Annotated in this window: 32 protein-coding genes and 3 pseudogenes (1 of these 35 running past the window's edge); 24 read left to right on the top strand and 11 right to left on the bottom strand. The window is 37.0% G+C overall.

All coding sequences use genetic code 11. The features are described 5' to 3' along the window. Positions 1-197: 197 nt before the first annotated feature. The 7 genes from K2F26_RS20830 to K2F26_RS20800 all read left to right on the top strand — a co-directional run bounded on the left by K2F26_RS20830 (position 198) and on the right by K2F26_RS20800 (position 5931). Positions 198-395: a DUF2949 domain-containing protein gene (locus K2F26_RS20830; protein ID WP_220609314.1), complete on the top strand. Its 198-nt coding sequence runs from the start codon at positions 198-200 to the stop codon at positions 393-395. A gap of 554 nt (positions 396-949) precedes the next feature. Next, positions 950-2083, top strand: coding sequence for a homocitrate synthase (gene nifV, locus K2F26_RS20825; protein WP_220609313.1), 1134 nt, complete (start codon positions 950-952; stop codon positions 2081-2083). Beyond that, positions 2070-2360: a nitrogen fixation protein NifZ gene (locus K2F26_RS20820; protein ID WP_220609312.1), complete on the top strand. Its 291-nt coding sequence runs from the start codon at positions 2070-2072 to the stop codon at positions 2358-2360. The genes nifV and K2F26_RS20820 overlap by 14 nt, the downstream gene beginning before the upstream one ends. Beyond that, a complete protein-coding gene (gene nifT / locus K2F26_RS20815) occupies positions 2335-2538 on the top strand; it encodes a putative nitrogen fixation protein NifT (RefSeq protein WP_220609311.1) in 204 nt (67 codons plus the stop codon). Before K2F26_RS20820 ends, nifT begins: the two co-directional genes overlap by 26 nt. Before the next feature lie 188 nt (positions 2539-2726). Beyond that, positions 2727-3266, top strand: a complete 540-nt coding sequence (locus tag K2F26_RS20810) for a (2Fe-2S) ferredoxin domain-containing protein (RefSeq protein WP_220609310.1) — start codon at positions 2727-2729, stop codon at positions 3264-3266. Between the two features lie 611 nt (positions 3267-3877). Beyond that, positions 3878-5017 carry a hypothetical protein gene (locus tag K2F26_RS20805; RefSeq protein ID WP_246605437.1) on the top strand — a complete coding sequence of 380 codons (1140 nt, stop codon included), beginning with the start codon at positions 3878-3880 and terminating at the stop codon, positions 5015-5017. A 176-nt stretch (positions 5018-5193) separates the two neighbouring features. After that, complete coding sequence (locus K2F26_RS20800) at positions 5194-5931, top strand: hypothetical protein (protein ID WP_220609309.1); 738 nt, start codon at positions 5194-5196, stop codon at positions 5929-5931. A gap of 427 nt (positions 5932-6358) precedes the next feature. On the opposite strand, the gene K2F26_RS20795 is transcribed toward K2F26_RS20800, so the two are convergent. After that, positions 6359-6712 (bottom strand): Rieske (2Fe-2S) protein, encoded by a 354-nt coding sequence (locus K2F26_RS20795; RefSeq protein WP_220609308.1) that lies wholly within the window; start codon positions 6710-6712, stop codon positions 6359-6361. Between the two features lie 469 nt (positions 6713-7181). Here K2F26_RS20795 and K2F26_RS20790 point away from each other — a divergent pair, with 469 nt between their 5' ends. Continuing rightward, entirely contained in the window at positions 7182-8561 is a 1380-nt protein-coding gene (locus K2F26_RS20790; protein WP_220609307.1) for a 1-acyl-sn-glycerol-3-phosphate acyltransferase, read from the top strand. Between the two features lie 338 nt (positions 8562-8899). Here the strand turns inward: K2F26_RS20790 and K2F26_RS20785 are convergent, their stop codons facing one another. Beyond that, a complete protein-coding gene (locus K2F26_RS20785; RefSeq protein ID WP_220609306.1) occupies positions 8900-10477 on the bottom strand; it encodes a gamma-glutamyltransferase family protein in 1578 nt (525 codons plus the stop codon). Positions 10478-10590: 113 nt separating this feature from the next. Here K2F26_RS20785 and K2F26_RS20780 point away from each other — a divergent pair, with 113 nt between their 5' ends. Continuing rightward, on the top strand, positions 10591-11430 hold the full coding sequence (locus K2F26_RS20780) for a Uma2 family endonuclease (protein ID WP_220609305.1): 840 nt from the start codon (positions 10591-10593) through the stop codon (positions 11428-11430). A gap of 320 nt (positions 11431-11750) precedes the next feature. On the opposite strand, the gene K2F26_RS20775 is transcribed toward K2F26_RS20780, so the two are convergent. After that, a complete protein-coding gene (locus K2F26_RS20775) occupies positions 11751-12695 on the bottom strand; it encodes an RsmB/NOP family class I SAM-dependent RNA methyltransferase (RefSeq protein ID WP_220609304.1) in 945 nt (314 codons plus the stop codon). Between the two features lie 213 nt (positions 12696-12908). Between K2F26_RS20775 and K2F26_RS20770 the strand changes: the two genes are divergently transcribed. Both K2F26_RS20770 and K2F26_RS20765 read left to right on the top strand, forming a co-directional pair. Then, positions 12909-14336: a DUF2157 domain-containing protein gene (locus K2F26_RS20770; protein WP_220609303.1), complete on the top strand. Its 1428-nt coding sequence runs from the start codon at positions 12909-12911 to the stop codon at positions 14334-14336. A 394-nt stretch (positions 14337-14730) separates the two neighbouring features. Continuing rightward, the gene (locus K2F26_RS20765; RefSeq protein WP_220609302.1) at positions 14731-15477 is read left to right on the top strand and encodes a GDYXXLXY domain-containing protein; all 747 of its coding nucleotides are present in this window, start codon (positions 14731-14733) and stop codon (positions 15475-15477) included. Between the two features lie 91 nt (positions 15478-15568). Here K2F26_RS20765 and K2F26_RS20760 read toward each other — a convergent pair whose 3' ends face one another. From K2F26_RS20760 to K2F26_RS20745, 4 genes are all read right to left on the bottom strand, one after another. Beyond that, positions 15569-15808, bottom strand: a complete 240-nt coding sequence (locus K2F26_RS20760; RefSeq protein ID WP_220609301.1) for a hypothetical protein — start codon at positions 15806-15808, stop codon at positions 15569-15571. 185 nt (positions 15809-15993) lie between these two features. Further along, the gene (sppA, locus tag K2F26_RS20755) at positions 15994-17826 is read right to left on the bottom strand and encodes a signal peptide peptidase SppA (protein WP_220609300.1); all 1833 of its coding nucleotides are present in this window, start codon (positions 17824-17826) and stop codon (positions 15994-15996) included. 638 nt (positions 17827-18464) lie between these two features. Continuing rightward, the gene (fni, locus tag K2F26_RS20750) at positions 18465-19526 is read right to left on the bottom strand and encodes a type 2 isopentenyl-diphosphate Delta-isomerase (RefSeq protein WP_246605436.1); all 1062 of its coding nucleotides are present in this window, start codon (positions 19524-19526) and stop codon (positions 18465-18467) included. Between the two features lie 617 nt (positions 19527-20143). Further along, positions 20144-20638: a DUF937 domain-containing protein gene (locus K2F26_RS20745; protein WP_220609299.1), complete on the bottom strand. Its 495-nt coding sequence runs from the start codon at positions 20636-20638 to the stop codon at positions 20144-20146. A gap of 1051 nt (positions 20639-21689) precedes the next feature. Between K2F26_RS20745 and K2F26_RS20740 the strand changes: the two genes are divergently transcribed. Together K2F26_RS20740 and K2F26_RS20735 are read left to right on the top strand one after the other, a co-directional pair. Next, positions 21690-23210: a YcjF family protein gene (locus tag K2F26_RS20740; RefSeq protein ID WP_220609298.1), complete on the top strand. Its 1521-nt coding sequence runs from the start codon at positions 21690-21692 to the stop codon at positions 23208-23210. Positions 23211-23822: 612 nt separating this feature from the next. After that, complete coding sequence (locus K2F26_RS20735) at positions 23823-25601, top strand: serine/threonine-protein kinase (protein WP_220609297.1); 1779 nt, start codon at positions 23823-23825, stop codon at positions 25599-25601. A 65-nt stretch (positions 25602-25666) separates the two neighbouring features. Here the strand turns inward: K2F26_RS20735 and K2F26_RS20730 are convergent. After that, positions 25667-27373, bottom strand: a pseudogene (locus K2F26_RS20730) (tetratricopeptide repeat protein); the annotation flags it as partial. Between the two features lie 60 nt (positions 27374-27433). Between K2F26_RS20730 and K2F26_RS20725 the strand changes: the two are divergent. The 3 genes and pseudogenes from K2F26_RS20725 (at position 27434) to K2F26_RS20715 (ending at position 28814) form a co-directional block, all read left to right on the top strand. After that, positions 27434-28126, top strand: coding sequence for a rhomboid family intramembrane serine protease (locus K2F26_RS20725; RefSeq protein ID WP_220611972.1), 693 nt, complete (start codon positions 27434-27436; stop codon positions 28124-28126). 126 nt (positions 28127-28252) lie between these two features. After that, positions 28253-28618: pseudogene (locus tag K2F26_RS20720) on the top strand (Uma2 family endonuclease); the annotation flags it as partial. 19 nt (positions 28619-28637) lie between these two features. Next, positions 28638-28814: a transposase gene (locus K2F26_RS20715; protein ID WP_437441062.1), complete on the top strand. Its 177-nt coding sequence runs from the start codon at positions 28638-28640 to the stop codon at positions 28812-28814. Here K2F26_RS20715 and K2F26_RS25505 read toward each other — a convergent pair. Together K2F26_RS25505 and K2F26_RS20705 are read right to left on the bottom strand one after the other, a co-directional pair. Further along, positions 28769-28993 (bottom strand): annotated as a pseudogene (locus K2F26_RS25505) (transposase); the annotation flags it as partial. The gene K2F26_RS20715 and the pseudogene K2F26_RS25505 sit on opposite strands and share 46 nt — an antisense overlap. Before the next feature lie 283 nt (positions 28994-29276). Next, positions 29277-30041 carry an SDR family oxidoreductase gene (locus tag K2F26_RS20705; protein WP_220609295.1) on the bottom strand — a complete coding sequence of 255 codons (765 nt, stop codon included), beginning with the start codon at positions 30039-30041 and terminating at the stop codon, positions 29277-29279. Between the two features lie 293 nt (positions 30042-30334). On the opposite strand from K2F26_RS20705, the gene K2F26_RS20700 reads away from it, so the two are divergent. The 6 genes from K2F26_RS20700 to K2F26_RS20675 all read left to right on the top strand — a co-directional run bounded on the left by K2F26_RS20700 (position 30335) and on the right by K2F26_RS20675 (position 54643). After that, positions 30335-30907, top strand: a complete 573-nt coding sequence (locus K2F26_RS20700) for an aspartyl/asparaginyl beta-hydroxylase domain-containing protein (protein WP_220609294.1) — start codon at positions 30335-30337, stop codon at positions 30905-30907. Positions 30908-31075: 168 nt separating this feature from the next. Beyond that, positions 31076-40246 (top strand): non-ribosomal peptide synthetase, encoded by a 9171-nt coding sequence (locus K2F26_RS20695; protein ID WP_220609293.1) that lies wholly within the window; start codon positions 31076-31078, stop codon positions 40244-40246. 52 nt (positions 40247-40298) lie between these two features. Then, a complete protein-coding gene (locus K2F26_RS20690) occupies positions 40299-46184 on the top strand; it encodes a non-ribosomal peptide synthetase (RefSeq protein WP_246605435.1) in 5886 nt (1961 codons plus the stop codon). Next, the gene (locus K2F26_RS20685) at positions 46181-46576 is read left to right on the top strand and encodes an ATP-binding cassette domain-containing protein (protein ID WP_367890315.1); all 396 of its coding nucleotides are present in this window, start codon (positions 46181-46183) and stop codon (positions 46574-46576) included. Before K2F26_RS20690 ends, K2F26_RS20685 begins: the two co-directional genes overlap by 4 nt. A gap of 153 nt (positions 46577-46729) precedes the next feature. Then, entirely contained in the window at positions 46730-47956 is a 1227-nt protein-coding gene (locus K2F26_RS20680) for a macrolide family glycosyltransferase (protein ID WP_220609292.1), read from the top strand. A gap of 258 nt (positions 47957-48214) precedes the next feature. Further along, on the top strand, positions 48215-54643 hold the full coding sequence (locus K2F26_RS20675) for a non-ribosomal peptide synthetase (RefSeq protein ID WP_220609291.1): 6429 nt from the start codon (positions 48215-48217) through the stop codon (positions 54641-54643). Between the two features lie 16 nt (positions 54644-54659). On the opposite strand, the gene K2F26_RS20670 is transcribed toward K2F26_RS20675, so the two are convergent. Further along, positions 54660-54875, bottom strand: a complete 216-nt coding sequence (locus K2F26_RS20670) for an MbtH family protein (protein ID WP_220609290.1) — start codon at positions 54873-54875, stop codon at positions 54660-54662. Between the two features lie 301 nt (positions 54876-55176). Between K2F26_RS20670 and K2F26_RS20665 the strand changes: the two genes are divergently transcribed. After that, the gene (locus K2F26_RS20665) at positions 55177-56124 is read left to right on the top strand and encodes a glycosyltransferase family 2 protein (protein WP_220609289.1); all 948 of its coding nucleotides are present in this window, start codon (positions 55177-55179) and stop codon (positions 56122-56124) included. Positions 56125-56160: 36 nt separating this feature from the next. Continuing rightward, on the top strand, positions 56161-57671 hold the start of the coding sequence (locus tag K2F26_RS20660; protein ID WP_220609288.1) for a non-ribosomal peptide synthetase. It continues 7057 nt past the right edge of the window; the window shows 1511 of its 8568 coding nt (coding positions 1-1511); it begins with the start codon at positions 56161-56163; the stop codon falls past the right edge of the window.

Raw genomic sequence — 57671 nt, 5'->3', positions numbered from 1 at the left:
ATTTATCTTCTGTCATAGTCAAAGTTATTGTTCACTCACAATTTCACTTGCATAATTACGACAATTAACCTAAGCTTAGGTTTCACTTATTTTTTACCATCTGCTAAATCTCCAATTTTTCTGACATATTTTATTCTGTAATGGAGTGAAATTAGCAGGTAAATCTGTGTCTATTTTGATATTTTGAACGTCAACTTATGGTAAACCGTAACAGCGATAAGAAATTATTGCAATTTATACATAGTGAACTGTCACTTTCAAAAGCTGATATTGCTGTTGCTTTGCGACATCGTGAATTTGATCAAGGTCCCATTCCCATGCTGCTTTGGCAATATGGTTTGATAGATTTACAACAGTTAGAAAAGATTTTTGATTGGTTAGTCGAACAAGGTTAATCAATTGAAAATTGTCAATTGACAATTGACAATTAAAAAATATCAGGATCTTCCAGAAATATATATTCTGACTCCTGACTCCTGACTCCTGACTTCTTAATTATGAGGTAAATATTATGATTACGAGTTTAATTGCTGGACTGAGTATTTTGTTACTGACAGGACTTACTAATAGCTATATTAGCTACTGGCTATTTGTAGAACATCCCAAACATGAGCAAAATAAATCTTCCTAAATGATACCGAAATTTAGTTTTCTAACATACAGATGTGGTGTGAGTGATTGAGCAATAATTAAATATTATCAACTGTTTTGAATAACTCCTGTTATTTTTAGCAGTTATCTAAAAAAATTAATATTTGCTTTATATCTATGTGGAATGGCCATTGTAGCATTAAAGGACATTAGTAAAAACTAAGAATTCAGGATTCAGGAGTCAGAATATTTGATCAATCCTTAGATGATCAAATAGTGTTTTGTGGCGTAAACGTCAAAAATCTGACCACTAATAGCTGAACGTTTACAGTAAAACTTGGCTAGAGGAATGTTTGAGATGAGTCAAATTAGTATTAATGATACTACGTTACGTGACGGAGAACAAGCAGCGGGAGTTGCTTTTAACTTAGAAGAAAAAGTAGCGATCGCCAAATTTCTCGATGCCATTGGTGTACCAGAATTAGAAGTAGGTATACCCGCAATGGGAGAGGAAGAAATTCGTGCTATCAAAGCAATTTCTGAGTTAAATTTAGATACTAAATTACTAGCTTGGAATCGTGCAGTTATCTCAGATATAAAAGCCTCTATTGCCTGTGGAATCAAAAGAATACATATTGCTATTCCCGTTTCTGGTATTCAAATTGCCGCCAAATTTCATGGTCAATGGCGAGTTAGTTTACAAAGACTAAAAGACTGTATTAACTTTGCCCTAGATCATGATTTATGGGTAGCAGTAGGGGGAGAAGATTCTTCTAGAGCAGATGAAAGTTTCCTCGAAGATGTAGCTTTATATGCTCAAGAATGGGGTGCATCTAGATTTCGTTTTTGTGATACAGTGGGAATCCTTGAACCTTTTAAAACTCACCTCAAAGTTAAACGATTAGTATCTACTTTATCAATTCCCGTAGAAATTCACACCCATAATGATTTTGGTTTAGCAACTGCTAATGCTATTGCAGGAATTAGAGCCGGCGCAGTTTCTGTAAATACCACCGTGAATGGTTTAGGAGAAAGAGCAGGAAACGCAGCTTTAGAAGAAGTTGTTATGGCTTTAAAACATATCTACAATGTTGACTTAGGAATTGATACAAAAAATTTCTTAAAACTATCTCAATTAGTTGCTAATGCTGCAGGTGCAAACGTGCCACCTTGGAAAGCAATTGTCGGTGAAAATACCTTTGCTCACGAGTCAGGAATTCATGCTGATGGTGTCCTGAAAAACCCAGAAACCTATGAACCATTTGCACCAGAAGCAGTAGGTTGGGAACGTCGTTTAGTCATCGGTAAACATTCTGGAAGGCATTTATTATCTAACTTATTAGCACAGCATGGGATATTTTTGAATGACGAAGAAACCCAAGCTGTTTTAAATGCAGTTCGCCATGAATCTACCATCAAAAAACGCAATCTTTCCACAGAAGAATTATTGAATTTAGTACAAGAACAGAGGTATTTTCATGCAGCGAGATGAAATAGAACTAAATGATCCACCAGTGTTTGAAATTGGTGAAAAAGTCCGAGTTAAGAAACTCATCAAAAATGATGGTACTTTTCCAGGGCGAGAAATTGGCGAAGTTTTAGCCAAAATTGGAGATGTTGGTTATGTGGCAAGTATAGGAACTTTTTTACAAGCTTACTATATATATGCCGTACATTTTTTAGATACAGGGTACATCATCGGTTGTCGCAAAAGAGAACTAGAATCTGCTGAGGAAAAATCACATGAAAGTAATGCTACGGACGAATGATGCTGGAACTTTGGTTGTCTATGTCGCTAAAAAAGACCTAGAAGAAGAAGTTGTGAAACAAACAGATAGTGAAGCAGGTAAAGTTCTCACTTTAGCTAATGGTTGGGAATTAGAATTTAGTGAAATCCCAGCACAAGAAAATTTACCCCAAACTGTCGAAGCTAAACGTCTTTCATAAGTATTCAGCCGTCAGCCGTCAGCTATCAGCTTTCAAGGCTAAAATACAAACAATGATCACAAATGCAGAGAGTGTAAACTTCCTCAATTAATGCTGCTAAATCTTTGTTTTTGCTATTATAAGCTGATTACTGATTACTGATAGCTGAATGCTTACTTCTCTCATTTTATCTCGTGAGGGTTATCAATATGGGTGAAAAATATCTCACATTATCGGAATTAAATCTAGAAGGACAATTTTTATGTTTTGTCGGTAATAAACCCGAAAAATATAAACATTTACGTTTGGCTGTTCCTGCTGGCAAGATTAAAATTAAAATACCTCAAGATTTACTCTGTTATTTAGTTGCATCTTTAGTACCCGGTGAACAAATTCGTATTCAGGGAATTAGCCAATTAAATCCACGCAAAAATAAAATAAAACTCATAGCTTATAGAGTCCAACAAGTTGGTTTTTGTCCAATTAATTATCAATTAAAAGAAACACAAGCTAAGATTATGGTTTGTCAAAAATCTGGTTGTGTGAAACGAGGTAGTAAAGGTTTATTATCAGAATTAGAAAAAACTTTGTGCGATCGCGGTTTACTGCATAAAGTTAAAATTGAACACACCGACTGTCAAAAACGTTGTAGTAGCGCCCCTAATTGTGTTTTAATGTTGGGTAAAAAACAATATAATAAAATTCATCCAGAGGCGATCGCATCTTTGTTAGAAAATCATTTAACTTAATAGACATCTGGTGGTAATGGATGTAAAAACCATTCATGAATTGTCCCTACATTCATTTTCGAGATATTTAATACACCACATTGCATTTTCATAACTTAATACCTATGGTAATCCGATTTTATTCGTCAAATTATTTGTTTAGGTAGGCAAAAGGCAAAAGGCAAAACGGTTTGATAAGATTTAGTTGTACTGAGTTTTATTCAAAATTCAAATATTATTCCTACATAAAGCTGTATTTAATCATTAGTACAGACATCAAGATTTTATTCAATCATAAATTACAGCAGTTTCCGTTCATGTAGATGGAATGTGCTGTAACTATAAATTAACAAAGTTACTAAAAACGTATTAATACTTATTAATACTGAAATATTGTAACTTTTAATTACATTTTTCGGTTCAATACTCAAGAGTTTTTAATCTTTAGTCAGTTGACAGAAAACCTAAAAAAAACTGATAAACAAAATAGTAATTAACTTGTTAAAAATATTGATCCTCACTCAGTCTGAGTAAATTTAAAAATATCAGCACTGGTAAAAGTTTGGTTTTTAGCAAAAAAATGCTATAACAGTGACACGAAACAAATGTATAAAAGTGTGAGGAGTACAACTTTGACTACACGCAAATTCGCCAACATCATCTCAGCCAACTGGATGCAGTTCCTAAGCATCAATATATTAGGCTGCCTTTTACTATCTACATCTGCCGGCACAAAACCCGCTTCTGCGGTTGATAACTCAGTTCCTGCTACTGTCAGCAACGAATTAGAAACCCAGCTAGAAACAGTATCCAGCCAAAATTTTAGGCAAAATTTCAGCCAAGAATCTCAAGATACAGTTATTGAAAATAATCAACCGCTGAAGTTTTCCCCAGCACCTCAAACTATCTCACAGCTAGATTTCTCTACCAGCCTCGGTGATACCTTTCAACAAGCAAATCAAAACTCTTCTCTGAAAAAGTCTTCTCTTCAGCCCAAACAACCTCAAACCATCGCTCAAGTAGATCCCTCTGCTGGTACAACTGTAGGTGATACTTTTGTAGAAGCAAATAGACTACGCCAGGAACTACTGATTGATCCCATTATTCAAATTGAACCTCCCCTCAAAGGTGCCCCTGGTTCCAGTGCAGGTACACCCACAGGCTATGGTGCAAGTTGGGGACAAGCCTTTGTTGGTGGTGGACTATTCTTTCCTTTTGATGGCAAAGTAGATGGTTCTCTATCTCTCGGTTTTGGTTTAGGAAACGCAGTGAAATCAGCAGGTCTAGAAGTCGCCTTCAATATTATCAGTCTCGGTGGTCAAGATAACTTCTTTGGAGACTTTGGTGATAGTGGTACCGTAGGCTTAAAACTACACAGAATCCTGTCCAGGGATACAGCCGTAGCCGTTGGTTGGTCAAATGCCATTAAATGGGGAGAAGCAGATATTCCCCAAGAGACTATCTATGGTGTAGTTAGCCAGAGATTTGACGCACTCTCTGTTTCTTTGGGTGTTGGTAGTGGCAGTTTCAGATCCAAAGGTGCTAGAAATGCCGGTGATAATGATCTCAACTTATTTGGCAGCATAGGTTATAGAGTCACACCACAAGCATCCCTTGTTAGTAGTTGGACTGGAAGTGGTCTTAACTTAGGTGCTTCTTTTGTTCCCTTCAAACAAAGTCCTGTGGTAATCAATGCTATCTTTACCGATGTCACTGACAATCTTAATAGTTCTGGATTTAGTTTAAGTGCAGGTTATAGTCTTCAGTTCTAACAATACCTTTGCCATTTTCCCGTAGGTTGGGTTGAACGAAGTCAAACCCAACGTATTTGTTGGGTTTCGTTCCTCAACCCAACCTACAAATCAAGATATTTTTGATTTTGGCGAAGGTATTGGTTCTAAAATTTGTTTTTTTCACTACGGCAATTTCAGCTAAAAAGGGCAAAACCATGATTAAACAAAAATTCACCCTCTCCTTGGGTTTAATCTCTATATTATTAGGTTCTTTGGCTGCTTCTCCCCCCAGAGCCAATGCCGGTCAACAACCAGCCCAAGGAACTGATATATCCGCTCTCGTTGCGGAGACTGCGGCAGTTCAAACATTGTTTGGAATAGCAACACCAGCAATATCACCAATAACAGGTGTTTCTGTTACTGCTGGTCCTGGTGGTAATGTCGAGCTTACTGTTACACCGACCATTGCGACAGAGTTGAGTGATACTGCCTCTCAAGTAATAGCCGACATCGCAGCACGTGAAGGTGGTACAACAGGTGGTACGACAGGTGGTACAACAGGTGGTGCTGCCGCTGTTGCCAGCCTAGTACAAGGAAATGATAATGTTACCAGTCAAGTTGCTACTGATTTACAAGAGGGTGGTCTTAGCTCAGAGGATGCAACTCGTTTAGCCGAAGACGTCGCTGCAATTAATGATAATAGAGTATCAAATATACCAGGTATAGAACAGCTAGTAGCAACTACTAAAAGTCTGAAAGGTGATTCTGCCATTGCTCAGGCTGCTGGAACGCCCAACATAAACGTCAACATCAATAGCTTAAATAAAGCTATTGAAACCTACAATCGTATTATCAAAAAAAGTGATCTACCTACTCTCCAAAAACTCTCCCAAAATGAAACTTTCATGGCAATTAATAAAATTCTCAAAACCTTGAGAGTAGCTTTGAATTAAGGCAATTACCGGAGATATCTAATTCATAATAGACCTCTGGTGAAAAAGATGTAGGGACAATTCATGAACTGTCCCTACCAAGGGTTAATTAACAGTAAGCCAAAAGCTAACAATTACTAACAATTGCTTACTTAGGGGATGCTGAAAAAGTCTTTCCGTTGAGGCAAGGAACTCTTAACAGGGAACAGGGAACAGTTTCAGCTATCTGTCATCCCCAAATTTTTGGATTTCTTAGCCCCAAAATGCACGGTTTTTCAGGTCTAACCTTCAAAATTCTTGCACTTTTTTTCCTCTTTATCACTCTCAACTCTTTGATTTATCTAGGTTTTACATTTATTCAGCAAGTCCTAATTACCCATTACCTATTTTGCAATCATCATCTATGCAATACGCTGATTGATAGGTATTCGCACGTTTACCGAACAGTTTATTCTGGAACGTCAATCAAAATATTGCCATCTTCCACACGGAGAGGAAATACTGGTAGGGTTTTGGCTGCGGATACCATTGATAGTAATTTACCAACTCCGGGTGGCCAGGGACACCAAGTTTTCACTTCTCCAGTATTGAGGTCAAAAGCACTACGATGGAAAGAACAAACAATAGCTCCGTCTTGAATTTTACCGGATTTCATGGGCAATTTTAAGTGAGGACAGCTATTTTCCACGGCATAATACTGATTTTCGTGGTTTAACACTAAAATATTTCTGTTTCCTACTTTCACCACTTCCCGCGCACCAGGGGATAGGGCGTTTGCTTCGAGAATTTTTGTCCAGGCCATTGTGTTCTCCGTTTTTTTCTTTTTTTATACCTGTTGTTAGTTTCTCTCAATTATGTCATTTGCGATCGCCATCATAGGTGACTGGGGACTGGGGACTGGGGACTGGTGACTAGGAAAAAATATTTACCTTCTGACTCCTTGATATCCTGACTCCTGACTCCTGACTCCTGACTCCTGACTCCTTGATATCCTGACTCCTGACTCCTGACTCCTGACTCCTTGATCTCCTGACTCCTGACTCCTTGATCTCCTGACTCCTGACTCCTTGATCTCCTGACTCCTGACTCCTGACTCCTGACTCCTGACTCCTGACTCCTGACTCCTGGATCTCCTGACTCCTGGATCTCCTGACTCCTGACTCCTGACTCCTGGATCTCCTGACTCCTGACTCCTTGATCTCCTGACTCCTGACTCCTGACTCCTGACTCCTGACTCCTTGATCTCCTGACTCCTTGATCTCCTATTTTTTATGTATCAAGCACAACCACCCCTAGAATTTATCCCCCCAAATTTTAACCCCTTGTTGTTAAAATGCGTACATTTGTTATTACCCAAATGGATAAGCTGGAAAACTCCGATTAGCCAAATTGAAGCAGAAAATGTAGAAGTTTTAGCCGATCTTTATCATCAATTTCAAGCTGGTAAAATTCGGTTTATGTTGGCGTTTCGTCATCCAAAAACAGACGATCCTTTTTGTTTAACTTACTTATTTTCTCAGCTTTTACCCAAAGTAGCAAAACAGCAAAATATAAATTTACAATATCCCATTCATGCCCATTTTATTTATGATCGGGGTATTCCTTTATGGGCAGGTAAACATATAGGTTGGTTAGCTGCAAATTTAGCTGCTACTCCTATTCAAAGAGGGAAAGCTGACTGGATGGGTTTGCGTTCTGCACGGGATTTATATATTAATGGTAAGTTTCCCATGGCCGCTGCTCCCGAAGGTGCTACTAATGGTTTATCAGAAATTATTAGCCCTTTAGAACCAGGTATTTCTCAAATGGGTTTTTGGTGTGTGGAAGATTTGCAAAAAGCAGGGAGAAATGAAGAAGTTTTAATTGTCCCAATTGGGTTAAAATATAGTTATATTGATGAACCTTGGGGAGCGATCGCTAATTTATTAACTGAGTTAGAAACCGCTAGTGGGTTAAATATCAACCCTGCGAATAATGCCACTTCTTTTGAGGTACTTTATATCCGATTGTTGACTTTAGCAGAACATTTATTATCTATAATGGAGAATTTTTACACCAAATTTTATCATCAAACCTTACCAGATGAAAAGATTACTAATGGGGAAATTACCGATAGAAATAAAGCTTTAGCTTATCGGTTACAATCTGTGATGAATGTGGCGTTATTCATTGCTGAACAATATTTTGACTTACCATCTAGAGGTAATTGGAATGATAGATGTAGAAGAGTAGAACAGGCAGGATGGAATTATATATTTAGAGAAGATTTTAAAGATGTTAAATCATTATCAACCATTGAGAAAAGTTTAGGGGATAGAATCGCCGAAGAAGCCTATTTTCGGATGTGGCACATGAGATTAGTAGAAAGTTTTGTAGCAGTTTCTGGTACTTATATTCGGGAAAAACCCACAGTAGAAAGATTCGCCGAAACGACTTTACTATTATGGGATATGGTGAATAAAATTAAAGGTAATAATCCTTTAAATCGTCCAGAATTAGGTAAACAAAAAGCCGAAATTATTGTAGGTAAACCGATATCTGTTTCTGAACGTTATCCCACTTATAAAGCTAGTCGAGTGGATGCTAGACAAGCGGTGTCTGAGTTAACAAGTGATTTACAGCAGAGTTTGGAAGAGTTGGTTATCAATTGATAATTGATAATTGATAATTGATAATTGATAATTGAGGGAGCATCCCAATTTTGAAAAAATAAATGCAGCAACACCAAAAACTCTCTCCAACTCTCTTACCTTTGTGTACTTTGCGTCCTTTGCGGTTCAATCAAATAAAGCCTGGGATAATTTGCTGTTGTTAGATAAAAATAAACTTACACATTTGGGATGCTCCCATAATTGACAATTAAAAATTGACAATTACCTCTCCCGGAAATTCAGAGGATTTCAAAAGCAGAATTTTTGGCTTTTTTCCCCTTTCAAGGGTAGGTTTTAAATCTTTAATGAAACAATTGTCAATTGTCAATTGTCAATTGTCAATTACCACCCCTAGCAACCCCACCAGTACGACGGGGATCAGCCGCAGCAGATAAACCATGTTGCGGATGCCATAAAGTGGCCTGCACTCCCCCAAAATACATAGAGCGTTTAGGGAAATGATGAGTAATAAAACCTGCTATTTCTTCCGTGGGAATACCTGCTTCCATGACTATGGTAGGTTTACCATCCCTGGTTTCGACGTGCAGACGAGGATAGGCGATCGCCTCTTCTAAAGACATTCCCAAATGGACAAAATTCAGCAATACTTGAGCTATGGCTGTGGTAATACGGGAAGCACCAGGAGAACCAATAGCTAAAACCCTGCCATCAGCACATCTGGCAATAGTTGGAGACATATTAGAAGTTAAACGCACTCCTGGGGTTAAATGGTGACATCCTTGGGGATGCAGTTCTATTTCTCCCAAAGAATTATTCAACCAAAACCCAGTACCACCAACCATCACTCCCGAACCATAACCAGCGGAAGCGGTTATAGAACAAGCTAAACCGTTACTATCAACAGCGGAAATGTGAATAGTTGAAGGTGAAGATAACAGAGTTTGCGGTTTTCCCACACGGGCTAATTCTAAAAGTTTTGAGGTTTCCGCAATGCGATCGCTGCTAAAATCAAGATGATGGTTGCGGTAGTTTAAAACTGCGTTTTGCACCTCTACCATTTGTTTAACTGTGGCTAAATTCCATCCTTGCACAGAACTATCATCTAAAAGTAACAACATCGCCGCCAAACAAGCACCACCCACAGCGGGAGGAGGGTTAGTTGCAATTTGCCAGTTATCAAAATTAATGCAAATAGGCGATCGCTCTACCGCCTCATAAGCAGCCAGATCCGCAGCCGTTAACAAACCTTGATTTTCCTGAATTTCCTCAACAATACGCCTCCCTAACTCCCCAGTATAAAACGCCTGTACCCCCTCATCAGCAATCAATTTCAGGCTTTCAGCTAGTCCAGGAACATGAACAATTTCCCCTGCTTGTAGGGGAGTACCATCCTCATGATGTAGCGTCTTATAGCTGTCAGGATGCCAACCAAAAATAGCCGCATGGGTGTGAAGTAAATATTCCGCCGCACCCCCAGAAAGAGGAAAACCTTGTTGCGCCCAATTTTGTGTAGGTGCTACCACATCAGCCCAAGGTATATTTCCGTACTCTTCCCAAGCCTTGCCCAAAGCCGCAAACATTCCCGGAGTGGCAATAGTACCATAACCAAGCACCGTACTGAGTTCACCACCATAATCAAAGAAAACTTCCCGAATACCCTGGCCAAAACGCTCATTTTCCAAACCTCGTCCTGGCATCTCTGCATAACCATCAATCACCATAGGATCGGCATTTGCTGGCCAGATAGTGATAAAACCACTACCACCAGCAGCCATCACCCCCAAATCAGTACACATAGAAACAACAGTAGCAGCGATCGCCGCATCAACCGCATTACCTCCTTGGTTAGCAACAGCAGCACCAGCATCCGCAGATATTTGAGAACCAGAGGCAATAATTACTTGTGACATAGTGGAAAAATCATCAACATTTACAAGGGTTTGTTGGGTTTCCACACGGTAAACCCAACCTACAAAAATCCTTAACCGAACTGATAGCTGACGGCTAAATACTTACCAATTGACAGCTAAGATCATAGATAAATATCTCAATAGTCTCAGGTGATGTCATGTTAACGAATATTACAGAAAATCAGACTCCACCAGTTGAGGTTATCCCAGACTACGAACCCCCCCTACCACCAACCGATTTAATATTTGATGATGGAGTTCCCTTGGAAAGTAACCGCCACCGCATCGCCATGAATGTTTTAATTTATTCTTTACAACAAGCATGGTCAGACCGTCAAGATTATTTTGTTGGCGGGAATATGTTTATATACTACAGTAGTGAACAACTGCGAAATAAAGATTTTCGTGGTCCAGATTTTTTTGTTGTTTTGAATGTCCCCAATAAAGAAACCCGTCAAGGTTGGGTAGTTTGGGAAGAACAAGGACGCTACCCAGATGTAATTATTGAATTAATGTCTCCTTCAACTAAGAATGTAGATTTGGTTCTCAAAAAAGAACTTTATCAAAACATCTTTAGAACTAGAGATTATTTTGTTTATGATCCTTTTGATCCTAACTCATTAAAAGGTTGGCATTTAGATAATCATTTTATTTATCAACCTTTAACAGCTAATGAAAAAGGCTGTTTATGGTGTGAAACATTAGGATTTTGGTTAGGAAATTGGCAAGGAACACTAACAAGAGAAACCGCCACTTGGTTAAGATTTTATGATCAACAAGGAAACTTAGTTCTGTTACCAGAAGAAGCTGAACGTCAACGTGCAAATATAGCACAAGAACAAGCTGAAAATGAACGTCAACGGGCAGAACAAGCAGAACAAGCGAGAAAAGAAGCTATACCCAAATTATTGCAAATGGGTTTAACAGTTGAACAAATTTCCCAAGCTTTAGCATTATCAATTGAGGAAGTACAAAAAGTGACTGAAACATTAACATAAACAACCAATCAAAAATCAATTACTGCTCGTTCCCAGTCTCTGACTGGGAGAGCATACCCATTTTGAAAAAAATAAAAACAGCCAGACAAAAAACTCTCTGAAACTCTCTTACCTTTGTGTCCTTTGCGTCCTTTGCGGTTCAATCATATCAAGACTTTGGTGTATATTATTTCCATAGATTCTCGTTCCCATTCTCTGACTGGGAATGCTTTCAACAATTGACAATGAACAATTGACAATTGACAATTAATGAAACAATTATCACTTATCAATTATAAATTGATAATACAGAGTATGGGAACGAGAATTATTTTGATTATTCACATTTGATGTATGATTGCTAGATTATTTAAATTGATTTGTTTAGCGTCTCCTTCATTCATATTTTTAAACAATACCGTAAACGCGCCAGCACCCAAACCATCCTGCGGAAACATCCGATAACAAGGAATGCTGGTTAAATGTGATTGATATTTGGATAAATGACTAACTTCCACTGCTTGAAATTGGGGAAATCTTGCTAAAAACCATTCACAAACCTGCTCATTTTCTTCCGGTGAATAGGTACAAGTCATATAAACTAAATACCCTTGAGGTGCAACAACTTGGGCTGAATTAGCAATAATTCTTTTTTGACGATTAGCACTTTTATTAATTGCGGTATGATGAAAACATCCCGGTGCTTTTTCACCTTTCACTAGTAAAGATTGCCCCGTACAAGGTGCATCAACTAAGACTAAATTACTAGATTCTGCAAACATTTCTGCAAAAATACTAGAATCTCGATTTACCACACAACTCTGTTGAATTTGGCAACGTTTCAAGTTAGAAATTAACATACCTAACCGTTTACCAATGACTTCATTACTAATTAGTAAATCAGGTTGTAATGCTTTCCAAGCAAAGACACTTTTACCCCCTGGTGCAGCGCACATATCAAATACTAAAGGCACTGGTTGATTAATTGTTAACAACACAGAAGCCGCAAATACAGAAGAAAAATCTAAACAATAAAAATATCCTTGTTGATGTAAAGGATGTTGACCTGGTTTTTCTCCCAAAGATAAACGATCTACAAATTCCGGTTGCCAAGATGTTGGTGTTTCTACTACAAAATGTGAAATCTCAGGCTTATCTTGACACCAAAGAATACAAGGTGAAAAAGGTTTAGGATTAACTAAAGCTGCAATAAACTTTGCTTGTTCATCTGCATCATCAAATAAACGACGGGCAACTTTAAGTAATAAATTTGAAGGTTTTTCCATATTCAAGAATTGGGTAATTTTAGCTATTTAGCACAATATTGAAACTGTTACATCAGAACAATGTAATTAAGGGATTTGGCTGCATACTGAAAAGATAATGACCACCATTGAGATTGCGTTTTTAAAGCGCGTCCGGCGCTGCTTTTGGCCTTTGGCTAGAAGCTAACCGTTTTTTGACAGTTGTTAAACTAACCCATTTGCACCGGAGAGGTCATGATCTTAGATAATTTTCCGCGAAAACTGCGCCAGGAAGCACAACTTTGGCGAGATGAAGGACTTATCAGTTCTTCCCAATACCAGCAAATTGCCGACCGTTATCAATTTAATAAAATAGAAGCTGCTGCAAAAGAAAGTTCTGGTTTAATAGCCATTGCTGTCGGTGGTTTACTTTTAATTTTAGGTGTCATTATCTTTGTAGCAGCAAATTGGCAAACATGGTCAAGAGAAGTTAAATTTATTTTGTTGATGAGTTTGTTTTTGTCTACTGCTATCACGGGTTTTTTGACTTGGAGAGAACCAACTCTTGCTAAGGGGGAAGGTAAAAAACCACAACGCAATAAACGTCTTTTAGGAGAAGCTTTACTCATTCTCAGCGCCTTAATTTTGGGTGCAACTTTAATGCTGATGGCGCAAATATTCAATATTAGCGGTTCAGCTACCCAGTTATTTTTAGCTTGGGGGTTTGGTGTTTTAGTCATGGCTTATAGTCTATCACTCAATTCTTTGGGTGTTTTGGCTATTATCCTGTTACAAATTGGTTATTGGTTAGGACTGAGAGAATTTTGGTCTGCTGGTAGTGATTTTAATTGGGCGCGTTTAGCTGTGCAACATACGCCGTTAATTTCTTGGTTGTTGTTTGTACCTTTGGCGTATATTTGTCGTTCACGGGTGATTTTTATCTTAGCAGCGATCGCTTTTACTCTTTCTCTACAATACAATCTCAATCCTTTACCATTATTAACTTTTTCTGATGTTATTCCTTGGGTTGCTTCTTTTGCTTTAGCATTACCACCTGCTTTATTTTGGAGTTATGATGATTTGTTGTTCCCAACTGTTAATTATCGGTTATTTCAAAATATAGCCCGTAATTTAGCTTTGGGATGTTTTGCTGTGGTGTTTTATTTATTGTCTTTCCGTTGGCAATGGCAATCTTTCAGTTTTGGTAATTCACCAACTAATTTCTCTAATGTTTTTCAATCTTTGCCTATCATTGATTTAGGAATACTCAGCGGTTTAGCAGTGTTGCAATGGTTATTTCTATTTCGTCATCGCCATAACCCAACTCGCAAAGAAGTATTTTTTACTATCACTGTCATTAGCATTTTTCTGGGTTTTATTGTCATTGTACCCTTTTGGCATCAAGCTATAAGTCGGATTACTGAACTAGGCATTTTTGTCTTCAATGTTTTGTTAATTACTTTAGCTTGGGGACTGATGCAACAAGGTTTAAAGTTGAGTAACAGAACTTCTTTTTGGTGTGGTATGCTATTATTTATCCTGCAAATTATCAGCCGGGTGCTAGAGTACGACACTGATTTATTATTTAGATCATTGGTGTTTGTATTGTGCGGTTCTGGTTTGATTTCTGCCGGTCTTTGGTTTGAACGTCGTTTACAGGAACGTGCTACTGTTAAGAAATAATAGCAGGTGACAGGTGACAGTGCTAAACGCCTTTGAGTGTCAAGGTTTTAGTTTTGGTTAATGTCCTAACACCCTTGTCTACGGCTATATTTGCTAAAATTAGAATTAACAAATATATTAAATCTCTGCGTTATAAATCCTATTAGTCATTGGCAACAGGGAATAGGGAATAGGGAATAGGAATATACAGCAGTTTCCGAAGATATGAGGTACACATTTCGCGGGCAAGATGCCCGCACCACAAGAGTTTTATCATTAATATCTGTACCTCATAATAACGGAAACTGCTGTAACTTACCAATCACCAATTACCAATCACCAATCACCAATCACCAATCACCAATCACCAATCACCAATTACCAATCACCAATCACCAATCACCAATTACCAATTATGACAAACAATTCACCAGAACAAAATAAAACTCTAACTCCAGAAAAGGAGTTTTCTGAAAAATTAACTTTTCGTGATTACTTAATTGCTACTGAACAAAAAGCCAATCAACCGTTACCAATTTGGCGATTAGTAGCACCTTTAATGCTGCAAGTAGGGTTAATTTTAGCAGTTCCCACCCAAGCAATGTATACAGAAATGACAGGTAAAAGTGTGATTTTACAAACTTTACCTGCATATTCTAATAATGTTCTACAGGGTTCTGCTTTGTCCTTTGATTATAATATCTCCCGGACTGAAAATTTGCGAAGATTACCGGGTTGGAGAGATTGGGTAAGAGAAAATTCTCTGAGAAATGGCAGAATAAATCAAGGAAGTACATTGTATTTGATTTTGCAAGAACAACAATCTTTTAACCGTGGTTTTAATCGTGATTTTAATCGTGATTTTAATCGTAATGTTCCCGCAGCATGGAAACCAGTGCGTGTGAGTAGTAATCTACCCATGTACTTGCCTAATAACCAAGTAGCTTTAAAGGGTAATTATCAAGATGGGTTGATTAACTACCGGTTGGAAAATTATTTTGTTTCCGAAGAACAAAGACAACAAATTAATGATGATCTCTCGCAGGTGCAACAAAACCAAGATAGACCTAGAACTCCAATAGTTGTCAGGGTAAAAGTAGATCCTCAAGGTAATGCTGTACCTACGAGTATGTGGATAGGCGATCGCAATTATCGGTTTTGACAGGTGACAGGCAGGAGGCAGGGGAGCAGGGAGCAGGGGGAAATTAATAACCCAGTCACCAGTCACCAGTCACCAGTCCCTAGTCACTGTTTTAGTCTTGATGACGTAAATTCCAAGCTGCACCAAAAGCAGCACCCGCACCAGCTAATAATCCCGTACTCATACCTTGAATTGTTTTTTCTACTGGGTTTTGGGTAACACATTCACTGGTAATTGTATCAGCACCTAGACACATTTTACTTTCTGCCCAACTAGCAGTTCCGCCTAAAATAACACCAGATAAACTACAGGAAACAACAAGCAGTAACAGGCGTTTCGTTTTTCTATCCATAGATGGATGTGTGAAGTAGAGGAGTGAGGTAAACTTCCCACTACTTTACACTATATTTAGTGATTGGTGATTCAATTTTGGATTTTGGATTTTGGATTTTGGATTTTGTTGACTCCAATCTAAAATCTAAAATCTAAAATCTAAAATCTAAAATCTAAAATTTTCTTCCCCAGTCCCCAGGCTTATTAATCTATTTTCAAATTAAAAGGTAAACGGGCATAAATGCCTTGGGGGTCGTTCATTTTCTGTAAAATGGAAATTTCTTGTTTAAATTTATCAAATTCGGCTAAAAGTGGGTTATTTGGCTGAATCAGATTTTTTTCAATTCCTAATTTTGCTTGTGCTGTTTGTAATTGTCTACCAAAGAAACGCTCTTCTAAACTTCTCACTCTAGGATATTCTTGTACTTCCCAATCATTTCCTAATTTTGCGGCTTTGGCTGCATATTCAATAGCAACATTTAAACCGCCAATTTCATCAACTAAACCGATTTGTTTTGCTGTTACACCTGACCAAACTCGACCTTGGGCGATTTCTGCTACCTTTTGTTGGGGTAACTTTCGACCTTCGGCAACTTTATTAATAAACATATTATAAATACGGTTAACACTGCGTTGATAAATTGCTAATTCTTGGGGTGATTTGGGACGAGCAACTGTTTGAGTATCTGCAAATTGAGATGTTTTCACGGTATCCCAGGTGATGCCATTATTATTGGCTAATTTTTCACCGTTGAACAATATTCCAAAGACACCAATAGAACCTGTAATAGTATTCTTTTCAGCAAAAATGCGATTAGAATCAGTAGCTATCCAATAACCACCGGAAGCAGCTACATCACCCATTGAAATAATTACTGGTTTAACTTGTCGAGTTAATTTAATTTCTCGCTGTATGATTTCTGAAGCTGTGGCGCTACCACCAGGGCTGTTAATTCTTAAAACCACAGATTTCACATCTTCATCTTGACGGATTTTTCTGAAGATTTGGGCAAAGCGATCGCCTCCTATTTGTCCATCTTCTCCTTTACCATCGACTATTTCCCCTTCTGCATAAACAACTGCAATTTGATTTTCTGAGTTGCGTTCTACTCCCATTGATTTACCAGGAACTTCGGCATAATCAGTAATGTTAATTTGTCGGAAATTTTTATCATCTTCTTCACTAGCAGTTAACTTTTTCAAATCAGTAAATACTTCATCTTGGTAAGCTATTTGATCGACTAAACCGTTAGCTTTTGCGGCGGTAGATTCTAAAATAGCTTGGTTATTGGCGATCGCCTGTAATTTTTCTGGTTGAATTTTCCGACTTTTACCTACAGAATTTCGCCACTCTCCCCACACATCATCTAATAATTTCTGGGTTTGTTGTCTATTTTCTGGACTGAGTTTATCCAGGAGAAAAGGTTCTACTGCTCCTTTAAATTTCCCTACCCGTACTACTTGAACACCAATCCCGTATTTCTGCAATGCTCCTGTTAAAAACATCGGTTGTGAACTCAAACCGTTGATTTCCATCATGCCTACAGGATTGAGTACAATCTTATCAGCTACTGAACTCAGATAATATTCCCGTTCATTCCAATCTGTACTATATGCGATAATCTTTTTCCCAGATGCACGGAATTTATCTAACGCTTGACGAATTTCTTTGAGGGAAGCATAACCCAAACTACTAGCTGTACCTGACTTGGTAGCATCTATATAAATACCCACAATACGCGGATCACGTTGTGCTTTTTCCACAGTTTCGATCACTTCGCGGAGTGTTATTTGCTCCTCATCTACTCCTCTCAAGGTTCTTTGCAGTAAGTCACTGGAACTAGGTTGACTGTCAGTGATTTTCATTGACAAGTCAAACACCAACATAGATTTATCTTTAACTTGTGGACTTGTATCTTGAGAAGTAGCAGCGATAATGAGAAATAATAAGCCTAAAGTACCGACACCAGCAAAAATAGTCAGTCCTAGTAAGCTACCAATTAAACTAGCACAAGTTTGTTTAAAAAAGTTATTCATTGGTTATAATATGTCCTTTTGAATACCTATCATATCTGGTAGGACCGGGAATAGGGAGGAAAATTTTAGATTTTAGATTTTAGATTTTAGATTGGATATAGGACTCCTATTTGATTTTTGAACAAGCTGTAAACCCTAAACTGTATATTATCAACGATTGATTCTCAGTATATTGAGCAAGATTCAAGTCAATACTTTTCGTCAAACTAATAACAACGAAATCACGTAGGTTGGGTTGAGGAACGAAACCCAAAGTTTACAAGGGTTTGTTGGGTTTCACTCTGTTCAACCCAACCTACAAAAATCCTTAACCGAACAGTATTGAGATTCAAGTAGGATTCCTACATAGGGGTTGCTGAGAAAGTCTTGTCGTGATGACAGGTGACAGGTGACAGGTGACAGGTGACAGTTTCAAGAGTTGGATAGGAACGATTTTTCCTTTGAGTAGGAATTAAATGCAAGGTTTTTAAGTTTCCACCCCGTAAAAGCTTGCACTTTTTTAACTTCCAGCAGGCTAAGACCCTTTAACTGTAATCTTTTCATGTTTATTCAGCAAGCCCTACATAACAAAAACAATCCAAAATCCAAAATCCAAAATCCAAAATCCAAAATTAATAACTCCTGACTCCTGCCTCTTTTTATTGTATACGTTGCAAACTGTCAGATTGCTTTAACTGATACAAAGTTCTGTTACCAGTACAGAATAACACGGTGGTGATTTCGGCAATTAATACTTCTGTCAACTCTTGCAGTGCAGTTGATGATACATCTGCTGCTTGCAGGAAAGGCATTGCTAAACCAGCGATATCTGCACCAAGAGCGATCGCTTTGGCTACATCTAAACCATGACGTAACCCCCCAGAAGCTATCAAAGGTATTTCCGGGAACTGAGCGCGAATACTGGTAATACATTCTGCTGTCGGTATCCCCCAATCTGCAAAAGTCTTTCCTAAACGTCGCTGTAATGATGTTTCGGCTCTTTCGCTTTCTACCAACGCCCAAGATGTACCACCCGCTCCTGCGACATCAATAGCCTGTATTCCTACGGATATCAGTTTTTCAGCCATCTTCCCAGAAATGCCATTACCGACTTCTTTGGCAATTACAGGAACTGGTAATTTACTGCATAAATCGGCAATTTTGTCAAACAATCCCCGAAAATTAGTATCACCTCTCGGTTGAATGAACTCTTGTAGCGGGTTAATGTGTAAAATCAAAGCATCAGCTTCTAAAATTTCAATAATTCGCAAACATTCATCTAAACCACATTGATAATTAAGTTGTACAGCACCTAAATTAGCAAATAACAGCACATCTGGGGCATATTTACGAATAGCGAAAGTATCAGCAACTTGGGGTTTTTCCAAAGCTACACGCTGAGAACCTACACCCATCGCTAGTTTATATTGCTGGGCGACTTCTGCCAAACGACGGTTAATAATTCCTGCGCGTTCTGTTCCTCCAGTCATGGAAGATATTAAGATTGGTGCGTGAAGTTGTTTTCCCAAAAAAGTCGTGCTGATATCAATGTCGGTGCGATCGCATTCCGGTAAACAACAATGAATAAAACGATATTTTTCTAGTCCGGTAGTAACTTGCTGACCTTGGACATCTTCCTCAAGACAGATGCGGATATGATCCGCTTTACGGTTTTGGGTTTGTGTTGGGGTGGTGGTAGGAGGGTTCACGGGTAATACCATTTGGGATTTTAGATTTTAGGTAAGCATTCAGCTATCAGTAATTAGTAATTAAGCCGGTAGGCGTTAAAAATTGTCGTTATGACAAGGCAAGAGGCAAGAGGTTTTTAGGTTAATTTACTTTTCTTTACATACTTTGGTTTTTTCCCGTCGTTCTACTTGGCTTTCACCTATAGTATAAACAAGTTGGTCATAAAATCAGAATTTTGCTCAATTTGACAAGTTTTAGTCTATAAACAGGGGGAGCATCCCAAATGTGTAAGTTTATTTTTGGCTTGAGGTCAAGACATGAAATGAACGAACCACCAAGGGATGAAGGACACGAAAGAAAGAGAGTTTTAGAGAGATTTTGGAGTGGCTAAGTTTATTTTTAAGTTTATTTTTTCAAAATTGGAATGCTCCCATAAACAGGCAGGTTGATGAGATAAATAAAAAGCCTGTTCTTCGTGTTTTTGGTGGATTTTGTTGACGGAAACCGATAGCTGACGGCTGAATGTTTACGATTTTAGATTTTAGATTTTAGATTTTAGATTGGAGTTAAGAAAAACAATCCAAAATCCAAAATCCAAAATCAATAACTTCTGACTCCTGACTCCTGACTCCTGACAACTAATAACTGATTACTTTAAAAACCGACTAGCTAACTGAATCGCATCAGCAATATCAACATCACCATCACCATCAGCATCGAGGAATTTATTCAACAAGGGATGTCCACCAGATTGTAAAAACTGGAGAACTAAAGGTACTAAAATCGGTAATAATTGTTGAATCATTCCCGCATCTAAACCTGTGCGTTGCGCTGCTATTTGGGCTACTTGTTGTTGAATAGCTGGGGAAAATAGAGCGTTAACAGCTTGAGAGTCAGGAGCAGTTCCCGCAAATTGATTTACCAAGTTTTCTGCTGCTTGATTTCCCTCATTAACTTTCGTTTCTTGTAAAGATGAATTTACCTGTTTACCAACTACTGAAAACACAGTTTGCATAGTTGAAGTATCTGTACCTGTGCTATTACTGATCTGCTGGATGGTGTTAGCAATACTTATCAGTTTACCCAAACCACCTTGTTGATTAGAATTAGCAACTGAACCAAGAATTTGATCAAACAGTCCCATTATTTTTTCCTCTCTGAATTGGCAAATAGATAACAAATTCTGTACCCTGACTTAACTCAGAATGACAACTAATTTTCCCTCTATTTTTTTCTACCACAATTTCATGAGTAATGGCTAAACCTCAGCCTGTACCAATACCTTGTGGTTTTGTGGTAAGTACCCAAGCAAAATTAATTTAACATATGAGTGAAAACAAAAATGTCTGTATTCCTTAGCTGTTCCCTGTTAAGAGTTCCCTGTTCCCTCTCCCAAATATAAAATTTATTTTGCACGACTACTTATATAGGAATAATATTTGAATTTTGAACAAAACTCCGTACACCTAAATCTTCTAAAACCCTTTTGCCTCTTGCCTTTTGCCTCTTGTCTGCCTACACAAATGATTTCACGAATCAAATCGGATTCCTATAGCAAACCAATGTAACCGGGAAGTAAAGGAATATCTCCATAGTTGTGAACAACTTTAATCCCACATTCCGCACTTCGTTTTGTAATATATGAAGATTACGAAAATTGGGGTTAATGGTCGTTGAATAGCGAACTGCTTGCAGCAGCGCTTCGCTATCGCCAAAAGGCTATGATTCATACGTTTAAATACTGAATAATATCAACATTTTTTGTACAATTTATTTAACTATTAATGTATGACATTTTGAAGTGCGGAAAGCCGGTTTAATACTATTTTTGAGGCGATTATTTAAAATCAGTAATGTACTATAGGACTATGATTTGATTTCTGAAAAGATACGTAGGGTGCGTCAGACTGCATAAATTCTATAAATAAACAAATTTGTAATATCTGACGTGGTTGGTGAGTTTGTCGAACCACACCCTACAATACCTAATTTTTTCAAACATCAAATATGAGTCCTATATCCATAGAAGAATGTAAATCCTGTCACTGCTCGCTGTTTACGGATTTAAGGGAACATTTGATACAAGTTTAGTCTTAGTCTAGCAAAATTGGCCGTTTTCGATTCTGGCGAAACTGTCTTAACCTATTAAGATCATAAGCATCTACCTGGTTGATATTCTTTTATTTTTCCCATTCATGCCTCTGTCTCGCCTAGTCACGCTCATTGTTGGTTTGATTATCATTTTGGGGTTAGCCCTGTGGCTGATTGATTCCCTGACTCGGCTTTATTGGCAATTATCCTATTCTCCCCTATTAGGTAATCTGCTGCTGTTGCTGCTGATTGTTCTTTTGGCAGGGTTAGTTGCAGCCTTTATATATTATGTTTTGGTTCTGCGCTCTGGTGAGGAAAAATCACGACGTAATCGCAGACGCGTTACCCCTAGCCAAATTCCTGCGGCTAAGTCTGATGCGGCTTCTAGCACTTTGCAAGCTGTACGTCAACAAGTAGCCCAAATTCAAGACGAAGTTACCCGTCAAGCTTTACTGAGTCGCACCAGGGAAATAGAAGCGAATTTAGCACGGGGGGAAATTCAAGTAGTGGTGTTTGGAACAGGGAGTGCTGGCAAAACTTCCTTAGTAAATGCCATTATGGGGCGGATAGTCGGGCAGGTAAATGCGCCAATGGGTACAACCCAGGTGGGTGAAACCTATTGTTTACGCTTAAAGGGATTAGAGCGAAAAATTTTAATTACGGATACGCCAGGAATTTTAGAAGCGGGAGTTGCCGGAACAGAACGAGAACAACTGGCCAGGGCTTTGGCGACGGAAGCAGATTTATTATTATTTGTGGTAGATAATGATTTACGACGTTCTGAATATGAGCCGTTGAAGGGTTTAGCGGAAATTGGTAAGCGATCGCTCTTGGTTCTCAATAAAACTGATTTATATACAGATGAAGATCAAGAAGCCATTTTAACTAAGTTGCGTCAACGGGTAAAAGATTATATTGCTAGTAATGATGTGGTGGCGATCGCTGCTAACCCCCAACCCGCACAATTAGAAACCGGGGAAATTTTCCAACCAGAACCAGATATAGTCTCCTTATTGCGACGCATGGCTTCTGTACTACGGGCTGAAGGTGAAGATTTAGTTGCAGATAATATTCTCTTACAATCTCTCCGCTTAGGAGAAGAAGCGCGAAAATTAATTGATTCCCAGCGTCGTCGTCAAGCTGATAAAATTGTAGACCGCTATCAATGGATCGGCGCTGGTGTGGTTTCTGTAACTCCTTTACCAGTGGTAGACCTACTAGCTACCGCCGCAGTTAACGCCCAAATGGTGGTAGAAATTGGCAGAGTTTACGGTTGTGATTTGAATATGGAACGGGGGCGAGAATTAGCTCTATCTTTAGGAAAAACCATTGCTGGTTTAGGTATTGTTAAAGGAGCTATTGAATTACTATCAACTGCTTTACAACTTCATGTTGCTACTTTTATCATTGGTCGCGCTATTCAAGGAGTAACAGCAGCTTATTTAACACGCATTGCGGGCAAAAGCTTTATTGAGTATTTTCGCCATGATCAAGATTGGGGTGATGGGGGAATGACGGAAGTAGTACAGCAGCAATTTCAGATGAATCGCCGAGACGAGTTTATAAAAGTATTTATCCAAGATGCGATCGCTAAAGTCGTAAAACCCTTGACAGACGGTGAATAAAAGCTAGAACCTGGGGCAGATGGCAAGATGGAGAGGTAGGGGAGAAAATAGCCGGCAACTAATAGCTAAGAAATCAAGACTCATAAATCAGGACTCATAAATCAAGACTCATGACTCAATTACAAAATTGATGGAAATGGTGATGTATCTAATTAGGGGATGCTGAAAAAGTCCTGCGTCCACATATCAATAGCGATCGCTCAAGTAAATTACCACTTTTTGATTTCTGCACCAACTCGATTTCAATTCCTCCCGTCCTGATCCTAAGACCTAAAACCCATCAGACTGCTGACAATTGTCAAAAAAGTCAATAAATAGACATATACGCAAGTAATATAACTTATCTCCGGTGTTAATAAATTATCGTAATTTGTATGTATTTTATTTGACACATATTTTGATTAATCGTGAGATAGAAAAACCCAGTAAAACGTTGATATTGGGTTATTTTTGGCTATATACCGACATTTATAGAGATTCAAAAGTAGCCTTTATTTAAAGTCCCCCTTATTTAAAGCTACAAAAAATTATTTCTCCCTATTCCGGAGAGAGGAAGAAATTTGAGAAAAGGTGAGTAACAACTGATCTAATAGATTTCTCAGTAAGGAACTTATGACTGAACAAATCGTCGGACAATTATTGCAAGGTCGCTACCAAATTATTCAAAGCCTTAGTGCAGGTGTATTTGGGAAAACTTATATTGCGGAAGATCCCAAAGATGTTGATTACCCAGAAAAACCCAGATACGTTATTAAGCAGTTAAAAATCAATCATTTTCAATCTAAATCTTACTTTGACTACCTGAGATTGCGTTTTCTTACCGAAACCGAAACCCTGAAGCATTTAGGAGAACATGACCAAATTCCTAAACTTATTAGCTGCTTTGAAGAAAATGAACAATTTTATTTAGTACAGGAATATATTTCTGGCCAGCCATTGTCCACAGAGTTAAAGCTAAATCAAAATAAAAAACGTAAGTGGAGTACAACCGAAGCGATGACATTTCTCGAAGATGCCTTAGGTATTCTCGAATTTGTTCATTCTCAAGGTTTTATTCACTGTGATATCAAACCAGAAAATTTAATCAGACGTTCTAGTGATGGTAAATTAGTGCTAATAGATTTCGGTTCAATTCAACCCATTGATTTTAGCACTGATGCGGAATTGCCCATTTCCCAGCTACCCGTGACTTCATTGGGTTACATCCCACCAGAACAATTTTTAGGACAAACACAACCCAATAGTGACATTTATGCTTTAGGAATGATTGTACTCCAAGGTTTAACAGGGTTAACACCACTGCAATTAAAAATTGATCCTGCTAATAATGACATTCCTTGGACTTGTGAAGATACCATCATTGACGAATATCTGGCTGTTTTTATCAGTCAAATGATTCGCTATAATTATCAGGAAAGATTTCAATCTGCCAGTGAAGCACTGTGGGTATTTAAACACATAAGATGGAAGCATCGGGCAGCTGCAATTGCGACTTCAAAGTTTCCCATTACTACCAAAAAAGCTGTTGCAGATAAAAATAAAAAATTAGATCCATTATTGGCAGGAATGAAATGGGGAATCACCATAAATTGTTTAGTAGTTGGTTTGGGAGTTTATTCTTTAGCTACTAGTTCTCAAGCTAATTCAGAAACAGCAATTTTATCTGAAGCAATCACAGAATATCAAACTGGTAATTTAGAAAAAGCAATTAGTTTAGCCAAAACAATTCCCTCCTATAGCAACGTCTATCCAGAAGCTCAAGAGACAATTGCAGAATGGCAAAAGCAATGGCACAATGATACTAAAAATTATTTAGTAGCTGAACAAGCATTGGATGAAGGTAATTTGTTAGATGCCATGCACGCTGTTACGCAAATTCCCTACACTTCCTATTGGCGTGCTAAACGAGAACAACTAATAGAAAAAACAGAAACTAACCTAGAAGCAAAAACACAAACTTTATTAAATAAAGCTTACGCCAGCGCAGAAAAGAAAGATTTTTCGGCTGCTTTAGAATATCTGCGCCAAATTCCGCCAGAAAGTTCTGCTGGTGCTATAGTGCAACAAAAATTAGCTGAATACAATCATAAAAGGCAAATTAGAGCCGAATATTTTTTACATTCAGCTTATCGTAAAGCTTTAAGGAAAGACTTTGCCGGTGCAATCAAATTCCTGGAAAAAATTCCTGAAGATACTGATGCATATCCTCAAGCTCAAATCAAAATCCAGGAGTATAAGGAAAAGCAACAGATTAGAGAGAAACTGCAAGAAGTAGTCAGGAGTAAAAAAGTTTCTTTTGTTAATCAAATCTCTAAATTGAATCAGATCGAATCAGATATTAAAACCACATCTTTCTCTTTACCAGATTACCCGCAGGAAGTCAATATCTGAGATGAATTAGTTTAGTAGTTTAATCAATGTACACTATTTAATGTTCAGGTGTTGAGGGGTTTTCATCAATTAGACATTGGCAAAGTTGGTACAACAATTGGGCGAGATTTTCCCGTTTGGAGTTGATTTTCAGCCTGTTTACGGGCTTCTATTGCTTGTTGGTAATCGGGCTTATACTTAATAGCTTGGTCATAGGATTCTATGGCTTCTTGATATCTTTGTAAATTTAATAAAGCATTTCCCATACTATACCAACTTTGATAGTGGTTTTTTTTGTCACTAACTGCTTTATTATAGGATGCAAAAGCATCTTCATATCTCTGTAAATTAAATTGTGAATTACCTAAGTTATACCATGCTTGATAGTCATTTCCTTTTAAAGAAATGGCTTTTTTATAAGCATCTATCGCTTCTGCATAACGTTGACTTTGATGTAGTGACCATCCCAAAGTATACCAAGCTTGATAGTTACTAGAATTATATTTAATGACTTCCTTAAATGAGTCAATTGCTTCAGCATATCTTCTTAATGTCACTAAAATATTACCTCTTGAAAACCAAGATTGATAATGACTGGGTTGATATTGCACGACTTGACTATAGGCTTTTAAAGCATCTTCATGGCGGTTTAAATTTATTAGGGAATTACCCAAATTATATAAAGCTGCTGTATAGTCTGGTTTTAGTTCTACTGCTTGTGTATAAGCTGTAATTGCATCATCATATTGTTTGGTATTTTGTAAAGACAAACCTTTTTTATACCAAGATTCATAATTATCTGGTTGTAATTCAATTGCTTGATCATAAGACTTAATAGCATTATCATATTGTTTTAAATTTCTGAAAGCATCACCTTTAGCATTCCACACTGCTGGATAATCATCTTTCATTTGTAAGACTTTATCAAAAGCAGAAATTGCTTCTGTATATCGCTGTAAACTTGATAAGGCAAAACCTCTACCAATCCAAGCTTCTAAATAATCAGGTTGAATTTGAATTGCTTTGTCATAAGCTGTGATTGCTTCTTGATATTTTTTCAATTCAAATAATGCTTTACCTTGACCATACCATCCTGGAAAATAATCAGGTTTGATATTCACTGCTTTTGCATAATTTGCCAGTGCATCTTCATATCTTTGGAGTTGTAAAAGTGTGTTTCCTTGGTTATATAAATCAACGGCGTTATGAGTATTGATTTTATTAAAGATATATATTGAGGCAATTCCTCCTAAACTTAATAAAAATATGCCTGATGCTAATTTAATCAATAGAGATTTTTTAGATGCTTGAGTTTTGATATGATTAACTGGCGCAGGAGGACTAAAAACTATTGTTCCAGAGGGAGGTTTAGCTAATTCTTGCAGTGCTTGTAATGCTACCGTTGCTGAAGCATAACGTTGACGAAAATCATAACAAACCATTTTGTCTAAAAATTCCGCAAATTCTGGCGTGACTGTGGTATGATTACGCCAAATAATTTCATTAGTATCCCCATCTTTTTCTAATTGCTGAGGTAATAAACCAGTAATTGCTTGAATAGCAATAATTCCCAAAGCATAGATATCACTGCTGAATTTTGGTGTACCTTGGGCTTGTTCTCCAGGCATATAACCAGGTGTACCAATAGCAACAGTAGCGGGAGTTTGTCCAGGATGTGTAATAACTTGGGTGGTAATTTCTTTAACTGCCCCAAAATCAATTAAAATTAGTTTGCCATCTTGATCACGTCTGAGGATATTGCGGGGATTAACATCACGGTGAATTACCTTTTTTTATGTTTACCAATTACCAATTACCAATTACCAATTACCCATTACCTATTACCATTGATCATGATTCCTATTAGTGATAACTTTTATAGTTGGAAAAAGCCAATTATTACTTATTGGTTGATTGGCATTAATTTGGTTATCTTCTGTTGGGAATTACAACTAGATATAAGTGGCAAATTAGGTAACTTTGTTAGCAATTGGGGGATTATTCCTGAACAAACTAACACTGCTTTAACTAATGCTATTTTTTATAATTCGGCGGCTTGGATAGTTGTAATTTGGCGGTTAATTGCTCTACCGCTTTCGTTGTTTGTGCATGGTAGTTTTAGTCAAATTTTGGGTAATATTTTATTTCTGTGGGTTTTTGGAAAGACGATAGAAAGAAATTTAGGACAACAAAGATATTTATTGCTGTATTTAGCTGCTGGTGTGTTTGCGGGAATGATGCAGATTTTTATGAATCCTAAGTTAAGTGTACCTGTGATTGGGGCAAATGGGGCGATCGCATCTATTTTAGGTGCTTATATTATGAATTTTCCGAAAGTTAAAATTGATTCGGTTTTACCTTTAATTATTGTTTTTATTCCTGTAGAAATTCCTGCTTTTTGGTATTTATTTTGGTGGTTTATTCAACAGTCATTTTATGGAATTGGTAGTTTAAATATTTCCGATGGTTTTACTAATCCTGGTTATTGGGGACAGTTTGCAGGATTGGTTACAGGTGCGGCTTTTATAAAAATGGTGAAAAGGTAATTGATAATTGATAATTGATAATTGATAATTGATAATTATGTATTATTCTGCATACTTACTCCTGAGTCCTGAATTTTGGTGTAATATAAAAGTATTAAAAGTATTAATCATTGCCACACTAAAGTCATGCCAGAAATTATCGTTGCTGAACCTAGTGTGAAACTGCCGCCAACTCAGGCAGAACTTCCTTATGATGATGGTATTCCGATGGAAACTCAACGGCATAAATTTCAAATGGATATGCTGATTGATACGTTATGGCCTTGGTTAGAAGCAAGGTCTGATGGCTATGTCAGTGATAATATGTTTGTTTATTTCAGTTTGGCACAATTGAAAAACCAAGACTTTAGAGGTTCAGATTTTTTTGCTGTTTTAGGAGTTCCTAAAAAAGAACGTTTGTCTTGGGTGGTTTGGGAAGAAGGAAAACCCCCAGATGTGGTAATTGAATTACTTTCTGAAAGTACAGCATCTCAAGATAAAAATGAGAAAAAAAGAAATGGCATCTTAACTCATTGATAATTCCATTTGGTATCGGTCTATAAACTATCAAACTCTCACCTCTTGGAGCCGGACTCGTCGTGTAGTTGCCAAAGTCGAACATGGGTCAAACGGAACTAATGTCCGCTTTGTTGTCACATCAATTATCAGGTCTTCTATCGAATGTTGTTTTTTATTTGGTTGCCTGTAATCTTGGAAACATTGTGCTAGTCTTGCTGTGATTTGCAGTTACCTGTCTATCTCAGCAATTAAACTTAGTCCTGCATCTGATGTTACTTTCCCACCTTGGAAATTTACTACTACTGGGCGGGTTTTTTCTCTTTCAAATTTGAACTGTTTTGGTGTACAATCTGTTGATACTTGGGTCATACTTTATAACTGTTGAAATGCTTTCTACATATACATTTTCTCAGTTTTTGACCCTTTTTTTCTTTTTCTTTGTGAGAAATCCGGGTTTAGTATTCTGGTTCGTCAGCTACTCAAACGTGCCAGTTTTCTAAGTAAGGACGATTTAAAAAATCGCATTTTTGACTTTATTAACTATTTTAATCAAATAATGGCTAAACCTTTTAAGTGGACATACACTGGTAAAGTTCTGGCTATTTAATGGTCATCTTATTTACGCCACAGTGTACTAGTCTAGTATTAGGTATCAGAATCGCGCCCCTCCATCTACATCTATGACACCACCAGTCAAGTAGTCGCATTCAATAATAAAACGCGCTGCTTGCCAAATTTCATAGGGTTCAGCAATGCGCCCAAGGGGTATGTTTGCAGTCATTTCCGCTAAAGCCTCTGGTGATACCCGGCTCAGAATAGGAGTATTTGTTAATCCTGGTGCTATACCTGCTACCCGAAAACCAAAGGGAGCTAATTCTAAAGCCCATGTGCGTGTGTCAGCATCTAATCCTGCTTTAGATGCGCTATAGTTAGACTGACCGGGATTGCCTGATCTGGTGACAGAGGAAATATTGATGATTAACGCTGGAGAAATATTTTGCTCGATCGCCACAGCTGCAAATTCTCGTGCCATGAAAAAAGCACCAGTCAAATTTACATCAATCACTCGCTTCCATTGTGCGGTAGGCAGTTTCCGTAACCAACCATCTTCATCTCGTGTCACTAATAACCCATCTCTCAGAATACCCGCATTATTAACTAGGGTATTAGGATCGTCAATTTTTTCACAAGCCAAGGATATAAATTCTTTAACACTTAATTCATTTGCTACATCCAGTTGGAAACCATAGATTTCTCCTGGCAGTTCCACCGCTTCTGTCTCTAAGCTTTTTAGCCCGTCTATATCCAAATCACCGCCAACTACTTTAGCCCCAGCACGAGCCAATTCTAAAGCAATGCAACGTCCAATACCACTGGCCGCACCAGTGACTATAGCTTTAATATCTTCTAATTTCATCGTCTTTCCTATTGGTCATGATAGCTTTCCCCCTGGTTGGAATTCCTGGGCTATGTATAAAGTTGTATTAAATTTAGGCTGCGATTCCTACGGAGTGCTTCGCGATCGCATAATTTAACATAATTTAAAATGTATTTTATTTTCAACCTCATAATCACTCATAAATCTGTGTTTTTATAAAATTTGTAAATTTTTTTTTTATTTTATACATAAAGTCACCATTATGATATGATATTCTATATTAGACTGATCGGTAAATTTAACAACCAAATTTAACAAAAAAATATTGAGATATGTTTTTTGAAGCCAAAGATTTTGAATTTATTGCCTCTTTAGAAGCCAACTGGCTGAAAGTTCGCACAGAACTAGAGCAACTCCAGCCTAAAAATTTTATTGATTGGCCAGAAAAAAACATTTATAACCAAGGCTGGGAAGTTTTTGGATTATATGCTTTTGGACAGAGAATAGAGGAAAATTGCCGTTTATGCCCCGAAGCAACCAAACTTGTTGAAGCTATACCGGGGATGATGACAGCGGGATTTTCTTCTTTAGCACCTGGTACATATATCGGTCCTCATTTTGGGGCAACAAAGGCAGTTCTTCGCTGTCACTTAGGTTTAATTGTGCCTGATAATTGTGCTATCCGGGTAGACAAAGAAACTAGAAGTTGGCAGGAAGGAAAATGCTTAATTTTTGATGATACTTATGAGCATGAAGCCTGGAATAGATCAGATAAAACGAGGATAGTCTTACTGATAGACTTTGCTAGACCGGAGTATACTTTAACAGAACCAATTACAAATAATCAAGAAATTGATGAAGAGTATTGGTTAAACATTTTATCGCAAACCGAAACATCAAAATAATTAATCATTCAATTAGTATTTATCTGTTAGATGTTAGTGTTATGATGCTCCAATGCTACGCCTACAGAAAAATCCTGCTGACTTGGTGAGTATGGATTAACTAATTAAATAAAAAATCAATTTTTTAACCATTTATCATAACTAATAATTAACTGTGGTGTTTTATATATGGAAGTCTATGTTTTACCGATGTCTCTTTCCCAACGACAAATCTGGTATCAGGAAATATTAACTCCTGGCAATATAGCTTATAATATTCCTATAGCTTTGCATTTATCAGGTAATCTAGATCGCGTCATTCTAGAAAACTGTTTTCAGGAAATTATCAACCGTCATGAAATTCTCAGAACGACCTTTGCGTTAGAAGATGGCGAACCTGTACAATTAATTCATGAAGAACAAAAATTTTATCTAGAGGAAAAAAACCTAGAATTACCTTTAGAACTAACAGCCGGAAATTTTCCAGAAATATTACAGAAAATCTTAGAAACAGAATCACATCAACCCTTTAACCTTGTAAAAAGTCCTTTGATGAGAGTGATTTTATATCAAATATCATCACAGGAGCATATTCTGTTAGTAAATCTCCATCATATCATTAGTGATGGTTGGTCTTTAGGCATATTTGTTCAGGAATTAACTCAATTATACAGTGCTGCTATTCAAGTTTCACAAATTACCTTACCAGAATTACCAATTCAATATGGAGATTATGCAGAATGGCAAGAAACATGGTTACAAACACCAACAATTCAACAACAATTAGCATATTGGGAACAAGCTTTAGCTGCACCTTTACCAATTCTTGATTTACCTTTAGACAAAAATCGTCCTGCATCACAAACTTTTCAAGGTGCGGTATTGCGCGAACCTCTATCAACAGATGTTATTCATTCTTTAGAAGCATTAGCAACAGCAGAAAGTGTCACATTTTTTATGGTGACATTGGCAGTTTATCAAATTCTCTTATTTCGTTATTCTGGGCAAACTGATATTATTGTTGGTAGTCCTGTTGCTAATCGCAGTAAGAGCGAAATTGAAAATTTAATTGGTTGTTTTATTAACACTTTACCTCTACGTTGTAATATTACAGATCAAATTTCATTTAGAGAATTATTGCAGCAAATATCATCAATTTGTATTGAAGCTTTTGCACATCAAGATGTTCCTTTAGAACTGATTATTGATAAACTCAAAATTAAACGTGATCCCAGCCATTCACCAATTTTTCAGACTCTTTTCGCTTTGCAAAATGCACCCATTGGTGAAATTCAATTACCAGGAATAGCTGTCAAACCTATATATTTGGATAATGGTGGGGCTAAATTTGATCTCAGTTTAATGCTAGAACCTGCATCTAACGGATGGATAGCAGCACTGGAATATAATACTGATTTATTTACAGCAGAAACAGCCCAAGAAATATTAACACATTATCAACAACTTTTAAAAGCAGTTATTAAGAATCCTGATACTCAGATTGGTGTTTTACCTTGGTTAAATACGGAAGAAAGAAAAGAACTTTTAGCATTAGGTTTTAGTTACCAAAATGCAGCAAGTGAACAGACGAATTTAGTTGATATTTTTACTCAAGCTGCCAAAACTCATAGTGATAAAATTGCTGTAATTGACTCAGAAACAAAATTAACCTATCAAGAATTAGAGCAACGTTCCCATCAATTAGCTGTACTATTAAGACAAAAAGGAGTAACTACAGAAACAAGGGTAGGAATTTTTCAAGAACGTAGTTTAGAATTAATTATTTCTATCTTGGCAGTTTTAAAAGCTGGTGGAACTTATATTCCCTTAGATCCTCAATATCCAGCAGAAAGGTTAAATTTTATTGCTCAAGATAGCGGAATTAAGTTACTATTAACCACAGATTTATTATTATCAGAAATTCCTGGAGAAATTACAGAAATTCTGGTCATTGATCAAATAGAAATTACAGAAAACATCAATAATGTAAATCTTACATCTCAAATTTTCCCCGAACAAACAGCTTATATTATCTACACCAGTGGTTCTACCGGACAACCAAAAGGTTGTTTAGTCAGTCATAAAAACGTTGTTCGACTGATGCAAAATACTCAACAATGGTTTGAGTTTAATGAGCAAGATGTTTGGACAATGTTTCACTCCTTCGCATTTGATTTTTCAGTGTGGGAAATGTGGGGAGCATTATTATATGGTGGGAAATTAGTAATAGTTCCTTATTTAGAAAGTCGTTCTCCCTCTGCTTTTAGGGAACTTTTACAAAGAGAAGGAGTAACAATTCTCAATCAAACTCCTTCAGCTTTTCGGCAATTAATACGTGCTGATGGAGAATTTTCTGAACCATTGAAGAGTTTAAGAGAAGTTATTTTTGGTGGAGAAGCATTAGAATTACAAAGTCTGAAACCTTGGATTAAACGTTATGGTGATAGTCATCCACGTTTGATCAATATGTATGGAATTACAGAAACTACTGTTCACGTTACTTACCGTCAGATTTTAGCAGAGGATATTTTAGAAAATCGCGGTAGTGTAATTGGTGTACCTATTCCTGATTTATCTTTATATATATTAGATACTGCTTTTGAACCTGTACCTTATGGAGTTGCGGGAGAAATTTATGTAGGAGGAATGGGAGTATCTAGAGGATATCTTAATCGTGCATCTTTGACAGCGCAAAGGTTTATTCCCGATCCTTTCAGTCAACAACCAGGAGCGAGATTATATCGTACCGGAGATTTAGCGAGAAGGTTGAGAAATGGTGAAATTGAATATTTAGGACGTTGTGATTTACAGGTAAAAATACGCGGATTTAGAATTGAATTAGGAGAAATTGAAGCAGCTTTAGCAGCATTACCACAAATATCTGAAGCTGTAGTGACTGTTCACTCATTTGGTGATAATGAGCAAAGGTTAGTAGCTTATATTGTAGCTAATGGAGAGATTGAACGGAATGAATTACGAACAGCATTAAAAGAGCGTTTACCAGATTATATGATTCCCGCAGCTTTTATGTTGTTGGATGCTATGCCTTTAACTGCTCAAGGTAAGATTAATCGTGCAGCTTTACCCTTACCAGATTGGAATCAAGCAACAACAAGAAAGAGTTTTACACCTCCTCACACCGATGCAGAAAAAGTTTTATGTCGTGTTTGGGAACAGGTTTTAGGTGTAGCTAGAATTGGGATTGAAGATAATTTCTTTGACTTAGGTGGTGATTCGATTTTGGCCTTGCGAGTGGTGACAGAAATGCGTCGTCAAGGTTGGATATTAACACCCAAAGAAATTTTTCAAGAACAAACTGTGCAAAGATTGGCTATGGTAGCACAGATACAAAATTGTGCTATACCAGAAAATCAGATTGCTACAGGTGAAGTTCCCTTAACTCCCATTCAGCAATGGTTTTTTGCACTTAATATTCCTAACCCTGATCATTGGAATCAAACTTTATTGTTGGAAGTGCATCCATCTTTGTCAGCATCACAAGTTGCAGCAGCGTTGCAGGTGATTTTTTCCCATCATGATAATTTTCGGTTACGGTTTAAAAAAGAAGCGGAAGTTTGGCAACAATTTTATGTAGATAAAGATCAAGATCATGGTTTTGCATGGGAAGTAGTTGATTTAGGGTTAAAAACCGAAGTTGAACAAAATTCAATGATGGGGGAAGTAAGAGAACGAGTTGAGCGATCGCTCGATTTAAGTAATGGTCCTCTTTACCGTGCAGTGTGGTTTAATCTCGGTGAACATCGTCAAGTTCAACTATTAATTGTTATTCATCACCTCATTATTGATGGTGTTTCTTGGCGAATTTTACTGCAAGATTTAGTAGAAATCATTAGCGGTAGTGAAATTTCACCGACTACCTCATCTTGGCAACAATGGAGTCAATTTTTACAGAGTTATGTTAATTCCCCAAATATCCAAGCAGAAAAACACTTTTGGTTAAATACTCTGCAAAAACAAACTGCCAAATTACCCCTAGATTTTCCCAAAGGTTTAACAAATAACTTAGAGTCTTCTGTAAAAACTGTTAGCTGTCAATTAACCACAGAACAAACTCAAATATTACTAACAAAAGCTAATAAAACCTACCGCACCCAACCCCAAGAATTATTACTTGCAGCTTTAGCGAAAACTTTGGGAAATATCACCCAAAAATCCCACATCCAAATTATGATGGAAGGGCATGGGAGAGAAGAATTATCTGCTGATTTAGATATTACCCGCACTTTGGGTTGGTTTACTACCCTTTATCCCTTAAGTTTAGAATTACCAGCTATTACTACTTCAGAATCAGAAATTATTAAAACTGTTAAAGAACAATTGCGTAATGTTCCTCAACGTGGTTTTGGTTATGGGATTTTAAGATATCTGGAACAGGGAACAGGTAATAGAGAAGCAAAGGAAAATTCCAGCTTCTGCAATTATCAAACATCAGAAATTAGCTTTAATTATCTGGGACAGGTAATAAATGAAAGCAGTAATAAAAATCAACTATTCCGCTTGTTAAATACCGAAGTAGCACCAACAAGAGATCCGCAAGGTTTACGTCCCCATATCATTGATATTAACGCCATTGTTGTCGAAGGTAAATTGCGCGTTCATTGGTTATATAGTTGCAATTTGCACCAAGCAGAAACTATTAATCAATGGGTGGATCAATTCCAAAATCATCTCCTAGAAATTCTCACATTCTGCATAGAATCAGGTGTAGGTGAATATACACCTTCAGATTTTCCCTTGGTGAAAATCCAACAATCAAAATTAGATATTCTGCAAAAACAATATCCGCAGTTAGAAGATATTTATCCCCTTTCTCCTTTGCAGGAAGGAATGCTATTTCATGCTATCTATGAACCGGAACAGGGGATTTATTTTGAACAAGTAACAGGTAAAATAATTGGTAAATTCGATGTTGATAATTTTGCTGATGCTTGGCAATTTGTTGTAGATAGACATCCAATTTTACGCAGTGCTTTTGTTTGGGATGATCAAGATACACCCTTACAAATTGTTAGTAAATCACTCAAATTTTCAATTATTCAGAAAGATTGGCGTGATTTATCTCCCACACAACAAACGGCAGAATTGCAGCAATATTTAATCGCAGATAAACAACAAGGATTTAGTTTAAATCAAAGTCATTTAATGCGATTTACTGTGATTCGCTTAGATGATTCTACTTGGCAATGGTTATGGAGTCATCACCATATTATTCTTGATGGTTGGTCATTACCAGTTATTTTTAAAGAAGTTTTGACTATATATCAAGCAACTTGTCAAAGAGTTCCCCATGCTTTACCACCGCTTCCCCCTTATCGTCATTATATTCAATGGTTAGCAAGTCGTAATCAGGCGAAAGCTAAACAATTTTGGCAGCAACATTTAGCGGGTATTTCTACATCCACTCGTTTAGGTTGGGAGATTCCAGAATCAGAATTTGATCCTAGTTTACCTGCATATCAAGAAGTAGAATTACGTTTGAGTGCATCCGAATTTGGGTTATTGCAAAAGATGGCACAAACCCAGAGATTAACATTAAATACTATCGCTCAAGGTGCTTGGGCAATTTGTTTACAAAAACATGGTGCGGGTGAAGATGTCATATTTGGTGTCACGGTTTCTGGTAGACCACCAGAATTAGCAGAAGTGGAAAATATGGTAGGGTTATTTATTAATACTCTACCAATGCGAGTGGAAATTAATCCCAGTTTATCTGTTGCAAATTGGTTGCAAAATCTTCAACAGCATCATCTGGAGATGCGAGAATATGAATATAGCAAATTAACGGATATTCAAAAAGAATGTAATTTATCTGGTTCGGCTTTATTTGAAAGTATTTTGGTGTTTGAAAATTATCCTGTTGACCAAAGTTTGAAAGAACAAGGACAGGATTTTCGTGTTGATGATATCCAGTTTTATGAAATAACTAATTACCCGTTGACAGTGGGTGTAATTCCCGATCAAGGGTTATTGTTAAAGCTGAATTATCAAACAAAATTCCTGTCTGTAAAAGCAGCAAAACAGTTAATATCACGCTTCCGCAATATCATGATGAATATGGCTAATCAGCCAAATCAGATATTAGGAAAAATTCAGGCGTTATCAACATCTGAACGGCAAGAAATTATTAATGAAAGTCAAGCTAATATCATTGAATGGGGAGATTTTCGCCCTGCTCATCAGTTATTTGCAGATTATGCTGATGTACAACCTGATGCTATAGCGTTAGTTTGCGGTGATAATGAGATTAGTTATGGTGAATTAGAAAAACGTGCTAATAATTTGGCGGTTAAATTATTAGAAACAGGTATTAGTTATGAGTCGATAGTGGGTTTATATTTTGATCCTAGTATTGAGTATATTATTGCTCTCCTGGCAGTGTTAAAAGTTGGTGCAGCTTTTCTACCGTTAGATCGCAATTATCCTGAAAATAGATTGCAATTTATTGTGGAAGATAGTCAAACTCGGTTGATTTTAACTAAAGAAGTTGTAGCACCGGGGTTATTTTCAGAAAATGTCCAAGTTATTGCTATTGGTGAACTTGATTTAACGGTAAATATTGCCCGTCCTGATATAAAAGTTAGACCGGAAAATCTGGCTTATGTGATTTATACATCTGGTTCTACAGGTAAACCAAAAGGTGTTTTAGTTGCTCATGCTGGGATTGAAAATTTGGTACGCGCTCAAACTGCAAGTTTTGGTGTAACAGCAAAAAGTCGCGTTTATCAATTTGCAGCTTTGAATTTTGATGCAGCTATTTCTGAGATTTTTATGGCTTTGGGTAGCGGTGCTACTCTATATCTGCAATCACAAGCAAATCGTTCTCCTAGTGCTGAACTGTGGGAAAAATTGACGAGTTGGAAAATTACTCATGTCACCCTTCCCCCTTCTTTGGTAGCAGCAATTAATACCGCAGATTTACCAGAATTGCAGACATTGATTGTGGCTGGAGAAGCGGTTTCCGGGGATTTGTTACGACGTTGGAGTGTCAATCAACGCAAATGTTTTAATGCTTATGGTCCAACAGAGGCGACAGTTTGCGCTAGTTTGATGGATTGTAGCAATTTGTTAGGAGAAGTGAGTATTGGTAGAGCGATCGCCAATGTGGAAATTTACCTGCTAGATTCGTTTTTAGAACCTGTTGCTCCTGGTGTGATGGGGGAAATTTATATTGGTGGTATCAGTTTAGCACGGGGTTATTTACAACGTCCTGACTTGACAGCAACAGCATTTATTCCCCATCCCTTCAGCAAAACACCGGGAGCAAGACTTTATAAAACAGGCGATCGCGGCGTTTATGATCTGCAAGGCAACATCCGCTTTATGGGTCGTCAAGATGCCCAAGTCAAACTTAACGGTTATCGCATAGAATTGGGCGAAATTGAAGCAGCTTTAACCAGACATGAAACCGTAGATAGTGCAGTAGTCATGTTGCGGCAAGATTTACCCGGACGTAAACGCATAGTTGGTTATGCTTTAGCACCGCAAGACAACCCACCCACTAACCAAGAGTTAAAAGATTATTTAGCCCAAGTTTTACCTGCTTATATGGTTCCCAGTATGGTGGTATTAGTTCCAGCGTGGCCACTCACCCCCAACGGTAAAATAGACCGCAGACTTCTACCAGCACCCGAATTATCCCATACAGAAACTATTACCAAAACTCACACAGAAGAAATATTTGCCCAAATTTGGACAGAAGTGCTAAGAATAGAAACCATTAATCCCCAAGATAACTTTTTTGAATTAGGGGGAGACTCAATTATCAGCTTACAAGTAGTTGCTCGCGCTCGTGCAGCAGGTTGGGAAATTAGCCCCAGAGACATTTTTGAAGCTCAAACCCTCTCCCGACTAGCAACCAGAGCAAGAGCGATCGCACAAACAGCAGAAATTATCGAACCCTTAACCGGCATCATTCCCCTTTCCCCCATTCAAAATTGGTTTTTTGCCCAAAATTTACCCCATTCCCACCACTGGAACCAAGCTGTAGCCTTGACTTGCAGCGAACCTTTAAACATAGAAGCCTTAGCTGTAGCCTTAGATACCTTAGTTGCCCATCACGACATTTTCCGCGTCGGTTTTTCCCAACAGCAAGGACAATGGCAACAATTTTATACAGGTGAAGCGAAAAGTCCAGCTTTGCAGATCACAGACTTTAGCCACTATCCACCGCAAACACAGCTAGAAGCATTAACAGCAGCAGTAGAAACAGAACACGCTAGTTTTCAACTAGATACACCGCCATTATTGCGGGTACTTTATGCCACTAACTTAAACGAATATGGCAACGTGCTGTTTATCTTTGCCCATCATTTAATTATAGATGGTGTATCTTGGCGGATTTTATTAGCAGATTTAAACCAAGCGTACCAACAAGTTATAGATAAACATATAAATAAACAACAGATTTCTTTACCTGCAAAAACATCATCCTATCGCCAATGGACTACATATTTACAAACCTTATCAGACTCCAGCGAAATAATTAAAGATATACCCTTTTGGCAAAATATTCTCGACTTACCTGTTACCCCCTTACCTATTGACAAACCAGGAAAAAACACCGTAGAAAGTACAGCCATTATATCTAGTCAGCTATCTCCAGAAGAAACTCTGATACTGCTCAAACAAGCCACCACCACTTATCATGCTAGTATGCAAGAAATCATGCTGGCTGCATTACTAAAAACTCTCACCGATATCTATAAATCAGATCATTGGTTAATTGATTTAGAAGGACACGGGAGAGAAGAAATAGGAGATAATTTAGATATTTCTCGCACAATTGGCTGGTTTACATCCCTCTATCCAGTTCTGCTTAAACAACCACATAATAATGCCAATCATGAACCCAATCATGAACTATTACTCAAAGAAATTAAAACCCAACTGCGAACCATTCCCCATCATGGAATCAGTTTTGGCTTACTCCGTTATCTCAATCAAAATCAACATTTAAAGGATAAATTAAATCTTAAAAAAACCGCTAACATCAGTTTTAACTATCTGGGACAAATTGACAACTTACAAACAACAAACCAACGTTTTAGTATGAGTCATGCTCCCACAGGATCAGGATTATTTGGACAACAAGAACGTCCTCACCTTTTAGCTATAAACGCTCGGATTCAAAATGAAATTTTGCAAATAGAATGGTATTATAGTCAAAATGTCCATGATCATAAAAACATTAATAATCTAGCTGAAAAATATTTGACAAACCTGGGTTTGTATCTGACAAATTCCGCATCTAGTAATTCATCATTTTACAGTGCTTCTGATTTCCATTTAGTTGATTTATCAGAAAACGAACTTGATGCAATTTTAGAAGATTTAGAATAAACTCATTGCATTTAATCTCATCTCAGGTCAATCATTTTCAAAAGGGTAAAATATGACTGCACTCAAAGATAAAATTCAAGATATTTTTCCTCTTACACCTTTACAAAAGGGATTATTATTTCATTCTCTATACGAACAAGAATCAGGGATTTATTTTGAACAATTGCATTGTCAATTACAAGGTGATGTTTCCATAGTTGCAGTACGTCAAGCATGGCAAACCTTAGTAGATCGCCATCCTATTTTAAGAACTGCTATTATTACCAAAGGACAAACCGAACCCGTACAAGTTGTATTTCGTAATTTAACATTTAATATAGCAGAAGAAGATTGGCGGGGACTCAGTGATTCAGCCCAAAAAACCCGCCTGGATGAATTTTTAGAAGCTGATAAACGCCAGGGATTTATTCTCAACCGTCCCCCATTAATGCGAGTTACCTTAATTCGTTTAAGGGAAGATGCGTGGTATTTAGTATGGAGTCATCACCATATAATTTTAGATGGGTGGTCTTGGCCAATCTTACTGCGGGAATTTTTAACGCTGCATAAAGCAGCTAAAGAAAATATAGAAATTTCCTTACCAAATGTCCGTCCTTATGGTGATTTTATCGCTTGGTTAAAACAGAAAAATCCCCAGGAAGGCAAAACATTCTGGCAAGAATACATGATCGGATTTGAAAGTGCCACACCCCTATTAATGATATCAAATAATAAGGTAAATAGCACCTTTGAAAGTGGAGAAATTAGAAAAGAATTATCACCAGAAAAAACAGATTTATTATCTAAATTAGCCCGTAATTGTAGCGTTACCCTAAATACAGTAATTCAAGGTGCTTGGGCAATATTACTTAACCGTTATAGCCGCAGTAATGATATTGTTTATGGTATCACAGTTGCCGGTAGACCTCCAGAAATTCCAGGGGTAGAAGGAATGATTGGACCCTTCATTAATACCCTACCATTTCGAGTCTTAATATCTGGAGAGCAAACCTTGGATAGTTGGTTGCAAAACCTTCAATCTAGAGCAGCTTTAATGCGTCAATTTGAACACACCAGTTTATCAGATATTCAAGCTTGGAGTGATGTTCCACGGGGACAACAAATGTTTGAAAGTTTGCTGGCTTTTGAAAATTTCCCCGTTGATAAAACCTTAAAAACCAGTGATTTCGGGTTAAATGTACCAGAGTCCTATTTCTTTGAAACTACCCATTATCCTGTAACTTTAGTAGTCGTTCCTGGGGATACAATTTCTCTCAAATTAAGTTATAATGCGGCTCGGTTTTATGCAGTAGCTATGGAATTATTGCTAGAGCAATTTAGCAGTTTATTATTGAACATGGCGAATAATCCTCAAGCATCTTTACAGTCTTTATCTTTACTTAGTTATCACGAAAGAGAACAGGAAGCAGAGAACAGAGAACAGTTACCATCAGAAATTACTATCAATGAAATCTTTACCGAAACTGTTAACAAATATCCAGAACGCATTGCGTTAACTTATGACAATCAAAACCTCACCTATCAAGAATTAGAAGAACGTTCTAACCGCATTGCTCGCTATTTACAATCATTGGGAATTAGTACAGAAAAACGAGTTGTAATTTGTTTAGAACGCACACCAGAACTGATTATAGCTATGTTAGCTGTAGTCAAAGCAGGGGGTGTATATGTTCCTGTTGATCCAGCTTATCCCCGTGACAGAATTGAATTTACAATTAATGATTGTGGTGCAGAAGTTATTCTGACTACAACTAATATTAGTGAACAACTCCCAGATACAACAATAAAAATTTGTTTAGATGCTGAAGACGCACCTTATTTAACTGCAAGTTGCGAACCTATAACTATAGATAACCTTAACCTAAATACAGGTGTTTATATTATTTATACATCTGGTTCTACAGGTAAACCCAAAGGTGTATTAGTCACACAAAATAATCTGATTCGATTATTTAAGAGTACACAACATTGGTTTGAATTTAATCAACAAGATGTGTGGACTTTCTTCCATTCCTTTGCTTTTGACTTTTCTGTGTGGGAAATTTGGGGAGCTTTATTATATGGTGGTAGATTAGTAATTGTCCCTCACTGTGTAAGTCGTGATCCGCAAACTTTCCTCCAATTACTACAAGAACAAAAAGTTACTGTCCTTAATCAAACTCCCTCAGCTTTTGCTCAATTATTAGCTTGTCAAGATGTAAATTATAATCTCTCTAGTTTACGTTACATCATCTTTGGTGGTGAAGCTTTAAACTTAGCAAGTTTGCGTCCTTGGTTTGAACGTTATGGAGAAAATCAGACGCGCTTGGTAAATATGTATGGGATTACAGAAACCACCGTTCACGTCACCTATAGACCAATTAGTAAACAAGATGTAGATAATTCATCTGGAAGTTTAATTGGTCAACCAATACCCGATTTATATATTTATATTCTTGATTCTGATGGTAATCGTTTACCGACAGGTGTAATAGGGGAAATGTATGTAGGTGGTGCAGGAGTTGCACGTGGTTATTTAAACCGACCAGAATTAACAGCAGAAAGATTTATTGAAGATAGATTTAAACCCAATTCTCGTTTATATCGTACAGGTGATTTAGGTCGTTTTCTGCCTAATGGTGATTTAGAATATTTAGGACGTATAGATCATCAAGTCAAAATTCGCGGTTTCCGCATTGAAATTGGTGAAATTGAAGCTGCTCTTGCTCAATATCTTGATGTACAGGAAAATATTGTTATAGTTGCGGATGATGGAGAAACAAATCAAAAACGGTTAATTGCCTATTTGGTTTGTACTCCAGGAAAACAACCAACTATTGAAACTCTGCGAAATCATCTGCAACAGTATTTACCTGATTATATGATTCCCTCGCAGATTGTTTATCTAGATAAATTCCCCCTTACACCCAATGGGAAAATAGATAGAAAATCTCTACCTGTTCCAGAATTGCAACGAGAAAATTTAGGGATTGAATTTGTCCCACCAGCAACAGAAATTGAGCATAAATTAGCGTCAATTTGGCAACAAGTTCTAGCAGTTAATCGCGTTGGTAGATTTGATAATTATTTTGTTTTAGGTGGTGATTCGATTCGCAGTATTCGAGTTTGTTCTTTAGCACAAGCAACAGGATTAAATTTAAAAATTGAGCAAATCTTTTCTCATCCGGTTTTATCAGAATTAGCGGCATTTTTGGAGACAGCAACAACAGTAGAAAATAAAACTTACCATCAAGAACCCTTTGCGTTAATTTCTACTGAAGATAAAGACAAACTGCAAAATGTAGCTGATGATGCTTATCCTTTAGCACAACTGCAAGCGGGAATGTTATTTCATGGTGAGTATTCCCAAACTTCTACAACTTACCATGATGTTTTTAGTTTCCGTATTCGCATACCTTTTAATTTGCAAATTTGGGAACAAGCTTATACTCAAATGTTTACCAGACATCGAGTATTAAGAACAGCATTTTATTTATCTGAATTTAGTCAACCATTGCAAGTAGTTGTTAAAGATGTACCTGCAAAGGTGATGTTTACAGATTTACAGAATTTATCACCATCAGCACAAGATGATTATCTCAAAACTTTTATTGATCAAGAAAGGGAAAATCGGTTTGATTATAAGATTGCGCCATTAATGCGTTTTCATATTCACCTGTTAGATGAAAATGTGATGCAAGCAACTTTTACACTGCATCACGCCATTATGGATGGTTGGAGTTTAGCTAACTTTTTGGCAGAATTAACAGGTTTATATCTACATTTAATGGGTAAGGGTGTACCCGCTTTACCTCCTCAAACTAATTTAGAATATTCTCGATTTGTTGCTTTAGAACAACAAGCTTTACAAGACGAAAAACAAAGAGAATTTTGGCAACAGCAATTAGCAGAAATTCCGTTTACTAAATTACCCCGTTTCCCGATGAAATTTTCTCCAGAATTACAGCCCAATATGGGGAAAATTGATATTACTTTAACAGATGCAATTTCTCAAGGTTTAAAAGATGTATCTCAGCAATTGGGCGTACCTTTAAGAAGTGTATTGTTGGCGTTACATTTACATATTTTGGCGGTTTTTTCAGGAGAAGAAGAAATTGTTACAGGTTTGGTTAGTAATGGTAGACCAGATGAAACTGATAGCGATCGCCTTTTAGGTCTATTTTTAAATACTTTACCATTGCGGTTAAAATTACCCCGTGGTTCTTGGGTAGATTTGATTACAGAAACATGGCAAGCTGAACAAGCTTTAATGCCAAATCGTCGTTTTCCTTTAGCAGAGGTACAAAGGCTAAATGGTAATCGTCCTTTATATGAAACTTCTTTTAATTTCGTGCATTTTCATGTTTATAAAGGATTACTCAATTGGCGAGAAGTAGAGTTATTACAATCAACTTCTTTGGATGAAACCAATATTCCTTTTGCAGTTAGTTGGAGTGAAGAAGTAGCGGCTGTTAATATTAGTTTGAATATTACCTATAATAGTAGAGAATTTTCTTCTGAGCAAATTTCTAACATTGCTAAGTTCTATCAAATTTGTGCAGAATTTTTGAGTAATAATCCTCAAGGTAATAGGGATATTTTACAGGAATTATACAAAGTTAATGAAGGAACGAACCACGAAGGACACAAAGGACACAAAGTTAAGAGTGTTACAGAGATATTTGGGGTAAGTTCTAATTTACTAAAATTACAGGAATTTATTCCTGGTGAACAATTATCAACTGTGAGGAAAGTTACCCCAGTTCATGAATTTGTCACTCAACAAGCAGCAATAAATCCTGATGCTATTGCGGTTGTTTGTGAAGGTGAAAGTTGGACTTATCAACAATTAAACCAAAAAGCTAATCAATTAGCGCGGTTTTTACAACAGCAAGGTATTAGTCAAGAACAACCTGTAGGTATTTGTTTAGAACGTTCTTTAGATATGGTTTGTGCCATGCTAGGGATACTCAAAGCAGGTGGTTGTTATGTACCTATAGATCCCCATTATCCGAGTGTGCGTATCCAATCTATGTTAGAGGATGCCAAAGTTAATTTATTGCTTACTCGGTCAGATTTAAAAGTCAATTATCAGCAAAGTATTTATCTTGATAATTGCAGTCAAGAAATTAAAAATCAATCTCCTGAAAATCTAGAAATTGCGGTTTTACCGGAAAATATCGCCTATATTATTTTTACTTCTGGTTCTACAGGTAGACCTAAAGGAATTGCAATTTCTCATGCAGCTTTAGCATCTCATCAAAATTGGTTTATAGAAAATTTTGCAGTTAATCAATATGATGTAGTGCTGCAAAAAACGCCCTTTAGTTTTGATGCTTCTGTGTGGGAATTTTGGACACCGTTAATGGTGGGTGCAAAACTGGTGATGGCTAAACCAGGACGACATCAAGATCCAACTTATTTGGTGAAAACCATACAACAAGAAAAGGTCACTTTACTGCAATTAGTACCCAGTTTGTTAGAAATAATTTTAGGTGATCCTAAATTTACTCAATGTGCTAGTTTACGGTTGGTATTTAGTGGTGGTGAAGCACTGAAAAAACGGGTTTGGGATGAGTTTAAACAAAAACTAGCTATTCCTTTAGTCAATCTTTATGGACCTGCGGAAACTACCATTGATGTGGCTTTTCATGATTGCAGAAACAACGAAAATACTGATCAAATTCCCATTGGTGAACCTGTCAGTAACACTAGATTATATATTCTCAATTCTTTGATGCAACCTGTACCCATTGGGACACCAGGAGAGTTATTTATATCGGGGTATCAATTAGCGCGTGGTTATTGGAATGCACCAGGAATGACAGCGGAAAGGTTTTTACCCGATCCTTTTGTTGCAGGTGAGAGAATGTATCGTACAGGCGATCGCGCTCGTTATTTACCAAATGGTAAAATAGAATTTCTCGAACGTGCAGACCATCAAGTAGTCCTTATATGATTTTAGGAACTCTCAGAGAACAGTTAATTTATCCTCATAGTCATGCTAATGTTAGTGATGAAGAACTTGATCAAGTGATGGAAAAAGTAAATTTATCAGACTTAGCGGTAAGATTTGGAGGTTTAGATACAGAGCAAGATTGGAGTGAGATTCTGTCTTTAGGAGAACAACAAAGATTAGCCTTTGCACGTCTGTTAGTTACCAAACCCAAATATGCTATTTTAGATGAAGCCACCAGTGCTTTAGATGTGAACAATGAGGAAAAACTATATAATTTATTGATGGAAATAGATACAACTTTTATTAGTATTGGACATCGACCTACTCTCAAAAAATTTCATCAAATTGTTATTAATCTTTCGTCCGCATCTATATCTTACAGCGGCGTTTAGTCTAGGTCTTGATATGATTGAACTGCCAAGGACGCAAAGCACACAAAGGTAAGAGAGTTTCAAAGAGTTTTTGGTGTGGCTGTGTTTATTTTTTCAAAATTGGGATGCTCCCAAATTTTATTTATAAATTTACAAATCAACTAGGTTTTATTTATGAGTCGTGTAGTATTTCTCAACGTTTCCGCAGCAGGTCATATTATCCCTACCTTGGGATTAGTAAAAGAATTGATTCATAGAGGTGAAGAGGTAATTTATTATGAAACTCCTAACTTTCAAACAGAAATAGAATCTTTTGGCGCTAAATTTCGCCCTTATCCGTCCATAAATCCTGAAACAGCACCACCAGCAGAAAATGAAATGTCTTTAGTTCCTTCTCTTACTTGGTGCGCTCATCAAATGCTACCAGCATTACTAGAATCAGTACGTGCAGAAAAGCCAGATTATATTATTCATGATTCCCTCTGTCTGTGGGGAAGATTAGTAGCTCAAATTCTGAATATTCCTGCTATTAATTCTATTGCGACTGCTGCTTTTACTCCCCAAACTTTCTATGAATGTCCTTGGTTGAGAAAAAAACTACCGGGATTTTTAAAACAAGCTGCGGCGGGGATGAAACACTATCGTAAATATCAAAAAGAACTGCGAACAACTTATGGTTTACCACCAATCAAATTTGTAGATACATTTACCAATATTGAACCGCTAAACTTATGTTATTTACCACCTGAACTGCAACCCTATAGTGATAAATTTGATCAGCGTTTCCATTTTGTTGGACCCTGTAATCCTGTGCGGGGAATAGAATATGATTTTCCAATGGAGAAATTACAAAAAGACAAGCTAATTCTCATTTCCTTTGGTAATATTCATGACCCTGGTGTGGCATTTTATCGCAGTTGTATTCAAGCTTTTGGTAACACCGATGCTCAAGTAGTAATGGTATTAAGTCCCGCTATAGATGTAACTTTGCTAGGAGATATTCCCGAAAACTTTATCATTAGACCTACTGGTACTGTTCCCCAATTAAAAATATTAGAACGTGCCAGTTTATTTATTATGCACGGTGCAGGAGGAGGTACAAGGGAAGCTGTTTGGTATTCAGTACCAATGATTGCAGTACCACAAACCTATGAACAGGAAATTATTTCTCGTCGTATTCAGGAGCAAGGTGCAGGAATTATGATGATGTTAGAAGATGTGACTGTGGAAAGTTTACAACAAACAGCACAGCATATTTTGGCTGATCATTCTTTTCGAGTTAATAGTGGTCTTTTGGGTGATGCTTGTCGTGCAGCTGGTGGAGTCCAACGAGCAGTAGATGAAATTTGGCGTTATGTGTATGATTTAGGGAGCATCCCAAATGTGTACATTTATTTTTAACCAACGAAATAAAATGAGTCAATGCTTGATATGATTGAACCGCAAAGGACGCAAATGACACAAAGGTAAGAGAGTTTAAGAGATTTGTGGGTGTTGCTGCCGTTATTTTTTCCAAATTGGGATGCTCCCATGATTTACATGATCAAAAGTATAGTCGAACAAATCCTTTGGTGTAATGATTGTATTTTTACCACTGAGTTGGTAAGCTTTTGTTAAAAAGTAAATTAAAAAGTAAATTATTTCAGGAATTAATAAATCATGAATCAGATACTACCATTATCAATCAATCAAAGAGAAATCTATATTGACCAAATGATGTGGTCTGAAGGTTCTCATTTAAATATTGGTGCAACTGTGATAGTTCATGGTGTTTTTAATCAAGAGATTTTTAATTATGCCATGAATAAGATAATTGCTTGTTATCCGGGGCTGCGGACGCGAATTTATGAAGTTGATGGTAAGCCTTTACAGGCGATAGCGAATCACGAAAATTATCATATTCCTTTGGTTGATTTTTCCAGTCAGGAAAACAGTAAAGCACAGGCTGATAAATATATAAATCAGGAATTTACTAAACCTTTTAGCTTTGGTGAAAATGCCTCTTTAGTTGACTTACAATTAATTAGAGTGCGTGAAGATCACCATATTATTTTCGCTAAGTATCATCATGCTATTACTGATGGTTGGGGAACTGCTATTTTCTTCCGGGAAGTAATTAAAACTTACAATCAAATTATCAATGATGGTAAGGATAATCAAACAGTAAGAGAATGGGTAATTAATGAATATCTAGAAGAAGAATCAAAGTATTTAGAATCGGAGAATTTTCAGCGCGATCGCCATTATTGGCAACAACGTTTAAACAGTGTTAAACCTCAGATTTTTAGCCAAATTAAGCCTCAAGATTTACATGGACAAAGGCAGTCTATATATATTACTCGTGAACAATATAACAGAGTTGATCAACTTTGCAAAAATGTCCAATCAAACGCTTTTCATTTTATCCTCAGTTTAATTTCTATCTATTTAACTAAACGCTATCACAAGCAAGATGTAGTTGTTGGTTTATCTCTGTTAAACCGCAGCAAAAAAAGCTTTAAAGATGCCATTGGTTTGTTTGTGAGTACCATTCCTTTCCGCTTAGAAATTAATGGACAGGAAACAATTCATGAACTATTAGATCAAATTCGTTCTTTATTACGTCAAGATTATCGCCATCAACGTTTTCCCCTGGGAGAAATGAAGCGTCTCTATGGTTTACAAACCAGTAGTAAAGAACATTTATTTGAGGTTTTTCTTTCCTACGAAAGACATGATTATAATGAATGTTTTGCTGAAACTCAAACAACCTGTATTCCCCTTTATAGTCAGCAGCAAAAAGTACCATTAATTATTTATGTACGAGAATACGAAGAAACGAGCGATGTAAAAATAGATTTTGACTATAACCTGTCTTATTTAGATGCAGAAACAGTTGATCAAATAGTGACAAACTTTCAAAATCTATTTACTGAGGCAGCAAATAATTTAGAAAGTACCATTGCCGAACTTACCCTGTGCTTACCAGAGGCAGAAAATGTTACTATTACTCAACCAGAAATATTAATCAATTATAGCACAGAAACACTAATTTCTGCTTTTGAAAACATCGTTAATCAATATCCTCAAAATCCAGCAGTTCAATTTAATAAAAAGACTCTCAATTATACAGATTTGAATAGTCAGGCCAATCGTTTAGCGCACTATTTACTCAGTCAAGGAATCAAACCAGGATCACGAGTAGGAATATGTTTAGAACGTTCCGAACAGATGATTATTGCTATTTTAGCAATTCTCAAAACCGGATCAGCTTATGTTCCCCTTGATCCTCATGCTCCTGCTGTACGTCGGCAATTAATTCTGAAAGATAGTGGCATTTTAGCATTAATTACAGAAGCATCATTACTATCAGAATCCTCGACCGAAAACATTACCGCTTTTACACTCCAATCTATCGAGGATGAACTGAGTAAACAACCAAATACATCGCCACAAATTACTATTAAACCCGATTTTCCTGCCTATATTATCTACACTAGCGGTTCTACGGGAACGCCTAAAGGTTGTGTAGTCACTCACAGCAATGCTATCCGGTTAATGCGTTCTACAGAACCCTGGTTTGGGTTTAATGAAAATGATATTTGGACGCTATTTCATTCCTTCGCTTTTGACTTTTCTGTGTGGGAATTGTGGGGTGCTTTATTATATGGTGGCAAGGTAATTATTGTACCTTTTTGGTTAAGCAGAACACCAGAAACATTTCGAGAGTTTTTGACTACAGAAAAGGTAACAGTTCTCAATCAAACACCTTCAGCTTTTTATCAATTAATTCGTGCTGATGAAGCAAGTGTGGGAGATTTAGCATTGCGCTATGTGATATTTGGTGGTGAAGCTTTAGATTTACAAAGTTTGCAACCTTGGTTAGAAAGATATGGTGATAAAAAACCTTGTTTGGTGAATATGTACGGGATTACAGAAACTACCGTTCATGTTACCTATCGTCCTATTTTACGTCAAGATTTAAAAGGAAAAGCGAGCGTAATTGGTAGAGAAATTCCTGATCTTTCTATATATCTTCTAGATGAGAAATTATCACCTGTTGCTGATGGTATTCCTGGAGAAATTTATGTAGCTGGTGCGGGAGTTACAAGTGGTTATTTAAATCGTCCTGCATTAACAGCAGAAAGATTTTTACCTAATCCCTTTGGTAGTGGGAGAATGTACCGCAGTGGTGATTTAGCGAAAAGATTACCTAACGGCGATTTAGAATATTTAGGTAGAATAGATCAGCAAGTCAAAATTCGCGGTTTTCGCATTGAGTTGGGAGAAATTCAAGCCGCTTTAACATCCCATTTCCAAGTGCGGGAAGCGGTGGTTATAGCTGATGAATGGGAAGAGGAAAAACGTCTGGTTGCTTATTATGTTCCCGGAGAATCTTCACCCACTGCAAATGAATTGCGTCAATATCTGAAAAATAAGTTGCCAGATTATATGATACCCGCAGCTTATGTTAGTGTGGAAGCTTTTTCTTTAAATGTGAATGGTAAAATTGATGTTAAAGCTTTACCAGCACCGGATTGGAATTTGTTAAGGGTAGAGGAAGATTATATCGCTCCCCGCAATGCAGATGAAGAAACTTTATGTGCTATTGTGGCGGAAATTTTGGGTTTGGAAAAGGTAGGAATTGATGATAATTTCTTTGAAATTGGTGGAGATTCAATTTTAGCTTTACAGGTAATTGCAAAAGCTAAAAAAGCGGGTTTTGCACTTTCCGCTAGAGAACTTTATGAATTTGCTACTGTTCGTCATTTAGCTAAGAAAAAAGCCGCAGTTACAAGTTCATCTGATATTAATAAACCTCTTGTCAGTAATTTAATTTCAGAAGCGGATCAATTGCTGTTACCAAAAAATGCAGAAACAGCTTATCCTCTTTCTAGTTTACAGGGAGGAATGCTTTATCACAGTGAATTACATCCTGATTCGGCAATTTTCCACCAAATTTTTACCTTTGATTTACATTTGAGTTTTTCAGAATTCGTCTGGAAAAAGGCAATTGCTGATATTTGTTTAGCACATCCAGTATTAAGAACTTCCTTTCATTGGACAGGATATAGCACCCCGATCCAAATTGTCCATCAAGAAGTTGAATTACCTTTAACTATAGTTGATTTACGACATTTAGAAAATACACATCAACAAGTTAAAGCATGGATTGAGTTAGAAAAAAATCGGAATTTTGATATTACTAAATCACCGCTTTTCCGCTTCCAAATTCATAGAATATCCGAGGAAGAAATCAGTTTTAGTTTTAGTTTTCATCATGTGATTCTTGATGGTTGGAGTGTGGCCACTTTGCTAACGCAATTATTACAGCGTTATGTGCAGTATTTAGCAGCGGAAAATTTGCCACCTTTATTTATCCCAGAAATTACTTACAAAGATTTTATTGTTCAAGAACAAAATGCGATCGCTAACCAAAAACTTCGGCAATTTTGGTTACAACATCTCAGCAATTTACAAGTAACTACTCTCCCCCGTTTAAGTACAAGTACCCAAGCAACGGACTCTCAAAAACGTCAGTTAAAACGCCTCTCTGTGACTATCAATGAGGAATTAGCTAATAATTTGCGTAAACTGAGCAAAAATATCGGTGTTACTTTAAAAACGGCTCTTTTAGCTTTACATCTGCGGGTGATCTCTTTTATCACTGGACAAAAAGAGGTGGTGACAGGTAATGTTATTAATGCCAGACCAGAAACTACAGGTAGTGAAAATTTACTGGGTTTGTTTGTGAATACACTACCCCTGCGCTTGGAGTTGACTGGGGGTAATTGGAGAGAATTTATACAAGCGGTTTTACGTGCAGAAACAGAAATTCTTCCCTATCGTGATTTTCCCCTCGCAGAAATTCAACGCCTGCTTGACAAACGCCCCCTGTTTGATGTGGGATTTAACTATGTGCATTTTCACGTTTATGAAGGGTTGCTGAATTTACCACAAATTCAAGTTAATAACGTTGATATTTTTGAAGAAACAGATTTTCCCTTCTTGACAGAATTTTGTTTAGTACCGGGAAGTGCAGCGTTACAGCTAAATTTAATTTATGACATTCAACAGTTTGCAGATGCACAAGTTGAGCAATATGGCAAGTATTACCAAACTGCTTTAGTAGAAATGGTGACTGCTCCGCAAACAGCATATCATCGGCGATCGCTCATCTCCACACCAGAACGCCAACAATTATTACAAGCCGCTAACACAAAACCCCAAAACTTCTTTTCTCCTGATACCTTAATTTCTGCCTTTAATCAAGCAGTAGCAGAATATACAAATAAAACTGCCCTAGTTTACGAACAAACTAACCTCAGTTTTGTAGAATTAGAAACCCGTGCTAATCGTCTCGCTAATTATTTACAAACTCAAGGAGTTAAACCAGAAACCTTGGTAGGTGTGTGTTTAGAACGTTCTGAACAATTAGTAATTACCATCTTAGCGATTTTGAAAGCTGGTGGTGCTTATGTTCCTATTGATCCCAGTTACCCTAGCGATCGCCTAGAATTTCTGTTACAAGATAGTGGCATAGTTCTTTTAGTTACAGAAAAATCAGTAATTTCTCAGTTATCTAAATGTTCTAGTGAAATTGTCATTCTCGAAGACATCACCAGCAAACTAGAACAGGAAAATTCTCAACCCCCAACAGTCCAGATATTCCCAGAAAATCCAGCTTATGTAATTTATACCAGTGGTTCTACAGGCAAACCCAAAGGTTGTATAGTCACTCATAGTAATGTGATCCGCCTCCTCAACGCCACCGCATCCTGGTTTAATTTTAATAGTGAAGATGTCTGGACTTTATTTCACTCCTACGCTTTCGACTTCTCCGTGTGGGAACTGTGGGGAGCTTTATTATATGGTGGTCAAGTAGTATTAGTTCCCTATTGGACAAGTCGTTCACCCAAAGACTTTTTCCAACTCCTGCAAACCCACAAAGTGACAGTATTAAATCAAACACCATCAGCCTTTAAACAATTAATCCCCATCGCCCAAGAACAGGCAGAAAAATTACCTTTACGCTACGTAATTTTTGGGGGAGAAGCCTTAGAACTACCAACTTTGCAACCTTGGTTTGATTTATATGGTGATGCCCAACCAAAATTAATTAATATGTACGGTATCACCGAAACCACCGTTCACGTCACCTATAGACCAATTACCCAAGCAGATATCATCAATAATAGTGGTAGCGTCATCGGTCAACCGATCCCCGATTTACAACTTTATATCTTAGACGACAATTTAGAACCCACACCTATAGGAGTTCCCGGAGAAATTTATGTTGGTGGTGCAGGAGTCACCAGAGGATATCTACATCAACCGCGTTTAAGTGCAGAAAGATTTATTCCCAACCCCCACAGTCAAACCCCAGGTAGTCGTTTATATCGTAGCGGTGACTTAGCAAGACGTTTACCAGATGGAGAAATAGAATATCTCGGACGTGATGACCAGCAAATTAAAATACGTGGTTTCCGCATCGAACTAGGGGAAATTACGGCAGTTATCAATACTCATCCCCAAGTCAAACAAGCATTAGTCATGGTGCAGAAAGCCACAACCGGGGAAAATCGTATAGTTGCCTATTTTACATCTGATAGCGCAGCCGACCTGAAAACAGAATTACCAGAGTTGACCAAAAGCAAATTACCTGATTATATGATTCCAGCGGCATTTGTGCCAATAGAAACCATACCCTTAACAGTTAACGGTAAAATTAACTATCAAGCACTACCCGCACCTGATTGGAGTTGGACAAGTAAACCTTATATTGCGCCGAGAAATGACCAAGAAGCAACAATTTGTTCCCTGATGGCATCATTGTTAAAACTAGAACAAGTAGGAGTGCAAGATGATTTCTTTGAAATTGGTGGAGATTCCCTATTGGTAACACAGTTAGCTATTCGTTTGCGGCAAACCTATAACACTGAATTTCCCTTACCGCAGTTATTCACCCATCGTACCCCAGAAAGTATTGCACTTTTATTAGGAGATGTGCAAAATGTGATAACAGATACTAAAGATACCGAAATCCCCAAAGCCGGACGCAAACGCCGTTCTGTCAGCTTAAGTGATGACGGTATCTTAACTACTTAAACTTAAATACTTAAACTTAAGCTTCTTGCATTGCCTTTCGCAAGCTTAAAGGACGCATATCAGTCCAAACTTCTTCGATATAAGCTAAACATTCGGCTTTAGTTCCTTCTTTACCTACAGTATTCCAACCTAATGGCAATTCTTGTTTCCATTTAGGCCAAATAGAATACTGTTCTTCATGATTGACAACCACAAGATAGATTGTGTTATCGTTTTGTTCGTTGTTATACATGGTTTTCTATACCCTATACCAATTTTCTCTGATTATGTACAGAATTATCAAATACTGTCAAATCCCACTGCCATTTTTTACCTTAAAAATATTTCCGTCCCGCTATGTGATAAAATATAAAATCAACAAATATCTTGAAAATAAATCATTTTACACTTTTTCTAAAAATAGAAATACATCGTTTTTATCATGGCGAATTACTTACAGCAAATTACAGAACAATGAGGTACAGAATCTAAATTGAACCCTATACACAAAGCCAATTTTACTCCTGACTCCTGCTATAAATAGGTTTTAATATATGCCCCAATTTAGTATTATCACTCCCTGCTACAACGCCGAAAAATTTATTAGTAAAGCTATAGAGAGTGTTCGCGCTCAAACATTCACCGATTGGGAACATATTATTGTAGATGATGGTAGTACGGATAATTCTGCTGAGATTGTTTCCTCTTATATGCAACTAGAACCACGTTTAAAGTTAATTAAACAGTCTAATAGTGGTGCTTGCATAACAAGAAATAATGGTTTTACAGCTAGTTCTCAAGCATCACAATATTTACTATTTTTTGATGCAGATGACTGTCTAGAACCGCAAATGTTGGAAATAATGATTAACTACCTAAACGCACATCCTGATGTGGGTGCAGCTTACTGTGACTTTTATAATATTGATGCAGATGATCAACCAATCAATACTGTTTATTGTCCCAGATTAATTCCTTCTATGTTTGGTGTGAAAACTTTACCCTACAATACACCTGAAACACCTTTAGTAGCTATTGCTGGTGGTTTAGGAGGAGGAGTTGATGGACGTACTGTTTTCCGTCGTAGTATTTATGAACAAACATCAGGATGGGATGAAAATATAGGCAGACATGGTGGACATATACTTGATATATTGGCGCAAGTTGCTTTAATTAGCCAGGTTCATTTTGTCCCAGAAAAACTGCATCAATATCGCTTGCATAGTGGCAGTCAATTACATATCAACGTCAACTTTAAAGCCCAGGCTGAAAAAATTATCAACAAATGGAAAAATCAAAAACAATTAAATGCTCAACAGCAAAAACAAGTTAATCAGGCTATATGTTTTTATGAAAAAAGATTAACTCCTTTAGTACAAATGCTATCTGCTAATCAGTTAATTAAAGATGGTAAAATTATATCAGCTTTGAATTTATATTTCCAAGCAGCCAAAAATTATCTGCCATCATTGTTTGTTTTTTCCACTGTCAAACAGAGTTGATTTTACTTAATTTTATAATTAAACAAAAGAGTTAATATGATGAATTATTCACAAACAGACGATATCGATCTATTAGAATTGTTGCTAGAAGAAGAAGGAATCGAATTAGCAACAGATGATGTAATAATTTCACGTCGTGGTCTTACCCAAGCACCTGCTTCTTTTCAACAAAGACGGTTATGGTTTCTCTATGAATTAGAACCCACATCCTCCGCTTATAATATTTGTTCTGTTTTCAGTGTCCAAGGAATATTAAATGTCCCCGCTTTGCAGCAAGCTTTTCAACAATTACAACAAAGACATGAAAGCTTACGTAGCACATTTGTAGATATAGATGGAGAACCTTGGCAAAAAATCCATACCGATGTTTTAACAGAACTGGTATTAGAAGATTGGAGTGGAAATACAAATACAGAAAATACAACTGAAATAGCAGAAATAATTGCTAAAATAGCACGTTCTGAAGGTGATTATACCTTTAATTTACAAACTGGTTCATTGCTCCGCGCTCGACTGTTTAAACTTGCACCAGAACAACACATTCTCACCCTGACTTTACATCATATTATTGCTGATGCTTGGTCTATGGGCGTGATTTTACAAGAAATTGCGATTTTTTATAAATTAGCGATTACAGAAGAAAAAATAGCACTTCCCGAATTAACATTTCAATACTCTGATTATGCCCTATGGCAAAAAGAAAAATTTAGCAATTCCCATTTAGAAAATAGCCTAAATTATTGGCAGAAACAACTAGCAGAATTACCAACTTTACAATTTCCCCTTGATTTTTCAAGACCAAAATTACAGACCTTTCGGGGAGATTTAGTTAAATTTGAACTCTCAAAAAATCTGACCACAGCTATTCGCACCTTTAGTCAAAAAGAGGGTGCAACTTTGTTTATGACCTTGATGGCTGCTTTCCAAGCACTTTTAGCAAGGTACACCGGACAAGAAGATATACCTGTAGGAACTTCTATTGCTAACCGTCCAGGAATGGATGCGGAAAAACTGATTGGTTTTTTCGTGAATATGTTAGTAGTTCGTACTAATTTAGCTGATGAACCTAATTTTTATACTCTATTAAATCGAGTCAAAAACACAGTTTTATCAGCTTTTGAACATACAGAAGTTCCCTTTGAAACTTTAGTAGAAAGGTTAAATTTAGAACGTGATACCAGTCGTAATCCTTTATTTCAAATTGCCTTTACTTTATTAAATGCACCCAAGCCAGAATTTAGCACCGATGATTTAGAAGTTTCCATCTTAGCAACTCAGGAAGCAGCGCGGTTTGATTTAGAATTGTTTATTACTGAAAGTAAAGATAATTTACATGGGGTTTTCTCCTACAACGTTGATTTATTGAAAAGAGAAACTGTAGAAAGATTTGCCCGTCATTTTTGCCAACTCTTAGAAAATTTAATTACTCAACCAGATACACCAGTAAGTCGTATACCTTTTTTATTAACAGAAGAATTAGCCTTTTTAGCACCAAGTCAACCAGCACAAAGTTTTCCTGTGCAGTTTTGTTTGCATGAGATATTTAC

This window comes from Sphaerospermopsis torques-reginae ITEP-024 (assembly GCF_019598945.1).
GTDB lineage: Bacteria > Cyanobacteriota > Cyanobacteriia > Cyanobacteriales > Nostocaceae > Sphaerospermopsis.
This window is presented reverse-complemented; position numbering and strand designations above follow the sequence as displayed.

Excerpts from the sequence above, each read along its gene's own strand:
- K2F26_RS20700 (WP_220609294.1), top strand. The coding sequence starts at position 30,335 with ATGTTTTTTGAAGCCAAAGATTTTGAATTTATTGCCTCTTTAGAAGCC.
- K2F26_RS20695 (WP_220609293.1), top strand. The coding sequence starts at position 31,076 with ATGGAAGTCTATGTTTTACCGATGTCTCTTTCCCAACGACAAATCTGG.
- K2F26_RS20810 (WP_220609310.1), top strand. The coding sequence starts at position 2,727 with ATGGGTGAAAAATATCTCACATTATCGGAATTAAATCTAGAAGGACAA.
- K2F26_RS20780 (WP_220609305.1), top strand. The coding sequence starts at position 10,591 with ATGTTAACGAATATTACAGAAAATCAGACTCCACCAGTTGAGGTTATC.
- K2F26_RS20775 (WP_220609304.1), bottom strand. The coding sequence starts at position 12,695 with ATGGAAAAACCTTCAAATTTATTACTTAAAGTTGCCCGTCGTTTATTT.
- K2F26_RS20680 (WP_220609292.1), top strand. The coding sequence starts at position 46,730 with ATGAGTCGTGTAGTATTTCTCAACGTTTCCGCAGCAGGTCATATTATC.
- K2F26_RS20665 (WP_220609289.1), top strand. The coding sequence starts at position 55,177 with ATGCCCCAATTTAGTATTATCACTCCCTGCTACAACGCCGAAAAATTT.
- K2F26_RS20705 (WP_220609295.1), bottom strand. The coding sequence starts at position 30,041 with ATGAAATTAGAAGATATTAAAGCTATAGTCACTGGTGCGGCCAGTGGT.
- K2F26_RS20790 (WP_220609307.1), top strand. The coding sequence starts at position 7,182 with ATGTATCAAGCACAACCACCCCTAGAATTTATCCCCCCAAATTTTAAC.
- K2F26_RS20800 (WP_220609309.1), top strand. The coding sequence starts at position 5,194 with ATGATTAAACAAAAATTCACCCTCTCCTTGGGTTTAATCTCTATATTA.
- nifV (WP_220609313.1), top strand. The coding sequence starts at position 950 with ATGAGTCAAATTAGTATTAATGATACTACGTTACGTGACGGAGAACAA.
- nifT (WP_220609311.1), top strand. The coding sequence starts at position 2,335 with ATGAAAGTAATGCTACGGACGAATGATGCTGGAACTTTGGTTGTCTAT.
- K2F26_RS20745 (WP_220609299.1), bottom strand. The coding sequence starts at position 20,638 with ATGGGACTGTTTGATCAAATTCTTGGTTCAGTTGCTAATTCTAATCAA.
- K2F26_RS20765 (WP_220609302.1), top strand. The coding sequence starts at position 14,731 with ATGACAAACAATTCACCAGAACAAAATAAAACTCTAACTCCAGAAAAG.
- fni (WP_246605436.1), bottom strand. The coding sequence starts at position 19,526 with ATGGTATTACCCGTGAACCCTCCTACCACCACCCCAACACAAACCCAA.
- sppA (WP_220609300.1), bottom strand. The coding sequence starts at position 17,826 with ATGAATAACTTTTTTAAACAAACTTGTGCTAGTTTAATTGGTAGCTTA.
- K2F26_RS20675 (WP_220609291.1), top strand. The coding sequence starts at position 48,215 with ATGAATCAGATACTACCATTATCAATCAATCAAAGAGAAATCTATATT.
- K2F26_RS20760 (WP_220609301.1), bottom strand. The coding sequence starts at position 15,808 with ATGGATAGAAAAACGAAACGCCTGTTACTGCTTGTTGTTTCCTGTAGT.
- K2F26_RS20690 (WP_246605435.1), top strand. The coding sequence starts at position 40,299 with ATGACTGCACTCAAAGATAAAATTCAAGATATTTTTCCTCTTACACCT.
- K2F26_RS20685 (WP_367890315.1), top strand. The coding sequence starts at position 46,181 with ATGATTTTAGGAACTCTCAGAGAACAGTTAATTTATCCTCATAGTCAT.
- K2F26_RS20735 (WP_220609297.1), top strand. The coding sequence starts at position 23,823 with ATGACTGAACAAATCGTCGGACAATTATTGCAAGGTCGCTACCAAATT.
- K2F26_RS20820 (WP_220609312.1), top strand. The coding sequence starts at position 2,070 with ATGCAGCGAGATGAAATAGAACTAAATGATCCACCAGTGTTTGAAATT.
- K2F26_RS20795 (WP_220609308.1), bottom strand. The coding sequence starts at position 6,712 with ATGGCCTGGACAAAAATTCTCGAAGCAAACGCCCTATCCCCTGGTGCG.
- K2F26_RS20740 (WP_220609298.1), top strand. The coding sequence starts at position 21,690 with ATGCCTCTGTCTCGCCTAGTCACGCTCATTGTTGGTTTGATTATCATT.
- K2F26_RS20725 (WP_220611972.1), top strand. The coding sequence starts at position 27,434 with ATGATTCCTATTAGTGATAACTTTTATAGTTGGAAAAAGCCAATTATT.
- K2F26_RS20770 (WP_220609303.1), top strand. The coding sequence starts at position 12,909 with ATGATCTTAGATAATTTTCCGCGAAAACTGCGCCAGGAAGCACAACTT.
- K2F26_RS20830 (WP_220609314.1), top strand. The coding sequence starts at position 198 with ATGGTAAACCGTAACAGCGATAAGAAATTATTGCAATTTATACATAGT.
- K2F26_RS20670 (WP_220609290.1), bottom strand. The coding sequence starts at position 54,875 with ATGTATAACAACGAACAAAACGATAACACAATCTATCTTGTGGTTGTC.